Raw genomic sequence first — 47,720 nt, 5'->3', positions numbered from 1 at the left:
TCGTGGGAGAGCACCACGACGCCGGGGGCGGCGCCGTTCTCCACCCGGCGGACGATGGACCGGGTGCCGGGGGTGGTCCAGTCGAGGGTGTCGATCGTCCAGGCGAGGGGTTCCATGCCGAGTTCGGCGCCGAGCCGGAACGCGGTGCGGTTCCAGGCGCCGTAGGGGGCACGGAACCACTCGGGGCGCTCCCCGTAGGCATCCTCGATGACGTCGCAGGTGCGTTCCATCTCGGAGCGGATCCCCCTGCGGGTGAGGCGGGTGAGCAGCGGGTGGGACCAGGTGTGGTTCCCGACGACATGGCCCTCTTCGGCCATCCGGGCCAGCAGTTCCTTGTGGTCGGTGACCATCCCGCCGCACACGAAGAACATCGCGCGCACGTCGTACTTGGCGAGGGTGTCCAGGACGGCCGGGGTGTAGCGGGGGTCGGGGCCGTCGTCGAAGGTCAGCACCATGTGACGGCCGCGTTCGGAGAAGCGCAGCAGCGGTGCGCGGCGGACCAGGGTCCGGCGGGGCGCGGCATGCGGCGGGCCGTATCCGGTCAGGGGCTGGAGCCGGTACGCGGAGGAGCTGAGCGGGCTGCGGACCTGGGGCCCGGCGGCCGGGACGGTCCCGGCGGGGCCGCCCCCGGTGACCCCCGCGAACACACCGGCCGTGGCGGCGACGCCCACGACGCCGCTGCCGGCGAGCAACACCCGGCGACGGGTGAGCAACTGATCCTTCTTCATGACTCATGAGTCGCCCGGCGGGAGACCGGCGCACCTGAGCAACACCGGTGCGGCGGCGCGCTTTCACCCGGACGGCCCACGCAGACGGGTCAGCGGCGGCGCACCAGGGGGAACGGCAGGGTCTCCCGGATCGTCAGTCCGGTGAGGAACATGACCAGCCGGTCGACGCCGATGCCGAGGCCGCCGGTGGGCGGCATGGCGTATTCGAGGGCGTCGAGGAAGTCCTCGTCGAGTTCCATCGCCTCGGGGTCGCCGCCGGCGGCGAGCAGGGACTGGGCGGTGAGGCGGCGGCGCTGCTCGACGGGGTCGGTCAGCTCCGAGTAGGCGGTGCCCAGTTCGGTGCCGAAGGCGACGAGGTCCCAGCGTTCGGCGAGGCGCGGGTCGGTGCGGTGCTGCCGGGTGAGCGGGGAGACGTCGGTCGGGAAATCCTTGTAGAAGGTGGGCAGCTCGGTCCGCTCCTCGACGAGCCGCTCGTACATCTCCAGGACGACGTCGCCGGGGCCGTCGTCGGCCGTGTACGGCACGCCCACGCGGTCGCACAGCCGGAGCAGCGCGGGCAGGTCGGTGCCGGGGTGGATCTCCTCGCCGAGGGCCTCGCTGATGGCGCCGTGGACGGTCTTGACGGGCCACTGCCCGGAGATGTCGTACTCCTTGCCGTCCTTGTGGGCCACGGGGGTGCCGAAGGCGGCGGTCGCGGCGCCCTGAATGAGCTCGCGGACGAGGTCGAGCATCACGTCGTAGTCGGCGAAGGCCTGGTAGGCCTCCAGCATCGTGAACTCGGGGTTGTGCTTGTAGGAGACGCCCTCGTTGCGGAAGGTGCGGCCCAGTTCGAAGACCTTCTCCAGGCCGCCGACGCACAGCCGCTTCAGGTACAGCTCGGGGGCGATGCGCAGGTAGAGGTCGAGGTCGTAGGCGTTGATGTGGGTGGTGAAGGGGCGGGCGTTGGCGCCGCCGTGGATCTGCTGGAGCATCGGCGTCTCGACCTCGAGGTAGCCGCGTTCCAGCAGGCCCTGGCGCAGGGCCTGGACGGCGGTGGAGCGGGCGCGGATCACCTCGCGGGCGTCGGGGCTCGCGACCAGGTCGAGATAGCGGCGGCGGACCTTGGCCTCGGGGTCGGCGAGGCCCCGGCGTTTGTCGGGCAGGGGGCGCAGGCACTTGCCGGTGAGCTGCCAGTCGGTGACGAACACGGTCGGCTCGCCCCGGTCGCTGACGCCCGCCTGGCCGGTGGCGGTGACGTGGTCGCCGATGTCGGTGTCGGCGGTGAAGCGGTCGAGGGCGGCGCCGGAGCGGTCGCGGGTGAGGGCGAGCTGGTGGTCGCCCGACCAGTCGCGGAGCACGACGAAGACGATGCCGCCGAAGTCGCGGACCAGCATGATCCGGCCGGCGACGGTGACCTGTTCGCCCTTCGCGACCTCGGCGAGGGTGTGGGTGCGGGCCGGGAGGCCCACCGGGTAGGGGTCGGTGCCGGCGGAGCGCAGCCGGTCGAGCTTGCGGTGCCGGACCCGGACCTGGTCGGACAGGCCGGAGAGAGGGTCGGCGGGCTCGGTCCCGTCCCCTCCGGCGAGGCCGAGCGCCGCCAACGACGGCAGCCCCTCCGTGGTGACGGGCCGCTGTCCGCCCTTCGGGTGCCCTCTTCCCCACAACTTGCGCATCGACGGTACGGAGACGAAGCCCTCGGCGATGCCGGAGGCGAGACCGACCTTGGCGAGGGAGGCGGCCTCCGCGTAGCAGAGGAAGCGGGGGTACCACTCGGGGCGGTACTTGGCGTTGGACCGGTACAGGGCCTCCAGTTGCCACCATTTGGAGAAGAACAGCAGCAGGCGGCGCCAGAGGCGGAGCACCGGTCCGGCGCCGATGCGGGCGCCCTCCTCGAACACGGAGCGGAACACGGCGAAGTTCAGCGAGACCTTGCGCACGCCGAGTTTCGGGGCGGCGTGGCACAGTTCGGCGACCATGAACTCCATGACGCCGTTGGGGGCGGTGCGGTCACGGCGCATCAGGTCCAGGGAGACGCCGTCCTTGCCCCAGGGCACGAAGGACTGCAGGGCGAGGAGCCGGCCGTCCTTGTCGTGGGCCTCGACGAGGAGGCAGTCGCCGTCGGCCGGGTCGCCGAGCCGGTCCAGGGCCATGGAGAAGCCGCGTTCGGTCCCGGTGTCGCGCCAGGCGTCGGCCCGTTCGACGATCTGCCGCATCTCCTCCTCGCTCAGGGTGGAGTGGCGGCGGACGCGGCAGCCGGCGCCGGTGCGGCGGACGCGGTTGACGGCCTGGCGGGTGACGCGCATGTCGCGGCCGTCGAGGTCGAAGTCGAGGACGTGCAGGATCGCCTCGTCGCCGAGCTGGAGCGCGCCGAGCCCGGCGCGCACGAATGCCCTGGCGCCCTCTTCGGAGGCGCCCATCACGGCCGGTACCCAGGCGTAGCGGCGGGCCACGTCCTGCCAGACGGCGATCGCGTGCGGCCAGGCCTCCCGGTCGCCGACCGGGTCGCCGCTGGCCAGGCACACCCCGGCCTCGACGCGGTAGGTGACGGCGGCCTTGCCGCTGGGTGAGAAGACGACGGCCTTGTCGCGGCGGGTGGCGAAGTAGCCGAGGGAGTCCTGGTCGCCGTAGCGGCCGAGGAGGGCGCGGATGCGGGCCTCCTCGTCGTCGTGCAGGGCGGCTTCCAGGCGCTGGGAGCGGAAGAGGGTGGTGGCGGCGTTCAGCAGGGCGAGCGCGCCGAACAGGCCGAGCAGGAAGTACAGGGCGTGCGGCGGGCGGCCGTCGAAGCTGCCCGCGGGCACCAGGCCGCCCAGGACCCGGTTCGCGGCCCAGGCCAGGCGCTGGTTGCCGGGCAGTGTGCCGGGGAAGGCCGCGACCAGGGCCCAGCCGGCCATGATCGCCACGACCAGGCCGGCCACCAGGACGGCGAGGGCGCGGCGTACGGCGGCGCGGCGGGAGGCGGCGTAGAACTCCCCGCGGGCGACGATCAGCAGGGCCAGGGCGAGGCCGCACACCACGAAGGACGGGACCGATTCGGCGAACTGGCCGACGGCCATGCCGAGGATGTCGGACAGGACCAGCAGGCCCAGGTAGACGACGACCAGCCACCAGGCGATCTTCTTGCGGGCGCCGGTCGCGGCGGCGAGCAGGAACAGGAAGACCGCGTAGGCGAGGTTGGCGCTGACGGGGACGAGCAGCAGGTCCAGGAAGCGGACGAGCGGGCGCAGTCCGGTGCGCAGCGGCGGGATCAGCGCCAGCAGGGCGCAGAGCAGGCCGAGGACGCCGAAGAAGACCGCGAAGCCCTCGGGTACCCGGCCCAGGAGGCCGTGGGCCCGGCCGCGGGGCGGCCGTATCGGACCCCCGGTGTCTTTCTCGGCCGTCCCGGTGTCCGCGGTGGCACTCATGCTTTCGACTCTAGGAACACCCGCCTCTTCTCGCCCGTCGAGCGCTCCCGGCCGACGGGCGGACCGGAGGGCTCCGATAGCCTCGCGGCGTGACGGAACAGCACTCCCATCAGTTCGAGCGGGGCACGGACGGGCCGAAGGTGATCGTGGTCGGAGTGGACGGCTCCGACTCCTCCCTGCGGGCCGCGGCCTACGCCGGTGGCCTGGCCCGGCGGCAGCACGCGCTGCTCGCCGTGGTGTACGTGCAGCCGGTGCTGGCGGCGGGGGCGGCGCTGGGTGCGCCGGTGGCCGGGACGACCGACGAGATAGCCGAGGGCCTGGTGGCGCAGATCCGGGACGCGGCCGAGCGGCTCAAGGGGATATTCGAGGTCCGCTGGGAGTTCCACACGTTCCCCGGCGATCCGTACAACGGCCTGGTGAAGGCGGCCGACGAACTCAAGGCGGACGCCGTGGTCGTGGGCGCGTCCGAGCAGGCGGGCCACCGGATCGTCGGGTCGGTGGCGGTGCGGCTGGTGAAGGCCGGGCGGTGGCCGGTGACGGTGGTGCCGTAGCGGGACCTAGGTCCCTGGTCGGTAGGCACGAGGCCGCGCGGACTCGAGGATGCTGCCGTGACTTCCTACGCCTTCGACGTGGACGCCTTCCTGGGCCGGCCCCTCACCGCGCGCCTCGCCACCAACGGGCCGACGGTCCGCCCCGTCTGGTTCCTCTGGGAGGAGGGCGCGTTCTGGGTCCTGACCGGGCCCTGGGCCCGCCTCTTCGACCGGGTGCGGGCCGACCCCCGGGTCGCGCTGGTGGTGGACGAGTGCGACCCGGCGACCGGTCTGGTCCGGCAGGTGATCGCCCGGGGCCGGGCCGAACTCGTGCCCTTCGACGTCGAGCGGGGGCGGCGCAAGCTCGTCCGCTATCTGGGCGCGGACGAGGAACAGTGGGACGAGCGGTTCGTGCACTATCTCCACGACGATCCGGCGCGGCGCGGGACGGTGTGGCTGCGGTTGGAGCCCACGTCCCTCGTCGCGCACGACCTGAGTTACGCCGTGGCCCCCTGAGGCGGCCACGGGCGCAACGGCAGGGGGTGCTCCCGGCCTACTCCCCCATCACCAGTCCGTCCCCGGCCGCGCCCCTGCCGAGGACGACGTCCCGGATGCGGTCGCGGACGGCCTGTCCGTCGGCGCCCTGGGCGATCGCGCGGTTGAGGTTCACGACCCGGCCGGCGTCGACGTCGAACAGTTGCGGGACGAACTCGGCCTTGGTCACCTCCCAGCGGCCGCCCGGCCGTGCGGGCGGGGCGAAGGTGAAGCGGCCGAGGGTGGACTGGTTGCCGCGCGGGTCCTTGGCGCCCTGGTGGTTGGTCATCTCGCCGGCGATCTGGTCGCCCATGCCGTAGATCACCCAGGTGCCGTTGACCTTCTCGTAGGCCTGCGGGACGTGCGCGTGGGTGCCGAGGATCAGGTCGATGTCGGGGCGTCCGGCGCTGCGCGAGGCGGTGAGGTTCCGGGACAGGGCCAGTTGCCGGTCGTCGGGCGCGTCCTGCCACTCGGTGCCCCAGTGCAGGGAGACGACGACCACGTCGGCGCCCGCCCGGCGTGCGGCCCGGGCGTCCGCGAGGACCGTGCCCTCGTCGATGATGTTCACGGCCCAGGGCTGTCCGGCCGGCAGCGGGATGCCGTTGGTGTCGTAGGTGTAGGCGAGATGAGCGATCTTCGCCGTGCCCGCCTGGAGGACGGTCACCGTGCGCGCCTCCTCCTCGGCGCGTGCCGAGCCGGCGTGCCGTACGCCCGCGCGGTCGAGGGCGTCGAGGGTGCGCCGGATGCCGTCGGCGCCGTCGTCCAGGGTGTGGTTGGAGGCGGTGGAGCAGCCGTCGTAGCCGGTGACGGCGAGGGCCTGGGCCACCTCGGGCGGGGACTTGAAGGTGGGGTAGCCGGTGTAGGCGCCGTTCTCGCCGTAGACGGTCTCCATGTGGCACAGGGCCACGTCGGCGCGGGAGACGACGGAGCGGATCCCCGCGAGCATCGGCCGGAAGTCGTAGCCGGTGCCGCCGGCGTCGAAGCGGGCCCGGTCGATGATCGAGCTGTGCGGGAGGACGTCGCCGGAGGCGACGAGTGTGAAACCGCGGGGCACGGCGGAGGACGGTGCCGGGCGTCCCGGGCCGCGCGGTTCATGGCTGCCGCGGGCCTGGCAGGCCGCACCCGCGGCGAGGACGACGGTCAGGGCCAGGGCCACCTGTCGACTGCGAGCGATCATCCATTCACCCCTTTGTGGGCGTTGTGGTCGTATTTACGCACCATCAGGAAAGAAGGCTCATGCCGTCCCACGCGGCTCCGACACGCTCATTAGCCCGTCCGGAACGCACCGGTCCGGGCGCGGTGACCGTTCGTCGAACCGTTCGTCGACGCGATCGACCGTCCGCCGCACGGGCGGGTACGTGCCCTGTCCCCCGGCTGCGCCCTGCTGTGGCATACGGCCATGACGGCCGGATCCACTCTTACGAACGGGACGACCGCCGAGCACGAGCTCGCCGCACTGCAGCGGGAGCACGGCCGGCCCCTCTTCGCGCTCCTGCTCCGGCTCTGCGACGGCGACCTGCAGCGCGCGGAGGACCTGGTGCAGGAGACGCTCGTACGCGCCTGGCAGCACCCCGAGGCCCTGCGCGCCGACGACTTCGAGTCCGTACGGCCCTGGCTGATGACCGTCGGGCGGCGGCTGGCGATCGATGCCCGGCGGGCCCGGCAGGCGCGTCCGGCCGAGGTCGGCGACGCGGTCCTGGAGAACGCGCGGGTCATCTCCGACCACGCCGAGCGGGCCGCGGCGACGCTCGACGTCCGCCAGGCTGTGAAGACACTCACTCCGGAGCACCGTGAAGTCCTGGTGCTCGTGTACTTCCAGGGGGCGAGTGTGGCGGAAGCCGCGGCGACCCTCGGGATCCCGCCCGGTACCGTGAAGTCCCGCGCGTACTACGCGCTGCGCGCCCTGCGCCGGGTGCTTCCCGGATACGCCACCGACCTGCGCTGAAACCAATGGGCGGGTCAAGCCTCCGTAAAGCGCCTTGCCGAACACCCCGGTTGAGTAATCGGCTGTTCTCATCCGTGTTCCGGAGAGGGCCGACAGCGCCCCCGGGGCCCGGTGTCGGGCGACGCGCACGTACCGGAGGAAGGCAGGAAGGGATGCTGCACAGAGGTGAAGAGAGCACGGACGGCGCCGGCGGTGAACTGACCGTCCCCATGGCGTGGTTGTACGCCGAGTACATCGCCGACGAGCTGCTGCGGACCGGCGATCTGATGCCGCCGACGTCCTTCGAGTTCCGGGCGGGGCGGGACGCCCTGGCGCTGACCATCTTCCTCTCCGACACCGACGGGGAGCTGTCCGGCATCCGGGTCGTCACCCAGCTCGAGACGTGGCTGTCACTGACCGCGTACGACCAGCCGTGGCAGGAGTGGGTGCGCGAGCGGCTGGCCGAGCTGGCCGGCCTGGCCGCGGGGTCGGGGCTGCCCGCGCCGGACCTGGACCTGGCGGACGAGGCCTGGCGCTGGCTGCAGGAGACGGAGCTGCTCGCGCCCGATCTGAACGCGGTGCCGGGCGGTGCTCCGGTGGTCGGGGAGGACGAGGGGCCGAAGGTCTGGACGCCCGCCTGGCAGCTCGGACTGCCGCTGGGACACCTCGCGATCCACCTTTTTTAGATTTCCGCGCCTCCGACCAATCCGCCGGTCGGAGGGCTCCGAATCCATAGGTTGCGATTGTGTCACCGGCTTGAGTGATTCCGCTGCCTGGTCCGTACCGGTGGGAGCAAGGAGTAACCCCACCCGCACCCAACGGCACGAGGATTCGGCATGAGGTCCCTGGAACGGCATCGCGACGTCGGCGCCTACGCGCTCGGCGTGCTGGACGAGGCGGAGGCCTTCCGCTTCGAGGACCACCTCATGGAGTGCCCTCGGTGCGCTGCAGAGGTGACGGAATTCGGCGTGACGACACGGCAGTTGATGCTGTACCGGCGGGCGACACCACGGTTCGTGCACCCGATGGCGCAGCCCGGGCCGCGCATGCTGGACCGGCTGCTGGCCGAGGTGGCGACGAGGCGCCGGGCCGGACGCAGACGCCTGCTGTTCGCCCTGGCCGCCTCGGTGGCGTTCGCGGTGTCCGTACCCGGCGTCGCGATGATGGCCAAGGGCAGCAGCGAGGGCGAGGCACCCCTGACGGTCGCGGCGACCGACGCGCGCTCGGGCGTCTGGGCCCAGGTCACGGTCGAGGACAAGGCCTCGGGCAGCCAGGTCGAACTGAAGGTCAAGGACGCGGCCGGTCCCCGCTCCTGCCACCTGGTCATCGTCGGCCGCGACGGCACCGAGGAGACCGCGACGAGCTGGCACGGCCCCGGGCACGACACCCACCCCAACACGATGATGGCCAGTTCGTCCAAGCACCCGGACGAGACCGCCCGCTACGAGGTCCGCTCGGCGTCCGGGGAGGTCCTCGTGAAGCTTCAGCCGCGCTAGCGGGTGTCGTCCGTCCGCCCCTGTCGCCGGGCATCCCGCGTGCCCCGGTGTGAGACTGCTGGTTGGCGTACCCGGGAGACAGCCGGGTGTCCGCGGTCCCGACGAGGGGAGACGAGGTGGCGGCGTCACAGGACGGCGACGGCCGCCTGGAGGAGTACCTCGCCGATCCGGGGAACAGGGCGCTGGACCTGACCACCGCCGCGGCCCGCGCCACCGAGGCCCTGGGGCTCCAGCACTCCGCGGTGTACCTCGCCGACATCCAGCAGCGCCGGCTCGTGCCGCTCACCGACGTGGCCTCCCCCCTGCTCGTCGACGACTCGCTCGCCGGCTGGACCTACCGCACCCAGTCCCTGCGCGTGGAGGAGTCCGAGTCGGGCGGCATGACGGCCTGGGTCCCCCTCGTGGACGGAGCGGAACGCCTCGGAGTCCTCGCCGTGCACTCGGCCTCGCTGACCCCGGCCGTGCTGCGCCGCGGCAAGGCCCTCGCCACGCTCCTCGCCATGATGATCACGTCCACCCGGGCGTACCAGGACTCCTTCGTCCGGCTTACGCGCACCAGACCGATGCTTCTGCCCGCCGAGATGCTGCGGGCCTTTCTGCCGCCGCGCACGATCGGCACCGCGCACGTCGTGTCCACGGCCGTGCTGGAGCCGGCCTACGAGCTCGGCGGCGACGCCTTCGACCACTCCCTCACCGAGACGGCCCTGCACGCCACGGTCCTCGACGCCATGGGACACAACCTGGCCTCCGGGCTCACCACGGCCGTGTGCCTGGCCGCGAGCCGCAATGCCCGGCGGACCGGGGCGGACCTGCCCGACCTGGTGCAGAGCGTCGACGACGCGCTGGCGCAATGGCTCCCCGACCAGTTCTGCACGGGGGTCCTGGCCCAGCTCGACCTGGTCTCCGGGGTGCTGCGGTGGTGCAACTGCGGGCATCCCACCCCGCTGCTCATCCGTGACAGGCGGCCGGACGTCGACGCCATGCGGCGCGAGCCGGAACCGCCCATGGGTCTGCCGTCCCGGCTGGCCGGGCTGAAGCGTCGGACGCACGAGATCGCTCTGAAGCCCGGCGACCGGGTGCTGATGTACAGCGACGGGGTCACCGAGGCCAGGGCCGTCGACGGCGCGGAGTTCGGTCTCGAGCAGTTCGCCGACTACATCATCCGGGCGACGGCCGCGGGCGAGCTGGCGCCCGAGACGCTGCGGCGGCTCATCCACTCCATCCTCGACTCGTCCGGCAGCCGGCTGCGGGACGACGCGACCATCCTCATGTTCGAGTGGTCGCCCCCGGCCCGGTGACGGCGCGTCACTTCAGCAGCCGGGACATCCTGCGGTCCGCCAGCGGTTTGCCGCCCGTCTGGCAGGTCGGGCAGTACTGCAGCGAGGAGTCGCTGAAGGACACCTCCCGCACGGTGTCGCCGCACACCGGGCAGGGCTCGCCGGTGCGGCCGTGGACGCGCAGGCCGCTCTTCTTCTCGGCCTTCAGCCGCCCGGCCGCCACGCCCCGGGAGCGTTCGACCGCCTCGGTGAGCGTGTCGCGCAGGGCCTCGTAGAGCCGGTGGGTCTCCTCCGCGCTCAGGGACGCGGCCAGTTTGAAGGGCGACATCTTCGCCGCGTGCAGGATCTCGTCGCTGTAGGCGTTGCCCACCCCCGCGATCAGGCTCTGGTCGCGCAACGCGCCCTTGAGCTGCCGCCGTTCACCGGCCAGGAGTTCCGCGAAGCGCCGCTCGTCGAAGTCGTCGGCGAGGGGGTCCGGGCCGAGCCGGGCGACGCCCGGGACCTCCTGCGGGTCCCCCACGACGTACACGGCGAGCCGCTTCTGGGTGCCGGCCTCGGTCAGGTCGAAGCCGGAGCCGGTCTCCAGGGCCACGCGCAGCGCGAGGGGGCCCTTGCCGGGGCGGGGCGGGCCGTCGGGCAGGCGGTCCTTCCAGTGCAGCCAGCCCGCGCGGGCCAGGTGCGTCACGAAGTGCGGGCCGTCCGCGGTCGCGAGGTCGAGGAACTTGCCGTACCGGCGTACGGCGGCGACCTCGTGTCCCTCCAGCGCGGACAGGGGCGGGTCGTACGTCTTCAGGACGCTGATCGCGACGGGCAGCACCCGGACGATCTCATGACCGACGAGGTGCTCGGTCAGGAAGTCCTTGAGCGCCTCGACCTCGGGAAGTTCCGGCATGGGTCCAGAGTGCCACGCGGGGGCAAGGACCCTAGTCGCCGTCGGGCACCGCGAACTCGCACCACACGGCCTTGCCGCCGCCGCGCGCCTCCACGCCCCACACGTCGGTGAGCAGCTCCACCAGCAGCAGGCCCCGCCCGGAGACGCCCGACTCGCCCGCCTCGCGGCGGCGCGGCAGGGCGCTGGAGGAGTCCTCGACCTCGACGCGCAGCCGGCGACCCGAGCCGGTGAGGGCCCGCAGGGTGACGATCGCGGAGCCCTCGGTGTGCATCAGCGCGTTGGTGATCAGCTCGTCGGCGACCAGTTCGATCTCGTCGGCGCGGTCCCGGGCTCCCCAGACGCCGACCGCGGTGCGGATCATGTGCCGGGCCTCGGCCAGGGCCGCCGGGTCGCCGGGGGCCACGTGCCGCTGGAGCCGGCGACCGGACTGCGGGCCGTCGGGGCCGCGCCGGCGCAGCAGGAGCAGCGCCACGTCGTCGTCGCCGCTGCGCTCGGCGGCCACGTCGATGAGCCGGTCGGCGAGGTCGCGTACGTCGTCGGGGCCGGTGGCGACGAGCGCGGTGAGGGTGCGCATGCCGTCGTCGAGGTCGGCGCCGGGCTGCTCCACGAGGCCGTCGGTGCACAGCAGCAGGGTGTCGCCGGGGTCGAGCTCGACGGTGCCCACCGGGTAGTCGAGGCGGCCGAACTCGGCGGACAGGCCGAGCGGCAGACCGCCCGCGACGGTGACGCGGCGGCAGGACCCGTCGGGCCGCCGCACGAGCGGGTCGATGTGCCCGGCCCGGACCACCTGGAGCACGCCGGTCGACAGGTCGGCCTCGGCATAGAGGCAGGTCGCCGAGCGGTCGGTGTCGAGTTCGTGCAGGAAGACGGAGGCGCGGGCCATCACGGTGGCCGGGGTGTGCCCCTCGGCGGCGTAGGCGCGCAGCACGATGCGGAGCTGGCCCATGACGGCGGCCGCGTGCGTGTCGTGGCCCTGGACATCGCCGATGACGGCGCCGACCCGGCCGCCGGGCAGCGGGATGAGGTCGTACCAGTCGCCGCCGATGTCACGGCCGACGGAGCCGCCGATGGTGGCGGCGCGGTAGCGGACCGCGACGTCGGCCCCGGGCACGCTCGGGATGGTCCGGGGCAGCATGGCCTGCTGGAGGCCTTGGGCGAGATCCATCTCCTGCTCGTAGAACATGGCCCGCTGCAGGCTCTGCGCGATGCTGCTGCCGAGGGCGACGAGGATGTTGCGCTCCTCGGGTGTGAAGCCGTGCCGGTCGCTGTAGAGCAGGCCCATCGCGCCGATGGGCTGGGCCTGGACGATGAGCGGCAGATAGGCGGCCGAGGTGATGTTCAGGTCGGTGATGTGCGGCCACAGGATCGGATAGCGCTCGGCGAACTCCTCCGGCGATTCGATGAAGCGGGGGCCGAGGGTCCGCACGGCCTCGCTCATCGGGTAGGGCTCGTCGATCCGGGTCACGCGGGTGCCGGGTACGAAGCTGTCCGAGGGCCCCTCGGCGACCAGGCGGATGCGCCCGGCCTCGACCAGGCCCATGACCAGGCTGGTGGCGCCCAGGTGGATGAGGCCGTGGGTGTCCTTCAGGACGTCGATGACGTCCTGAACGGTGCGGGCGTGGGCGAGGGCGGCCGTGGTGAGCTCGACGACGCTGGTCTGCTCCCGGCGGGCCTCGTCCCGGGCGGCCTGGTCGAGGCGGGCCTCGCTCTCGCCGAGTTCCTGGGTGGCGTCCCGGACGATGCCGATGATGCGGCGGGGCCGTCCGGTGTCGTCGCGCCGGATGTAGCCCTGGGTGTGGGTCCAGCGCAGGGTGCCGTCGCGGCGCCGCATGCGGAAGTAGGCGCCGTAGTTCTCGCTGCCGTCCTTCAGGGCCTGGGAGACCGCGGTGTCCAGGCGCCGGGCCTCGCCGGGCGGGACCCGCTTGGCGAGCGTCTCGGGGTGGCCGTCGTACTCGTCGAGGCGCACGTCGAAGATGTCGTGGGCCTGGGCGTCCATCTGCATCTGGCCGCTGTCCAGATCCCAGTCGAAACTGCCCATCCGGTTGAGCGCGAGGATCGGATCCGGGTGGGCGGGCCAGTCGTCCGGGAGTGACAGGGCGCTCCCTCCCCGATCAGCCATGGGCCCACCTTGCCAGGAATCATCCGATTCTTCGACCGATGTGTCGAGCGTACGGGTCTCCCGGCCGGAACGGCCCTCAGTCGCCATCGGGGATCAGACCGGCTCCGTCGGGCAGGTCGGGGCTGTCCGGCACGGTGTCGGGGCCGACCTCGCCGGAGCCGCCGGGGTCTGCCGGAGCCGGTTCGTCGGGAAGAGGGTCGTCGGGAGGCGGTTCGTCGGCAAGCGGTTCGGTCTCGTCGGGCGGAGCCACACGGGGCTCGCGCGGAAGCACTTCGGGTTCCTCCGGGGAGGAGGGCGCGGGCGACGGCGAGGGCGAGGGCGCGCGGGACTCCGGGGGCCGCTGCGCCCAGAGCGGTGGCGGCAGGGCCCGGTCGTGGCGTACGTCGTGGCCGGTCGGCCGTTCGATCCAGGTGCGGGCGGCGACGTCGATGATCGTGAAGTCGGTGATCACCTGCGGGGCAGGGGTCACGACGATGACCTCGCCGGGCCGGTAGCCGGGCCAGGGGCTGCCACGGCCACGCGGCGTGCCCCGCGTCGTCACCGGCGGACGCAGCGGGTTGCCGCAGGCGCAGCGGACGCGCGGCACGCCCCGGTCGTCGACCAGGACGGCGGTGCCCGCCTGGAGCACGGACTGGTAGCCGAGCGCCCGTCCGGACCGGAAGCCGTGGTTGGTGACGCGGGTGTCCGCGCGCAGCACAAGGGGGGTCAATCGGCGCACGTAGTCCGGGACGGACCCCGGGGAGACGCCCGCGACCCGGGCGAAGGCGCGGATCCTGGCACGGTCGCGGGTGAGGTGGCCGATCTGCCGTGCGGTGTCGCAGCTTCCGGTCCGCTCGATGCCGCCGTACAGGCCGGGTGTCCCGCCGGAGAGCGAGCGCAGTCCGCCGAGTCCTGCGGAGATCCGGGACGGGCCGTGCGGGCCGGCTCTCCCCGGCGTTCGCGGGGCGGGGGACGGGGTAGCCGTCGTGGTGGCCGTGGAGTCCGTGAAGGGGTCCGGTCCCCGGGCCGCGGCCGGCTGGAGGAAGAGCTCTCCGCCGGCGTCCGCGGCGTCACCGTCGCCGTCGCCGTCGGTGCCGCAGCCCGAGAGGAGGAGCGCCGTCGAGAGCACACAGGCCACGACGAAGGTCCCGGTGTGTGTCCGCACCCAGTCCTCCCGCCTCGTTTCTGGCCATTCGTCACTATTGTTTGCTTCACTCACTTGGGTTACGCAACCGGAGCTGCGCCGCACGGAGCGTGACACTGGGGTCCGGCGCGGCATCGGGAGGAGCGCACGGCCGTGGACTGGTTCACCGCATCCGACTACTGGCTGAGCCGGCTGGTCTTCCAGCGGGCGCTGGCCGCCGTGTATCTGGTCGCGTTCCTGACGGCGGCTCTGCAGTTCCGGGCGCTGATCGGGCGGCGCGGCATGCTGCCGGTGCCGGCGTTCGTCGAGCGGGTGCCGTTCAAGCGGGCACCGAGCCTGTTCCAGTTGCACTACTCGGACCGCTTCTTCGCGCTCTGCGCCTGGGCGGGCTGCGCCGTGTCGGCGGCGCTGCTGGCCGGGCTCGACTCGTTGCTGCCGCTGTGGGGCGGCATGCTGCTGTGGCTGGTGCCGTGGGTGCTGTACCTGTCGATCGTGAACGTCGGGCAGACCTGGTACTCGTTCGGCTGGGAGTCGCTGCTGCTGGAGGTCGGCTTCCTCGCCGTGTTCCTCGGCAACGACGAGGTGGCGCCGCCGGTCGTCGTGCTGTTCCTGCTGCGCTGGATCCTGTTCCGTGTGGAGTTCGGCGCGGGGCTCATCAAGATGCGCGGCGACGCATGCTGGCGGAAGCTGACATGCCTCAACCACCATCACGAGACCCAGCCCATGCCGGGCCCGCTGAGCTGGTTCTTCCACCATCTGCCCAGGCCCCTGCACCGGGTCGAGGTGGCCGCGAACCATGTCACCCAACTCGTGGTGCCGTTCCTGCTGTTCACCCCGCACCCGGTCGCGACGGCCGCCGCCGCGCTGATGATCGTCACCCAGCTCTGGCTGGTGCTGTCGGGCAACTTCTCCTGGCTGAACTGGATCACGATCGTGCTGGCCCTGTCGGCGGTACGGTTCCCGGCCGATCCGCCGGACGTGCCCGAGGCCCCGCTCTGGTACGTGGTCGTGGTTCTGGCCGTGGCCGCGCTGCTCGTGGGCCTCAGCTACCAGCCGGTCCGCAACATGCTCTCCCGCCGCCAGGTGATGAACCGCTCCTTCGACCCGGTCCATCTGGTCAACACCTACGGGGCGTTCGGGAGTGTGAGCCGGGTCCGCTACGAGGTGGTGGTCGAGGGCACCGCGGACGACGTGCCGCGTACGGACTCGCGGTGGCTGGAGTACGAGTTCAAGGGCAAGCCGGGCGATCCTCGGCGCTGGCCGCGCCAGTTCGCGCCGTACCATCTGCGGCTGGACTGGATGATGTGGTTCGCGGCCCTCTCCCCCGGCTACGCCGGATCCTGGTTCGGCACGCTGGTGGAGCGGCTGCTGGAGAACGACCGGGCCACGCTGAAGCTGCTGCGCCGCTCGCCGTTCCCGGCGGACGAGCCCCCGCGGTACGTACGCGCCCGCCTGTTCCGCTACCGCTACACGACATGGCGCGAGCTGCGGGAGACGGGCGCGTGCTGGGAGCGGACGTACGTACGGGAGTACCTGCCGCCTACGCGGCTGGCGGAGACGGCTCAGAGGCCGTAGACGCGGGTGGCGGTGGTCGCGAGGATCTGCGTGTGGTCGTGCGGGTCGATCAGTCGGCGGGTGATGTCCAGGATCTCGCCGTACGTCGCCGCCAGGGTGGAGACCGGCCAGTCCGAGCCGTACATCAGACGGTCCGGTCCGAAGGCCTCCAGGGCCACGTCGGCATACGGGCGGAGGTCCTCGACGGTCCAGGAGGTGAGGTCGGCCTCGGTGACCAGGCCGGACAGCTTGCCGGCCGTGTTGGGCAGGGCGGCGAGGGCGCGCAGGCCGGATGCCCAGGGTTCGAGGGTGCCGGAGGCGACAGGCGGTTTGCCCAGGTGGTCGAGGACGAAGGTGAGGCCGGGCAGGTCCGCGGCGGCCCGCGCGCAGGCCGGGAGCTGATGGGGCAGGACCACGAGGTCGTAGACCAGCCCGGCGTCTGCGAGGGCGGCCAGTCCCCGGCGTACGTCCGGGCGCAGCAGCCACTCGGGGTCGGGTTCGCCCTGGACCTGGTGGCGGATGCCCTTGAGGTGGCGGCCGCCGGGGAGTTCCCGCAGCCGGGCCAGTTCGTCGGCGACGTCGGGGCGGGTGAGGTCGGTCCAGCCGACGACGCCCGCGATCAGGTCGTGCTCGTCGGCCAGGGCCAGGAACTCCGGGGTCTCCTCGGGCACGGTGATCGTCTGGACGAGGACCGTGCGGTCCACTCCGGCCGCTCTCGCCTCGGGTTCGAGGTCCTTCATGGTGAAGTCGCGGCGCAGGGGCGCGAGTTCGGGGCCGGTGATCCAGTCCTGGTCCCGTACGGACAGGTCCCACACGTGGTGGTGGGTGTCGACGACGGTCATGACGGCAGCTCCCAGACGACCGGCAGGCCGGCGTCGGCTCCTTCGCCGGAGTAGTCGTGCACGACGTCCAGCAGCTCGGCCATGCGGGCCTGCCAGGCGACGTTGACCGGGAGTTTCTCCAGTTCGGCGAGGAGACGGGCGTAGTCCTCGCACTCCAGGACGTGGAACAGGTCGGTGCCGCTGCGCCAGATCGTCCAGGAGGTGGTGCCGGCGGCGCGGATGGCGTCGGTGAGCTCCTCCGGGACCTCGCGGTGCGCGGCCTCGTACGCGGCGATGCGGTCGGCGCGGACCTTGGTGTGCAGGGCGACTCTCATGACGGCTCCTCGGCGGGGACGGGGGCGTCGGCGGGCAGCAGGCCCTCGGCGCGCAGGTCCTGCCAGAACCCGGCGGGCACACGCGCGGCGAACTGGTGGGCGCAGTCGCGGACCTCGTGCGCCGAGCGGGCCCCGACGAGGACGCTGGCGACGGCCGGGTGGGCGGCGCAGAAGGCCAGGGCGGCGGCGCGCAGCGTGGTGCCGTGGCGGTCGGCGACGGACTTCAGCCGCAGGGCACGTTCGACGAGCTCGGAGGGGGCGACGGTGTAGTTGTACGTCGCGCCCGGCCGCGGGTTCGCCAGCAGGCCGGAGTTGAAGGCGCCGCCGATGACGACGGATGTGCCGCGTTCGTGGGCCGCGGGCAGCAGGTCGGTGAGGGCGCTCTGGTCGAGCAGGGTGTAGCGGCCGGCGCACAGCACCACGTCGACGTCGGTGTCGCGGACGAAGCGGGTGAGCATCTCCGCCTGGTTCATACCGGCGCCGATCGCGCCGACCACGCCCTCGGCGCGGAGCTTCTCCAGGGCCGGATAGCCCTCCCGGAAGGCCTCTTCGGCGTGCTCGTCGGGGTCGTGGAGGTAGACGACGTCGACGCGGTCGAGGCCGAGCCGTTCCAGGCTGGCCTCCAGGGTGCGTCGTACGCCGTCGGCGCTGAAGTCCCACACGCGGCGGTGGCCGGCGGGCACGGCGAACCCGTGGGCCAGGTCGTCGCCGGTGCCGTCCGAGGGCTCCAGGCGGCGGCCCACCTTGGTGGAGATCGTGTACTGGCCTCGGGGGCGGTCGCGCAGGGCGGCGCCGAGGCGGCGTTCGGAGAGGCCGAGGCCGTAGTGCGGGGCGGTGTCGAAGTAGCGGATGCCCCGCTGCCAGGCGGCCTCCACGGCGTCGTGCGCCTGCGCCTCGCCGACTTCGGAGTACAGGTTGGCGATCGCGGCGGCGCCGAAGGACAGGGCGCTGACCTCGACGCCGCTGCCGCCGAGCCGGTTCACCGGGCCACCGGGCGCAGCCGCAGGCCCTGCATGCCGCCGTCGACGGCGAGCGCGGTGCCCGTGGTGGCGCCGGAGAGGGGGCCGGCCAGGTAGGCGACGGCGCCCGCGACCTCGGCCGCGGAGACCAGGCGGCCGGTGGGCTGACGGGCCTCCAGGGCGGCGCGTTCGGCGGCCGGTTCGGGCGCGGCGTCGAGGAGGCGGCCGACCCAGGGCGTGTCGACCGTGCCCGGGTTGACGCAGTTGACGCGGATGCCCTCGCGGACGTGGTCGGCGGCCATGGCGAGCGTGAGGGAGTACACGGCACCCTTGGTGGCGCTGTACAGGGCGCGCTGCGGCAGGCCCGCGGTGGCGGCGATGGAGCAGGTGTTGACGATCGCGGCGTGCGCGGAGGCGCGCAGGTGGGGCAGGCAGGCGCGGGCGGTGCGGACCATGCCGACGACGTTGACGTCGTAGACGCGGTGCCATTCGTCGTCGGGGTTGTCCTCGACGGTGCCCTGGGCGCCGATGCCCGCGTTGTTGACCAGGACGTCCAGTCCGCCGAGGTCGGCGACCGCGGACGCCACGGCCCGGCGCACGGACGCGTCGTCGGTGACGTCCGCGCGGTAGGCGAGCAGCGGCTTGTCGACCGGCGACGGGTCCAGGTCGAGGACGGCGACCTGGGCGCCGCGCTCGGCCAGGAGGTCGGCGGTGGCCCGGCCGATGCCGGAGGCGCCGCCCGTCACCAGGGCTTTGATGCCCTCGAAGTCGCTCATACGGCCTGACCCTTCTTCCGCTCGTCGAGGTCGGCGGCCCAGAACTCGCCGCCCGGGTAGGTGAATCGCGCCAGTGACTCGGGCCGCATGGCGGCCGAGAAGCCCGGCGCGGTGGGTGCCGTGTAGTGAGCCTGGCGGATCACCACCGGGTCGAGGAAGTGGTCGTGCAGATGGTCGACGTACTCGATGACGCGGTCCTCGGTGGTGCCGGACAGGGCCACGTAGTCGAACATCGACAGGTGCTGGACGAGTTCGCACAGGCCGACGCCGCCGGCGTGCGGGCAGACCGGCACGCCGAACTTGGCCGCGAGCAGCAGGATCGCGAGGTTCTCGGGGACGCCGCCGACGCGGGCCGCGTCGATCTGGACGACGTCGAGCGCACCGGCCTGGAGGAGCTGCTTGAAGACGATCCGGTTGTGCACGTGCTCGCCGGTGGCGACCTTCACGGGGGCGACGGCCCGGCGGACCGCCGCGTGGCCGAGGATGTCGTCGGGGCTGGTGGGCTCCTCGATCCAGTACGGGTCGAACTCGGCGAGGGCCTTCGTCCAGCGGATCGCCTCGTCGACGTCCCAGCGCTGGTTGGCGTCGACGGCCATGCGGATGTCCGGGCCGATGACGGAACGGGCGACGCGGCAGCGGCGGATGTCGTCCTCGAGGTCGGCGCCGACCTTGAGCTTGATCTGGCGGAAGCCGTCGGCGACGGCCCGGGCCGCGAGCCGGGTGAGTTTCTCGTCGTCGTAGCCGAGCCAGCCGGGTGAGGTGGTGTAGGCGGGGTAGCCGCGCTCCAGCAGCCGGGCCGTGCGCTCCTCGGCGCCCTGCCGGCCCCGGCGCAGCAGGGTCAGGGCCTCCTCGGGGGTGAGGGCGTCGGTGAGGTAGCGGAAGTCGATCTGGCGCACCAGCCATGCCGGCTCGGCCTCGGCGAGCAGCCGCCACAGCGGCAGGCCCGCGCGCTTGGCGGCCAGGTCCCACACGGCGTTGACGACCGCGCCGATCGCCATGTGCATCACGCCCTTCTCGGGCCCGAGCCAGCGCAACTGGCTGTCGCCGATCAGGTCGCGGTTCAGGGTGGACGGGTCGGCGCACAGGTCGTCGGCCGAGCGGCCGATCAGGTGTCCGCGCAGCGCGTCGATCGCGGCGACCTGCACCTCGTTGCCCCGCCCGATGGTGAAGGCGAATCCGTGCCCCTCGTGCCCGTCGGCCGCGTCGGTGCGCAGGACGACGTAGGCCGCCGAGTAGTCGGGGTCCGGGTTCATCGCGTCGGAGCCGTCGAGCTCGCGCGAGGTGGGGAAGCGGATGTCGTGGGTGTCGACCGCGATGATGCGGGCGGGCGTCGGGGACACGGAGGGCCTTTCGGTTGCAGGAGGCGGGGGCGTCAGTCCTGGGCCCGGCCGGTGGTGACCCGGGCGATCATGAGGGCGACCAGGATGATCCCGCCGTAGATGGCCTGGATCCAGAACGACGGCACCTGCGCGAGGGTGAGCAGGTTCTGCACGACCCCCAGAAGGAGTACGCCGGTCAGGGCGCCGAACATGGTGCCCTTGCCGCCGTCGAGGGCGATGCCGCCGATCACCGCGGCCGCGAACACCGTGAAGATCATGTTCTGGCCCTGGTTGGCGCTGATCGCGCCGACGTATCCGGTCTGCATGATGCCGCCGACCGCGGCGAGGGCGCCCGCGATGACGAACACGCCGAGCATGACGCGTTCCACCCGGATGCCCGCCGCCCGGGCGGCGTCCGCGTTGCCGCCGATGGCGTAGAGGGCGCGCCCGACCCGGTGGTACTTCAGGACCAGCCCGGCGACCGCGAAGGCGATCGCGGCGAGCCACACCGACAGCGGGGCGGAGAGGAAGGTGGTGGTCGCCAGCGAGTAGAAGCTGTCGGGCATCCCGAACAGTGTCTTGCCCTTGGTCGCGCCGACCAGCAGGCCGCGCAACACGATCAGCATCGCCAGCGTCACGATGAACGCGTTGAGCTTGAACTTCACGACCAGGATGCCGTTGAAGGCGCCGACGGCCGCACCCACGACGAGGATCGCCAACAGGGCCAGTGCGACGGGGAGTTCGGTGCCCCAGCCGGACTGGGCCGCGGGCAGGACGAGCAGCGCGCCCACGGCGGGCGCGATACCGACGACCGATTCCAGGGACAGGTCGAACTTGCCGGTGATCAGGACGAGCGACTCGGCGAGCACCACCATCGCGAGGGCGGCGGAGGCGCCGAGGATCGAGACGATGTTGCGCTCGGTGAGGAACGAGTCGTTGACCACCGCTCCGAGCACCAGGAGCAGCAACAGGGCGGGTACCAGGGCGAGTTCGCGGGCCCGGCGGAGCATGACGGCCTTGGCGGCGCGCGGGTCGGTGGCTCGCGCGGGCGCGAGCGGCGGGGCCGCCTTGGTGTCAGCCATGGTCCACTCCTTCGATGGAGGCGATGAGCTCGTGGTCGCGCCAGCCCGCCGGGTGCTCGGCGACGACACGGCCGTGGAAGAGGACGAGGACCCGGTCGCAGCGCCTGAGGTCGTCGAGTTCGTCGGAGACGACGAGTACGGCGGTGCCGTCCTCGCGGGCGGTGTCGACACGGGCGAGCAGGGACTCCTTGGACTTCACGTCGACGCCCGCGGTCGGGTTGACGAGGACCAGGAGCCGCGGATCGGAGGCGAGGGCCCGGGCCATGACGACCTTCTGCGCGTTGCCGCCGGACAGGTCCGAGACGGGCTGCTCGGGTCCCGCCGCGTGGATGTCGAGGCGTTCGATCAGCGCGGTGGCGACACCGCGCCGGTGTTCGGTGCCGACGAAGCCGAAGCGGCCGAGCCGGTCCAGGACGCTGAGGGTGGCGTTGTCGCCGATGGACATGCCGAAGACCAGGCCCTGCTCGTGGCGGTCCCGGGGCACGAAGCCGACTCCGGCCTCCAGGGCCTTGCGGACATCGCCGAACGGCAGCGGCTGTCCGTCGAGGCGGACCGTCCCGCTCGTGGGGGTGTGCAGTCCCGTGAACGACTCGGCGAGCTCGATCTTGCCGCTGGCGCTCGATCCGGCGAGTCCGACGACCTCGCCGCGCCGGACGGTGAGGCCGACGTTCTCGTACGCGGCCGAGGTGAGGTCCCGGACGTCGAGCAGGACGGGACCGCCGGCCACGATGGTCCGTTGCCGCTCGGCCTGTTCGGCGATCGTCTCCCCCGCCATGGCCTCCACCAGGGCCTGGCGGGGAAGGTCGGCGACCGGCGCCGTGGTGATCCAGCGGGCGTCGCGCAGGACCGTGACGGTCTGGCAGACCTCGTACACCTCCTGGAGATGGTGCGAGATGAACAGGAAGGTGACGCCCGAGTCCTGCAGGGCGCGCATGCGGGTGAACAGCCGCTCGATCTCCCGGTTGTCGAGCTGTGCGGTGGGTTCGTCGAGGATGATGAAGCGGGCGCCGAAGCTCAGCGCCCGGGCGATCTCCACCATCTGCCGGTCCTCGACCTTGAGGTCGGCGGTGCGGGCCTCGGGGTCGACCCGCACGTCCCAGGTGTCGAGGAGCCGGGCCGCCTCGGACTTCAGGCGGCGCCAGCTGATGAACCCGCGCCGGAGCGGCTGCCGGTTGATGAACAGGTTCTCGGCGACGGTCAGTTCGGGGACGACCGTCGGGTGCTGGTAGACGCAGGCGACCTTGCGGCGCCAGGCGTCCCGGTCGGTGAGCGGGGGCGCGGGGTCGCCGTCGAAGCGGACGGTGCCCTCGTCCGGGGCCTCGAGGCCGGTGAGGATCCTGACCAGCGTCGACTTGCCGGCGCCGTTGCGGCCGACGAGGGCGTGGGACTCACCCGGCAGGACGGAGAGCCGGCCGTCGGCGAGGGCGGTGGTGGGGCCGTACCGTTTGACGATGCCCCGCGCTTCAACCAGTGGGCTGCTCATTCGACCGTGTTGCCCCAGAGCTTGGGGTCGTCGACGTTGTCCTTCGTGACCAGCGGCGCGGGCAACTGGTCCTCCAGGATTCCGCTGGGCAGCTTCACGATCGTCGAGTCGTGGTCCGTCGGGCCCGGCTTGAACTTCTTCCCCTGCATCGCCGCCTTGATGTAGTACATGCCGTACTTGGCGTAGGCGTCGGCGGGCTGGGAGACGGTCGCGTCGATCTCGCCCTTGCGGATCGCGTCGAACTCCTGCGGGATGCCGTCGTTCGAGACGATGGCGATATGGCCCGACTGCCCGGCCTTCTTCAGCATGCCCTTGGACTTGAGGGTCTGGAGGGTGGGCGCGAGGTAGACGCCGCCCGCCTGCATGTAGATGCCCTTGATGTCGGGGTTGGCGTTGAGGAGGGTGTCGAGCTTAGAGGCCGCCGCGTCGGACTCCCACTTGGCGGGGATCTCCAGGACCTTGAGCTTCGGGAAGTTCTTCTTCACGCAGGCGCGGAACGCCTCGGAGCGGTCGCGGCCGTTGACCGAGGCGAGGTCGCCCATGATCTGCACGACCTTGCCGGAGGTGATGTGCTCGCCGAGGTACTGGCAGGCCTTCTCGCCGTACGCCACGTTGTTCGCGCGGACCACCATCGCGACCTTGCCCTTGTCGGGCGCCACGTCCACGGCGACGACCGGCACGCCCTTGCGCTCGGCCTGGTCGAGGCCCGCCTCGATGGCGGCGCTGTCCAGCGGGGCGACGACCAGACCCTCGACGCCCTGGTTGAGCTGGTTGTTGATGTCGGTGATCTGCTGCGAGGGGTCGCTGTTGGAGTTGACGGTCTTCATCGCGTCCACGCCCTCGGACTTCGCCATCCTGGGCACGTAGTCGTTGTACGACTGCCAGAACGGCGAGGTCAGCAGGGGCAGGACGACCCCGACCTTGCCGCTGCCGTCGCCGCCGCCGGCACCGGAGGCGCCGGTGTCCTTGGTACTGCCGCACGCGGCGAGCACCAGGGAGGCACCGGCGGCCAGCGCCACCGCGCCGACGATCCGGGACCTTTTCCGCTTCCGCACTGTGCTTCCGGGCATCTGAGGGGGCTCCCATCGACCGGGGTTCGAGCAGATGCCCGCATACTTATCAGACCACTCCCCCGCCGGAACACCCTGCTACGGCATATTTTCCCGCTCCGGGCTCATAGTGGTCCGACCACCTCGCTGGTTAGACTGCGCCGGAGCCTGTGATCGGAGGAACGGCGTGGACGACGAGACCGCCCCGCAGAAGGGCACCGTGACGCAGCGCGCCATCGAGCGGATCAAGGCGATGATCGGCGAGGGCCGGCTGGAGCCGGGCCAGCGACTGCCGACCGAGCGTGACCTGGCCGCCCAGCTCGGCATGTCCCGCAGCTCGATGCGGGAGGCGATCCGCGCGCTCACGGTGCTGGGCGTGCTGGAGGCCCGGCACGGGTCGGGCATCTACGTCACACAGCTCGAGGCCGGGGACCTGCTGGAGACGTTCGGTGTCGTGGCGGACCTGTCGCGCGGTCCGCGTCTGGTCGAGCTGCTGGAGATCCGGCGGATCCTGGAGTCGACGGCGACCGCACTGGCCGCGGCCCGGATCACCGACGAGGGGCTGGCCGAGGTCGAGAAGCACCTGGCGGCGATGAACGCCACGGACGATCCGGAGGAGATCCTCGCCCACGACCTGGCCTTCCACCGGGAGATCGCGGCGGCGGCGGGCAACGAGACCATGGCCGCGATCCTGGAGGGCCTGTCCTCGCGGACGTTCCGCGCCCGTGTCTGGCGCGGCTACCAGGAGGAGGGCGCGTTCGAACGCACCCGCCGCGAACACGCCGCGATCCACCGCGCCCTGGCCGCCCACGACCCGGAGGCGGCCCGCGCGGCGGCGGCCGCGCACGTGGGCGAGGTGGAGGAGTGGCTGCGAGCACAGCTCGGGCCCTAGGCCGTGTCCGGCCCAGGGCCCGGTGCGCCGCCCCCTACTTGAACTGTCCGGGCTGGTAGTCCCCGGCGGGCTGCTGGAGGATGACGTTCAGCCGGTTCGCCGTGTTCATGAAGGCGATCAGGGTCACCAGCGCCATCAACTGGTCCTCGTCGTAGTGCTTGACGGCCCGCTCCCAGACCTCGTCCGGGACCCCGCCGGCCCCGTCCGCGATACGCGTCGCCTGCTCGGCCAGCTCCAGCGCGGCACGCTCGGCGTCGGTGTAGACCGTGGCCTCCCGCCACCCCGCGACCAGATGAAGCCGTACGGAGGTCTCGCCCGCGGCCGCGGCCTCCTTGGTGTGCATGTCGATGCAGACCGCGCACCCGTTGATCTGGCTGACGCGCAGCGAGACCAGCTCCCGTGTCGCGGCCGGCAGCGGTGATGCCACGATCGTCTGCCCCAAGGAGTGGAACTGCTTGACGGCCTTGCTCGCGCTCGGGATGGCGAAGACGTCCAGACGTGCACTCATGGCGAGCTCCTCTGTCGTTGTCGATGCGTACACCCCTATGAGTCAGCGGCCCACCACGATGTGACATCGACAGTTGTGACCTGCGTCACCGGCTATCCGCGCCGCAGCCGCAGCCGCAGCGTCATCAGCTCGAACGGGCGCAGCCGCACCGCGATCCGCCCGTTGCGGACCTCCGGTGCCGCCGCATCGGCCAGCGGCCGTTCCAGCAGGTCCGTGACCGAGACGCCCGCGACCTCGAACCCGGCCGTGAGCGTGGCGCGCGTCCGGCCGCCGAAGGCCTCGTGGAACCGGACGACGACATCCCCGCTGCCGTCGTCGGCGAGCTTCACCGCCGTGACGACCACCGCGTCCTGGTCGGCCGTCACCAGCGGCGCCACCTCTCCGGCACCGGTGAGCCGCCGCTCCGGCACGTTGATCCGCCAGCCCTCGCGCACGGCGTCGGCGATGCCCGCGCCCGGCACGAGCGCGTGCCGGAAGCGGTGGACACCCTGGTCGGTCTCGGGGTCGGGGAAACGCGGGGCGCGCAGCAGGGAGACGCGCACGGTGGTGGTCGTGCCGTGGTCGCCGTCGGTGCGGACCGTACGGGTCACGTCGTGGCCGTACGTCGAGTCGTTGACGAGCGCGACGCCCCAGCCGGGCTCCTCCAGGTGGACGAAGCGGTGGTTGCACGCCTCGAACTTGGCGGCCTCCCAGGAGGTGTTGGTGTGGGTGGGCCGGTGGAAGTGCCCGAACTGGGTCTCGGACGCGTACCGTTCGGCGTGCACGTCGAGCGGGAAGGCGAGCTTGAGGAACTTCTCCGTCTCGTGCCAGTCGACCTCCGTGTCCACGGTCAGCCGCCGCTCCCCCGGCGCGAGTGTCAGCAGCTGGGTGACGCGGGAGGCGCCGAAGGTCCGTACGATCCGCACGCCGTCCCCGTCCGGGACGACCTCGTCCGCGTCGGTGAGGTCGGTGACCGTGTTGCGGTAGAACTCGTCGACGTCCCAGGCGTCCCACATGTTCGGGAAGTCGGGGTGGAGCTGGAGGAGGTTCGCGGCCCGGCCCGGGGCGACGGTCTCGCGGTCGGCTTCGATGTCGTACACGGACACAACGAGCCCCTGGGCGTCGATCTCGACCCGGAGCAGGCCGTTCCCCAGGACGAACCCGCCCTCGGCCCGTGAGGACCGCTCCGCAGGGCTCGGCAGACGCGCGGCACCGGCACCACCGGCCTGGATCCCGGCGCGGCTGTGGGGTGCCGAGTTGAACACGAGGTCCCGCGTCCCTTCCCCCGCGAGTGACCGCTGCGCCGCGTCGATGATCCCGGTCAGCTCCTCGGCGACCCTCTCGTACGTCCGCCGGGCCTCTCGGTGCACCCAGGCGATGGACGAGCCGGGCAGGATGTCGTGGAACTGGTGCAGCAGCACCGTCTTCCAGATGCGGTCCAGGTCCTCGTAGGGGTAGGGGAAGCCGGTGCGTACGGCCGCCGTGGCCGCCCAGAGTTCGGTCTCCCGGAGCAGGTGCTCGCTGCGGCGGTTGCCCTGCTTGGTCTTGGCCTGGCTGGTGAGGGTGGCACGGTGGAGTTCGAGGTAGAGCTCGCCGACCCAGACGGGCGGTTCGGGATACTCGGCCGCGGCCTTCGCGAAGAACTCCGCCGGGGTCTCCCAGGTCACCGTCGCCGCGCCTTCGAGGTCGCGCAGGCGCGCCGCCTTGGCGACCATCTCGCGGGTCGTGCCGCCGCCTCCGTCGCCCCAGCCGGTGGGGGCGAGGGAGTGGCGGGCGACGCCCTTGTCCTTGAAGTTGCGGGCGGCGTGGGCGATCTCGCCGCCCTTCATGGAGCAGTTGTAGGTGTCGACGGGCGGGAAGTGCGTGAAGATCCGCGTGCCGTCGATGCCCTCCCACCGGAAGGTGTGGTGCGGGAACTTGTTCGTCTGTGACCAGGAGATCTTCTGCGTCAGCAGGTACTTGGAGCCCGCCGCCTTGATGATCTGCGGCAGTCCGGCGGCGAAGCCGAAGGTGTCGGGCAGCCAGGCCTCGTCGTTCTCGATGCCGAACTCGTCGAGGAAGAACCGCTTGCCGTGCACGAACTGCCGGGCCATCGCCTCCGAGCCCGGCATGTTGGTGTCCGACTCCACCCACATGCCGCCGGCCGGCACGAACCGCCCGTCGGCCACGGCCTTCTTCACCCGGGCCCACACCTCGGGCCGGTGCTCCTTCACCCACGCCCACTGCTGCGCCTGCGACATGGCGAAGACGAACTCCGGCTCGTCGTCGAGCAGCGCGGTCATGTTGGAGGTCGTCCGGGCCACCTTGCGCACGGTCTCGCGCAGCGGCCACAGCCACGCCGAGTCGATGTGGGCGTGTCCCACGGCGCTGATGCGGTGGGCGGAGGGAGCGGCGGGCGTGGCGAGCACGCCGGCGAGGCGGGAACGGGCCCGGTCCGCCGTGCCGCCGATGTCCTGGAGGTCGAGGGCGTCGAGTGCCGTGTCGACCGCCCGGAGGATCTCCCAGCGGCGGGCCGACTCCACCGGCAGCTCGGCCATCAGCTCGCCGAGCACCTCCAGGTCGATCACGAGCTGCCACACGGTCTCGTCGAGGACGGCGAGGTCCATGCGGGTGAGGGTGTACTGCGGCTCGGTTCCGGCGGTCTCCTTGTCGCCGAGCCGCGTGGGCAGGAAGGGGTGGTAGTCGAGGATGACGGGGTTGGAGGCGGCCTCGATGTGCAGGCGCACCTGCTCGCCGCCCTCGACGGGTGCGCCGATGCGCACCCACTGGTTGCGCGGGTTGAGGCCCTTCACCGGGGTGCCGTCGGGCCGGTAGACCAGGCCCTCGCACTGGAAGCCGGGCATGTTCTCGTCGAAGCCCAGGTCGAGGATCGCCTCGACGGTCTTCCCGGCCCACGTCTCGGGGACGGTGCCGCTGACACGGAACCAGCTCGTGCCCCAGGGAGCACCCCACCGGGCGCCCGCCTCGATGGGCTCGGGCTCGGCCGCGAGTCCCTCGGCGACCGGCACCGGTTCGCCGGGCGCGTGCCACACCGCCACTTCCAGCGGCACGGACTCGGGATACACGGCGGGGCGGACGCGCTCGTCGAGGACGCGCTTGAGGCGGGCTTCGACCAGGCTGCGGTCGTCATGCATGCGGGGTGCTCCCTTGGGGGTCGTTACCAGGGGTGGGTCAGGGAAACGGGGGCCGACGAGGTGTAGAGCTCCCCCACGGCACGCAGTTCGAACCGTGCCGCCCGCTCGCCCTGTTCGGGCTTCAGTCCGGCGACGAAGAACGCGCGCTGGCAGGTGCCGCCGAGGAAGCGGCGGGTGCCGTCGGTGAGGACGCGGTGGAGGGTGTGGTGCCGCACGGTGCCGCCGGCCGGGTTCCACACGAGGCGCAGGTCGCCGCCGGACGCGGCGCTCACCCGAAGGCCCGTGGGAGCGGCCGGGGTGCCCTGGGACGCGGTGCGGACGGCGAGTCCACCGATCCGCCATCGCACCGGGCCGCCACCGTCCGCCGGTGTGAGCCGGACGCCGATCGCGTGGGCGGTTCCGGTCAGGCCGGTGAGCCGTACGGTCGAGGTCTGCCAGGTGCCGGCCGGGTTCACGGGGAAGTAGGTGTACGGCGGTGTCGCCCCGGGCGTGTCCGGATCGGCGGTGGCGACGGCCAGCTCGACGTTCACGCGCCCGGAGTCGGTCCGGTAGGTCAGCTCGACGACCGTGTCGGCGGTGAGCGGCAGCCGCGTGGCGTACAGATCCAGGACGGCGGGTTCGTCGAGTTCGCCGTCGACCAGCACGCTGCTTCCGCCCCGCCAGGCGTCCTCGAAGTCGAAGGTCACGGCCGGGCGGCGGCCTTCGGTGTGTACGGCCCAGCGTCTGGACGGCAGCCGGTCCTGCAGTCCGAGGTGGTTCCAGGGCGTGTCCGAGGTGACCTCGCCGTCCTCGTACCACCGCAGCCCGTGCCCGGTGTTGAACACGCTCGCGAACGGAACCGACGTGACCGTGGAGCGGTCGGCCACGGAGACGGCGGGCGCCCGCCAACTGTCCGTGCCGTCGGGCCGGGACGGGTCGAGGGAGCGTCCGGTCCAGAACCGGTCGTCGGCGGCGTGGAAGGCGGCCGGACCCCGCTGGTCGGAGGGCAGGTGGTTGCGTGTCCACTCGGGCCGGTAGAGGCCGACCGACGCGATGTGCGCCTTGTCCGTGGGCACGATCGCGTCCCACCGCACGGAGGAGTTCCAGCCGTTCGCCTCCACGTCGACGCCCGCCCACAACTCGTGGCGGCTGCGGCCCAGTTGCTCGGCCCGCCGCCCGGAGGAGACCAGGGTGCTCGCCGACCAGCGGAAGTCGACGAACATGTCGTCCGCGGTCCGGAAGAACGGCTCGTTCCGCGCGTTGAGCGCCCCCTGCCAGCTCACCGTGCCGTTCACGGTCATCGCGTCGTACCAGGTCACCCGCTGCCCCTTGGCCGCCGCGAGCGACTTCAGCTCCGTGAGGAAGCTCAGCATCGCCGCGCCGAGGGCGGCGTCCCCTCCCCCGGTCTCGGCGTTGACGAACCACCCGTCGAACCCGTACGCCTCGGCGACGGCGACCAGCCGCGCGGCGAGCGGATGGCGCCCGGCGGAGTCCTTCTGCACCAGGTCGCGGGTCCAGCTCAGTTGTCCGCCGTAGGCGACGGGCGGCAGGAAGACGTTGCCGAGGACGGGCACGCCGTGCCGGTGGGCGGCGTCGACGATCGGCGCGTTCGGGGCGAGGATCAGCCCCTCGCCCGATGAGCCGCCCCAGAACACCAGCTCGTCGATGTAGGCCCAGTGGGTGAGGGCGTAGTAGTCGGCGGTGGCCGAGCCCTGGGACGGGTTGCTCGCCGTCGGCCCGAAGGAGACCAGGGACTGGATGCGGGCCTGGCCGGCGCGGGCGGTCGGGTTGGCGGGGGCCGGGGTGAAGCGGGCGGCCAAGGGCACGGACGCGGCGTTGCAGGCGAGGCCCGGGTCGTCCTCGGCACGCCAGGACTTCAGGCTGCGCCAGGTGATACCGGGGCCCGGAGTGCCGGAGGGGAGGGAGTCCGGGTACCAGTAGGACGCGTACGGCTGGGTCGCGGCGGCTTTCGGGGCTGCCGTGGCCGGCACCGAGGGGAACAGGGCGGCCGCGGCGCCGGCGAGCAGGACGGTGCGTCTGGTGGGTGTCACGAGCGGGTGCCTCCTGGTGGGTGGGGAAGTACCTGGTCGGGAGTGACGACCTCGGTGATGCCGCGCGCGGACAGGTGTTCCTGGTCGGCGGCCAGCACATCGAGGACGGTGGTGGGGCGGGCTCCGTCGGCGACCAGCCGGAAGAAGGCGTCGAAGACGGGACCGCCGGGGGCGCAGAGCGAGCGGACGGCTGGGTCGGCGGGGACGGCCAGCGCCGTCGTACGGGCCGGGGGCGCCTGCGACGGTTCGCGCGCCGCCCGTTCCAGCACCCGGGCCATGTCCTTGGGCTTGCGGTCGTTGGTCAGCAGGCCGAGGCCGTACTCCAGTTCCGGGAAGTCGGCGAGGTCGCGGGACACGTCGTGGGAGCACCACCAGGTGATGCCCCACAGGCCGGGGCAGTCCAGGGCGCCCGCCACGGTGGCCTCGGTGAAGGCGGCGGCGTGCTCGGCCGGGACCAGGGGCGCGGGTGCGCCGACCTCCTGGAGCCAGACCGGCCGGTGCGGGTCGTCGGCCCAGGCCTTGCTCAGCTCGACGAGGTACGCGGCGTGGTGCTCGGCGGGGACGGAGGTACGGCCGTGGCGCTGGGCGGTGCCGTTGAAGACCCAGGAGTGCACGGCCGTGACGGCGCCGTGCCGGGCGGCCTGGCCCGGGGTGAAGGGCTGGTCGTCCTGGTACCAGGTGGCGTCGTACTCGGCGTGCAGGTGCAGCCGGCCCGGGGCGCCCTCCTCGCAGGCGGCGAGCATGCGCGTGAGCCAGGTGTCGATCTCGTCGGACGTGGCCCGGTCGGGGTCCGGATGGGGCCCGGACGAGAACTGGTTGACCTCGTTGCCGAGGGTCATGCCGATGAAGTTGGGCCGGTCGGCGAGGGCCGCGGCGAGCGTGCGCAGGAGGTTCTCCTGGCCGCCGAGGACGTCCGGGTCGGTGAAGAGGTTGCGCCGGTGCCAGGTCCGGGTCCAGGCGGGCAGGAAGTCGAAGCTGCTCAGGTGACCCTGGAGGCCGTCCACGTTGACGTCGAGGCCGCGTTCCGCGGCGGCGTCGGCCAGCGCGACGAGCTGTTCGACGGCCCGGGGCCGGATCAGCGTGCGGTTGGGCTGGAAGTACGGCCACAGCGGGAAGACCCGGATGTGGTCGAGTCCCAGCGCGGCGATCGAGTCCAGATCGGCGCGGACGGAGTCGAGGTCGAAGTCCAGCCAGTGGTGGAACCACCCCTCGCTGGGGGTGTAGTTGACGCCGAAGCGCACGGCAGAAGGCATGGGGATCCTTGCGTTCGGTGGGAGGTTCAGCCCTTCACCGCGCCCTCGCCCACACCGCGGAAGAAGTACCGCTGGAGACAGGCGAAGAGGGCGATCAGCGGCGCGACGGCGATGATCGTGCCCGCGGCGACGAGCCGCTCGTCGTTGGCGAAGGTGCCGTGCAGATAGTTGAGGCCGATGGTCAGCGTGAACCTGGACGGGTCGCTCAGCACGATGAGCGGCCACAGGAAGTCGTCCCAGGCACCCATGAAGGCGAAGATCGCGACGACCGCGAGGGTGCCCTTCACCGACGGCAGGGCGATGCGCAGGAACCGCTGCCAGACATTGGCGCCGTCGACGAAGGCCGCTTCCTCGATCTCGTAGGGCAGGTTGAGGAAGGCGTTGCGCATCAGCAGGACGTTCATCGCGCCGATGCAGCCCGGCAGGACCACGCCGATCAGGGTGTTGTTGAGGCCCAGCTCCCGCATGGTGGTGAACTGGGCGATGATGATGCCCTCGACGGGCACGAGCATCGCCAGGATGAAGGCCAGGGTGGCGACACGCCGGCCCCGGTAGCGCAGCCGGGCCAGGGCGTAGCCGGCGAGGGCCGAGCCGACGCAGTTGGTGACGACGTTGGCGGTGGCGACCTTCAGGGAGTTGAGGGCGTAGTCCCAGACGGGGATGGTGTCGGCGACCCGCTCGTAGTTGTGCAGGGTCGGCTCGCCCGGCAGGAACGTCGGCGGGGAGCTGTAGATGTCCTCGGTGGGTCCCTTGAGGGAGGTGGAGAGCTGCCACAGGAACGGGCCGATGGTCAGGGCCAGCACGGCGAGCAGCAGGACGTAGCGCAGGGCGAGTTCCCACACCCGGACGCGGCGGCCGTGCTCGTCGGTGACCCGGGGTTCGCGGACGGCGGCGGGCGCCTTCTCGACGGGAGGCGTCTTCTCGAGGACGCTCACGACTCCTCCTTCCGGTCGGCGCGCAGCACCAGCAGCATCAGGACGACGGTGACGACGAAGACGACGACGGAGATCGCGGAGGCGTAGCCGACGCGGCCGGTCAGTCCGGTGCCGGTGCGCTGGACGAGCATGACGAGGGTGGTGTCCTCGCCCGCCGGTCCGCCGCTCGGGCCCGCCAGCAGGTACACCTCGGAGAACACCTTGAACGCGGCGACCGAGGAGAGGGCCCCGACGAGCACCATGGTGGAGCGGACGGCGGGCACGGTGACGGTCATGAAACGGCGCACCGCGCCCGCGCCGTCGACGGCCGCGGCCTCGTGCAGCTCCCGCGGCACGTTCCCGAGCGCGGCCAGATAAATGATCATGTAGTAGCCGAGGCCCTTCCACACCGTGACGGCCATGGCGCTCAGCAGGAGCAGCCACTGGTCGCTGAGGAAGCCGACCCGGCCCGCGCCGACCGCCTCCAGCAGCGAGTTGACCAGTCCGCGATCGTCGAGCAGCCACACCCAGATCAGCCCGACCACGACGATCGAGGCGACGACCGGGGTGTAGAAGGCGGACCGGAAGAAGGTGATGCCGGGGATGTTCTTCTGCACGAGCAGGGCGAGCAGCAGCGGCAGGACGACGAGCGGGGGCACGACCCCGAGGACATAGAGCGTGCTGTTGCGCAGGCCGGTCCAGAACATGTCGTCCTGGAGCAGTTCCCGGAAGTTGGCGAGCCCCACGAACTGCCCGGGGATCAGCGTGCGGCGGTCGGTGAAGGCGTTGACCAGTGTGGAGAGAAACGGGTACAGGACGAAGGCGCCGGTGACGAGCAGGCCAGGGGCGGCGAACAGCCAGGGACTGGTGGGCAGTTGGCGCCGCACCCGGGAGATGCCGGAGAGAGCCATCGGGTGTCAGCCCTGCTGCTGCAGGAGCCGGTCGCACTCCTTGACAGCGTTGTCGAGAGCTTCGCGGGGGCTCTGCTTGCCCTGCAGCGCCTTGGCGACCTCGTTGCGCAGCGCGATCTTCATCTGCTCGCTGAACAGCACCGGCGTGTAGTTGACCGCCGCCTTCAGGGACTTGGCGGCGGCCACCCGCACGCGTGTCTCGTCGGTCCCGTCCTCCTGGGTGAAGTACGGGTCGTCCAGCGAGCCGGCGGTGCTCGGGAAGATGGCGACCTTCTTGGCGAACGACATCTGGTGCGCCGCGTCGGTGACGAAGTGCGCGAAGGCGACGGCCGCGGGCTTCCGCTTCGACTGGGAGTTGACCATCACGCCCATCACGTACATGTTGACGTGCCCGGTGCTGGTGATCTGGTCGGTGATGCCGATGTTCTTGTACAGGCTCGGCGCCTGCTTCTTGAAGTTGCCGAGGTCCAGGGCGCTGCCGGGGTTCATGGCGACGGCGCCGGTGAGGAACTTCTTGCCGGAGGACTCCGGGGTGGCGGTCAGCGCCTGCGGGTCGAGGGCCTTCGCGTCGTACAACTCCTTGTACTTGGTGAGGAGTTGGACACCCTTGTCGTCGTTGAAGGAGAAGGCGGTGCCCTCCTTGTTCATCAGCGCCACGCCGTAGCGGCCGAAGTCCTCGATGGTGGGCACGTTGGCGAGGGTGGCGACCTTGCCGCCGCTCTTCTCCGCCATCTTCAGGCCGGCGGAGAACAGTTCGTCGTACGTCTTCGGCGGCTGGTCCGGGTCGAGTCCGGCCTCCTTGAACAGGGTCTTGTTGTAGAAGAGCGGTCCGGTGTTGAGGTACCAGGGGAAGGCGTACGTGCCGGTCATGCCCGGTATCCGATGGCCCGCCCAGGCGCCCGGCAGATACTCCTTCTCGTACTGCGGGGCGGCCTTGTCCAAGTCGAGGGCGAGTCCGGCCTCGGCGAGCGGGGCGACGAGGTCCGGGGAGACGTTGACGACGTCGGGCAGTGTGCCGCCTGCCGCGTCGGCGCTGATCTTGTCGGCGTAGCCCTCGGCGGGCTGGTCGACCCACTTCACCTCGGTGCCGGGGTGCTTCTTCTCGAACTCGGCGATCAGGCCCTCGAAGTACGGCTTGAAGTTGGCGCGCAGATTCCACGTCTGGAACGTGATGTCGCCCTCGACCTTGCCCGAGGCGTCGCTCGAACCGCCTCCGCCACCTCCGGAACCGCAGGCGCTCAGGGGCAGCAGGACAGCGACGGCAGCGGCGGCGAAGGCTCTGCGGGAGATGCGCACGGTGACCGGCTCCTTCGAAGGCAGGGCGGGAGAGGGCGGCGGAAATGGCGCCGGGCCAGACCTTGCATCGTTCTCTTCGGGGAAGTCAATGGATTCTGCTCAGCTAAAGTCTTTAGTTGGACATAAGCGCAGTTCAACGGGGAGTCGGACGACTCCTTGTGTTCGATCACTAATGCGCTTTAGGGTAAGGAAGCTCAAGCGCATTAGTGCACAGGGCGAGTCGAATGGAGAAGCAAGCGTGACGGAAAAGCGCTCACCGGCGCGCCGGCCGACGATGAAGGACATCGCCCGGCGGGCCGGGGTCTCCGAGAGCGCGGTCTCCTTCGCGCTCAACGGCAGGCCCGGGGTCTCCGAGGTGACCCGGGACCGGGTGCGCCGGGTCGCCGAGCAACTGGGCTGGCGGCCCAGTACGGCGGCGCGCGCTCTGTCCGGGGAGGGCGCGGCGACGGTCGGCTTCGTGCTGGCCCGTCCGGCGGGCACGCTGGGCGTGGACTCGTTCTTCCTGCAACTGGTCTCCGGCATCCAGGAGGTGCTGGCCGAGCGTCATCTCGGTCTGCTGTTCCAGATCGCCGAGGACATCGACGACGAGTGCGCGGTGTACCGGCGGTGGTGGGCCGAGCACCGGGTGGACGGCGTGCTGGTCGTCGACCCGCGCACCGACGACCCCCGGCCCGGCCTCCTCGACGAACTCGGGCTGCCCGCCGTGGTGATCGGCGGTGCCCCGGACGAACGGCACCCGGGACTTTCGACGGTGTGGGCGGACGACGCGGGCGCGATGGCCGCGGTGGTGGACGGGCTGTACGCGCTCGGCCATCGCCGGATCGCGCACATCGCCGGACTGCCCGGGCTGGCCCACACCGAGCGCCGCATCCGCACCCTGCGCGCCGAGGCCGAGCGCCGGGGCCTGTCGGAGGTGCAGTCGGTGCCGACCGACTACTCGGACGAGGCGGGCGCGGCCGTCACCCGCCGAGTCCTGGACGGCCCCGCCGCCCCGACCGCCCTGATCTACGACAACGACGTGATGGCCGTCGCCGGAGTCGCCGCCGCGACCGAGCTCGGCTACGCGGTGCCGGCCGACGTGTCGGTGGTGGCCTGGGAGGACTCCGCCCTGTGCCGCCTGGTCAAACCATGGCTGTCCGCGCTGTCCCGCGACAGCGTCGAGTTCGGCCGCACAGCCGCCCGGGAACTGACCGCCCTGCTCGACGGCGGCCCGGCCCAAGCGGTACGGGTGCCGGTACCGCGGCTGATCGAGCGGGACAGTACGGGGGTGGCGCGGGGGGTGTGAACACCGGGCTGCGGCAGGCCACGTGCAGGGCGAGAACTCCCCGGGACCGATGCCGGCACGCACCCCGTGCGGGGCTCCTGGCCCGGCGCGGAGCGGCCCGGCCGGACGGCACACGCACCACGGGGCCTCGGGATGTGGCGCCCGGCCAGGTCCCACCGAGCCCTGTGCCGGCACTCGCCCTGCGCGGGGACCCCGGTGCGGCGCGGAGCGGCCCGGCGCGGAGCGGCCCGGCCGGACGGCACACGCACCACGGGCCCCGGGCTGTGGCGCCCGGCCAGGTCCCACCGAGCCCTGTGCCGGCACTCGCCCTGCGCGGGGACCCCGGTGCGGCGCGGAGCGGCCCGGGCAGACCACGCACCGCGGGCCCGTCGTACCATCGGTACGCACCCCGGCCCCCTCGCTCCGCCCGCGGAACGCCTCCGGCGCGGGCCTGCCGCTCCCGGACCGGGAGGGCCACAATGGGCGGTATGCGGGTGCGGCGCACCGCCTGGGCCGCCGCCGGGCTGTTGCTGACCGTCGCGGTCGGCTGCACCGGCGGTGGGGACGAAGGCGCGCCCGAGGCCTCTCCGGCCTCGGCCCCCGCCACGAGCGAGCGACCTCGCGGCACGCCCTCCCCCACCGCCTCCCCGGCCGACCCCGTCTCCCTCCCGGCCCTGATGCGGCGCGAGCACACCGGCTCCGGGCTGCGTCTCGGGGCCGTGCTCGACCGGACCTCCGCCTACACCCGGTACGCCGTCACGTACGAGGCGAACGGCCTGACGATCTCGGGGATCATGAACATCCCGGAGGGCGAGGGCCCCTTCCCGGCGCTGGTGCTGGCGCACGGGTACATCGACCCGGACGTCTACTTCAGCGGCCAGGGCATGCCGCGCGAACAGGACCGCCTGGCCCGCAGCGGCTATGTCGTCCTGCACACCGACTACCGCAACCACGCCCGCTCCGACAAGGACCCCGACAACGACGTGAACCTGCGGCTCGGCTACACCGAGGACGTCATCGGCGCCGCCCTGGCCCTGCGCGACTCGGGGCGCCCGGAGATCGACGGCGACCGCCTCGGCCTGTTCGGCCGGTCGATGGGCGGCGGGGTCGTGTACAACACGCTGGTCGTGGCGCCCGGTCTGTTCGACGCGGCCGTGGCGTACGCGCCGGTGAGCGCCCGTCCGCAGGAGAACATCGACCACTTCCAGCGGCCCGACGGCGACCCCCTCGTCGGCGAGATCGAGGAGAAGCACGGCACCCCCGAGGAGGACCCGGACTTCTGGCGCGGCGTCTCGCCCCTCACCTACGCCGACCGCGTGAGCGAACCCCTGCTGATCCAGCACGGCACCGCGGACGACACCTGCCCCCTCGCCTGGTCACGGGAGGTCTCCGCCACGTTCGAGGAGGCGGGCAAGGACGTCGAACTCCGTACCGTCGCCGGCGAGGGGCACACGTTCGGGCCGCGGTGGGCAGCCGAGATGGACGTCACCGAGGCCTTCTTCGCACGCCACCTGCGCTGAGCCCGCTCAGACCCGGGACCGGTACAGCCCGAACTCCCCGATCCGTACGGCCCCTCGCGCCCCGGTCACCCGCACCCGCCACCGCCGGGCCCGCACGGCGCCGGGCAGCAGCAGGATCCGGCTCGCTCCGACGACCCCCGCCCGGGCCACCTCCCGCCAGCCGCCGTCGCGATACGCCTCCACCACGAAACCCTCCACCTGCTGGCCGTACCGGATGTCCTCCGCCAGCCGGACCCGGTCCACCTCCCGCTCCCGGCCGAGGTCGACGGTGACCCGGCCCGGCGAGGTGCTGGTCCGGGCACCGTGCGCCAGGTCCTCGGGCAGTTCGCGGTCGATCCGCTCGCGGAACTCCCGCAGCCGCGTGACATCGGCGGCGGGCAGCAACCCGTCGGTGTCCGGCGGGATGTTGAGGAGCAGCACGGAGTTCCGGCCGACGGACCGGAAGTAGATGTCCGTCAACTGCTCGACGCTCTTGGGCTGCTGATCGGCGTGGTAGAACCAGCCGTCCCGGATCGAGACGTCGCACTCGGCGGGCCACCACTGGAGGTAGTCGGCGACCGGCCGGGCCGCGACCAGAGCGTCCCGGCTGCCCATGTCGGGGGCGTCGTAGGAGAGGGCGTAGTCGGTCCGCCCGTAGTCCTTCTCCTGTACGGGGACGACGCTCCACTCGTCCTCCCGGGCCAGCCCGCCCTCGTTGCCGACCCAGCGGACGTCCGGCCCGGTCACGGCGACGACGGCGTCCGGGGCGAGGGACCGCACGAGGGCGTACCAGCTGTCCCAGTCGTACTTCTCGACCTTGTCCGGCGGGATGTGCCCCTGGGCTCCGTCGAACCACACCTCGTCGACCGGGCCGTACTCGGTGAGCACCTCGTAGAGCTGGTTGAGCATATGGGCGCCGTAGTCGGTGGCGGGGAGCGTGTACGAGCGGGGCGGGGTGCGGTCGTCGCCGTCGACGAGGGTGGGAATCGTGCGGTCGGCGCGGGCGCTGCCGTTGGCGTACACGCCGTGCAGGTACTGGTTCTCGTCGGCGGGCGAGATGTAGACGCCGACCTTGAGGCCGTGCCGCCGCATGGAGTCGGCGAAATCGCGCAGCACGTCGCCCCGGCCGTCGCGCCAACTACTCGACGCCACCGTGTGGCCGGTGTAGCGGGAGGGGTGGAGGACGAAGCCGTCGTGGTGCTTGACGGTGAGGATGGCCAGCTTGAAGCCGCCGTCGCGCAGGGCGCGGGCCCACTGGTCGGTGTCGAGGCCGACCGGCTGGAAGACGTCGGGGTCCTCGTCGCCGGTGCCCCATTCCAGGCCGGTGAAGGTGTTCACGCCGAAGTGCAGGAAGGCGGTGCGCTCCAGGCGCTGCCAGGCGATCTGCCCTGCGGTGGGGCGTACTTGGGAGGCCTTGCGGACCAGGTCCTGCAAGGTGTCGTCGGGGCCGACCGGGATACGGGGGCGGGGGTCTTCGGGAGCTGCCGTCGCGGGTGCCGTCATGCCGGCGGTCGCGGCGAGGACGGCGGCTGATGCGACGAACACGCGTCGGGACACGGCCATGGCGACGACTCCTCAGGTCAGATGCCAGACGGCGGGGGTGCGCTGGTCGGGCGGGTACTGGGCGATCCGGCCGTCGTCCGTCACGCTCACCGTCATCCGGGTGATGGCGTTGACGAGCCGGTAGCCGCCTCCTGCGGCCGGCTCCAGCTCCCAGCGCTGGAGGGTGGCGGCGGGATCGCAGGTCTGCGGCGTCACCTCGACGCCCGGCTGAAGGGGCACGTTGAGCGTGAGCTTCCCGCCCCGCACCTCCAGGCAGCCGTCCTGGGTCCGCAGGGTGACGTAGCCGTCGGCCGTGCCCCGGACGGCGGCCGTGAACGACCGGCCGGACGTCCGGACGGTGTACGTCCCGTCCGCGACCGGCACCCGGGTCAGGTCCCGGAAGCCGGGCGCGTGGCCCACGGCCGTAGCGCGCGCGGTGAACGCGTCGTACGTGGCATCGGGATGCGGGTCGCCCCAGGTGGCCTGCGCGAGGTGCCGCAGGGCGGGCCACAGGGCGACGGCGACCTCGTTCTCGGTCTCCCCGCGGCCGTTGTCGGGCCAGAGGCTGATCTTCGCTCCGGTGATGCCGTCACGGGAGGTGAGTTTCTCGCCCTCGAAGCTGCGCGGATCCCAGCTCTGGTCGTAGAGCGCCTCGGTGTCGGTGTGGAAGCCGCCGCGCACGAGGTAGAGCGCGTACGCCGCGTTCATCAACGGATAGCCGTCGGCGATGAGCCGGCTGGGCTCGACCGCCACGTTCAGCCAGTGCTCGACCGTCGTACCGGCCGCGACCGGCACGGTGTTGGCGCCGGTGAGCCCGTCGTTCCAGATGCGCAGCCGCTTGCCCTGGGAGGCCGCGTAGGCGTGGACGCGGTTGACGAAGTCGACGAACGCGTCCTGGGGTGTGGCGTTCGGGCCGTATCTCTCCCGGGCGTACGCGAGGACCTGCGGGTACTTGGCGAAGTCGGAGCCGAGCATGTACTCGTCGGCGCCCATGTGCCAGTCCCGCCCGGGGAAGACCTCGGCGTACTCGTCCATCAGGCTCTTGTAGTAGGCGAAGGCCTCGGGCCGGGTGATGTCCAGCCGGGAGGGCTGCTTGGCGCCGTCCGTGTCGGTGAGCTGGAGATCGGGGCGGTTCTCTATCCACGGGTCCATGTGGCCCGGGGAGTTGATCTCGGGAATGATCTCGACGTGGTACTTCTCGCCGAGCGCGACCAGCCGGCGGATCTCGTCCTTGGTGTAGTAGCCCCAGGTGTTGGCCTCGGGGTGGGCGTCGCTCTTCACCTTCAGTTCGAGGAGGAGCTGGTTGAGCTTCTGGTACGCCATCTCGCGCACCAGGTTCTCCAGCCAGGGCAGCGAGACATGGACGTAGCAGGCGCAGACGCCGACGCCCCGTTCCTCGTAGCGCGGCACGTCGACGGTGCGTCCGGCGGGGACCCGGTCGCCCTGGGCGAGGAGCTGGAGGAGGGTCCGGGTGCCGTAGAAGGCGCCGGTCTCGGTCGCGCCGGTCACCGACAGCCGTCGGCCCGCGTGGAGTTCGTATCCCTCCGGGCCGAGCGAGGATCTGCCGGGCTGGATGTCGATAACGATGTCACCGGCCCGGGCTCCGCCCCCTACGACGGGGACCGTGCCGTGACCGGCGGCCCGGAGGTCGGCGGCGAGGGTGCCGGCGACCCGGCGCTCGGCTCCGGTGCCGGCCACCAGCCGGGTGTTCCGGCCGTAGGCGTAACTCCCGGATTCCGGGGTCCAGTCGGTGAGTGCGGGCACGGTGACCGGGGTCCGCGGCTCCTCGCGCGCGACCGCGGGTGTCCCCGGTGCCGTCGTGACGAGCAGCGCCAGTGCCGCCAGGACTCCGGACCACCACGCTCGCCGTCTTCTGCGCTCCGTCATACGGCTCCCCATTCATCGGACGTCTGATCATTGAGCTGGCTCCGACGGCTGTCAATGGGGCATGCAGGCACGAAAGTTGATCCATTGATCGGATGTCCAGGGGCGCAAGGGGCGTACCGAGGGGCGCTATCCAGCCGGTGACCTCGACGTGCGCCCCCTGCCGGTGCACAGTTCTCCCTACGTACTCGCCAGTAAGCCCGTGCCTCTCGCTTCCGAGGAGTTCTCTGTGTCCAGTTGGGCCGGCCGCACCGCCGCCGAGATATCCGCCGCCGTCCGCGAGAAGCGGGTCACCCCGCGCGAGGTGGTCGCCGAGCACCTCGACCGGATCGAACGGTTCGACGGCCGTGTCGGGGCCTTCCGTACGGTGCGTGCCGAGGCGGCGCTGGCCGAGGCCGAGGAGGTGGCCGCGCGCGGCGACTTCGCCGATCTGCCCCTGGCCGGGGTGCCGGTGGCCGTCAAGGACAACCTCACGGTGCGCGGCGAGTCCCGGCGCGTCGGCTCGGCCGCCACACCCGACACACCGGCGGCCGAGGACCATGTGACGGTGGCCCGCCTGCGGGCGGCGGGCGCGGTGGTGGTGGGGCTGACGAACGTCCCCGAACTGTGTGTCTTCGGCACGACGGACGGCGTGCTGGGCACCTCCCGCAACCCCTGGGACCCGACGCGCTCGGCGGGCGGTTCCTCGGGCGGCAGTGCCGCCGCGGTCGCGGCCGGGATGGTGCCGATCGCCCTCGGCAACGACGGCATGGGCTCGTTGCGCATACCGGCCGCCAATTGCGGCCTCGTCACCATCAAGCCGGGACACGGGGTGGTCCCGACGGGTGACGGGGACAGCGACTGGTTCGGCCTGTCGGAGAACGGCCCTCTCGCCACGACCGTCGAGGACGCCCGTCTGATGCTCTCGGTCCTCGCCGGCACCGGGCACGGGCCGCGGTCCGAGCCGAGCGCCCTCCGGGTCGCCGTGTCGCTGCGCAGCCCCCTGGCCGGGGTCACCGTCAGCCGGCCGTATACGACAGCCGCCCGGGAGGCGGCCGAGGTGCTGATGAAGGCGGGCCATCAGGTCCGGCGCGCCGACCCGCCCTACCCGATGTCCCTCGCCCTGACCTCGCTGATCCACTGGACGGCGGGCACGGCCGCGAACGCCCGGCACCTCGACCGAGGTCTGCTCACACGCCGCACCCGGGTCCACGCCGCACTCGGCCGGCCCTTCATGGGCACGGCGCGCGCCGGGGCGAGCCGGGAACAACTGCGCCGGCGGCTGGAGCCCTTCTTCGACGAGTACGACGTGCTGCTCACCCCCGCGCTCGCCCGCCGCTCCCCGAAGGCGGCGCCCTGGCACGAGCGGGGCTGGCTGCGCAATGTGCTGGCGAACACGAACTACTCGCCGCTGACGCCCGCGTGGAACCTGACCGGCTGGCCCGCCATGTCCGTCCCCTGCGGAACCCTCCCCTCCGGCGCCCCCTGTGCCGTGCAGTTGGTGGGGCGGCCGGGCACGGAGTCCCGACTCCTGTCCCTGGCCGAGCAGTTGGAGGAGAAAATCCCCTGGCGGCGTACGGCGCCGGTGAACTAGGGTCGGCCGGGTGACTGCCGGGTCGGCCGTAGGCCATGTACGAGTGAGGCGCCCGGCCTCGGCATGAGCGCGGCGGGGTTGACCCCGCCCGGGCCCGTCCGAGAGCCGGAGAGGGCACGAGCCCCGCCTCTCGTCTCCGTTTCCCCGTTCCCCGCGCCGCTGCGGCGCTTCACCACGGATCCCGAAACCCGGAGACGAACCCACTCATGTCCCACGCACAGCACACGCCGCCCGCGCTGCCGACCACCGTCGCCCACCTCAATCACACCGTTGTGTTCGCCTCGGACCGCCAGTTGTCGGCGGAGTTCCTGGCGGCCGTCCTCGGCCTGGAGGTCGGTGCCCCCTTCGGACCGTTCCTGCCCGTCGACCTGGGCAACGGCGTGACCCTCGACTACTACGAGAAGCGCGACGAGCCGATCCAGTCCCAGCACTACGCGTTCCTCGTGCCCGAGGAGCGGTTCGACGCCATGATCGGCCGCCTGGAGGCGCTCGGGGTCACCTACTACGCCGACCCGAGCCACACCGAACCCGGCCGCGTCAACGACCTCTTCGGCGGACGCGGCGCCTACTTCGACGACCCGGACGGGCACAACATGGAGATCATGACCCGGCCGTACGTCCGCCCCTGACGACCGCTCCGGGGTGCCGATGCCTTCTCGGGATCTCTAAAGCGCCCGGTACATGATGTGCAGCCCCACCCGGCCGTCCCAGGGATGGTCGAACGCTTCCGGCACCGTGCCGAGGATCGTGAAGCCGAGGGAGGTCCACAGCTTCACTGCCGGGTTGGTCTCGACGACGGCGTTGAACACCATGCCCCGGTAACCGGCGGCCCTGGCCTCGGTCAGGAGATGTTCGGCGAGGGCACGGCCGTAGCCGCGGCCGCCCTGGCCGGGGTCGACCATGAAGCCGGCGTTGGCGACAAGGGCGGCGGGTCCACCGTAGTTGGGGGTGAGATAGGCGGAGGCGACGACATTGCCGCTGTCGCCCTCGACTGCGTAGACCTGTTTCGCCGGATTCATCCACAGGACCCGGGCCTCCTCCTCGGAGGTACCCGGGTCCCATGCGCTCGGCGAATGTGGAGGGGGTGCGCCCGTCGTCAGTCGACGCTGGGCAGGATGTGGGGCTCTGCGAGGTCCTCCTCGTAGCCCGCGAGGCGGATCGGGGCCGACCGGGCCCACACGTCAAGGCTGCCGAGCTCGTCGGCCCGCCGGCCGGCGCGCTCGCTGGGTTCCTTGGGGCGCTGATCTCGATTCGTCTTCTCCGGTGTCACCGCGCACTCCTTATGTGTCGGTCACCCTCGGGACGCACGCGCTGCTCCTGCTGCGCCTGACGCCCGCTCGGGTCTGATGTCAAAAGCAGTTCGGACGCGGTGGCGCCGATCGACTCACGGGAGACGCCGTGGTGAACCGGCTTGCCCCATGACGGACCGTGGGTGTGGGTAGGACCCCGTACTGCTGTCCGTCCGGACCAGATTAACCAAATGAGCGGGCCCCCGCTCGATGGGGCTGAAAACGGCCGGTAACAATCGCGCGTCATCTGGTGTTCAACTCGGGTTTAGACAACGATTTGTTCACTCACAGGCGTTTTGCGCATCACTCGAACGGCGTACAAGGGCGTAGGCGCTTTCGACACGGTTGCGCAGTTCAGGTGCCGTTGGCTGAGTCGAAAGCTCGCCATGATCTGCTGCCGCACGGCAACGGCTGTCTCGCAGGAGGACTGACGCATGGAGCTGCGCAGCGTCGAGGAGCTGATGGATCTGCTGTACACCTGCCGGGGCACCAGGGACGCCCCGGACCACGACCGCCCGCCGGTCGACCTCCACGACCACGCGCTGCGGACCGCCGCACTGCTGCGCCGCGGCCGCCCGGCCGACAAGGAGCTGCAAGTGGCGGGCCTGGTGCAGCCCGTCGGCGGGCTGCTGTGGCCCGGTGATCCGGCCGCGCGCGCCGACCACGCGGCCTACGCGGTGCGCGCCCTGCTCGGCGAGCGGGTCTCCCGCCTCGTACGCCGGTGCCCCCGCCGGGACGCCGTCGCCGACGACGACCTCCTCACCCTGCGCCAGGCGACCGAGGAGGGCCGCACGGCCGGGTTCGACGCCGGGGTCCTGGAGGACTGGCGCACGGTGCTGGACCTCTTGGCGGCCCGCAACTCCCGTCTCGGGGCTGTTGACTGACGGAGTGTCATGAGACGGTACGTCGATGGTGTCGTCGCCGTACGGGCTGGAGGGCAGAGCCGCCGTGGTCACGGGGGCGACGCGCGGGATCGGGCTGGCCGTCGCCCGGCACCTCGTGAACGCCGGAGCACGGGTGTGCGTGAGCGCGCGAGACGCCGACGAGGTACGGCGCACCGCTGAGGAACTGGGCGGCATCGGACTCGCGGGCAGTGTCGCCGACCCCGGCCATCCCCGGCGCCTGACCGAGCTGGCCGTGCGCGAGTTCGGCCGCCTCGACATCCTGGTCAACAACGCGGCGACCAACCAGCCGTACGGGCCGCTCATGGACGTCGCCCCCGAAGCCTGGAGCGAGGCCTTCACCGTCAATGTCGAGGCACCGCTGCGGCTCGTCCAGTGCGCGTGGCGGGCGTGGATGTCGGAACACGGCGGCACGGTGGTCAACGTGTGCACGGAGGGCACCGGACACGTCGGCCCGAACGTGGGCGCGTACGGCACGAGCAAGGCCGCGCTGCTGCACCTCACCCAACAGCTGGCAGGCGAGCTGGGCCCCCGGGTCCGGGTGAACTCCGTCTCCCCCGGCCTGGTTCGCACCGAGATGGCCCGGTTCGTATGGGAACCGGGCGAGCACGAGGTGGCAGCCGGGCTGCCCCTAGGGCGGATCGGGGAGCCGGAGGACGTCGCCCGGGCGGTGGCGTGGCTGGCGTCGGACGCGGCGGAGTGGGTGACCGGGGCGGATCTACTGGTGGACGGTGGAACGCGGGTCGGTGCCGCCCTGAAGGGGCGCGGGGCTGTATGAATGTGCGGCTCCGCCGCGTGGGCGCGACCAGCCACCCACAACCCGCGGACGCCTCACCCGGCTCCGCCTACCACTTACCCGGCGCGTAGTCCTTCAGAAAGACCCCGTACAGATCCTCCCCCGCCTCACCCCGCACGATCGGGTCATACACACGCGCCGCCCCGTCGACAAGATCGAGCGGCGCATGGAACCCCTCCTCCGCAAGCCGCAGCTTGTCGTAGTGAGGCCGCTCATCCGTGATCCACCCCGTGTCGACCGAGGTCATCAGAATCCCGTCGCCCTGGAACATCTCCTGCGCGCTGGTCCGCGTCACCATGTTCATCGCGGCCTTGGCGGCGTTCGTGTTCGGATGCCCCGCCCCCTTGTACCCGCGCCCGAACACGCCCTCCATCGCCGAGACGTTCACGACGTACGCCCGCCCGCTCACCGCCTTCTTCGCGGCCTCGGCCATCGCCGGCCGCAGCTTGCTGATCAGGATGAACGGCGCCGTGTAGTTGCACAGCTGGGTCTCCAGCAGCTCCACCGGGGAGATCTGCTCGATGGTCTGCACCCAGGTGTTGGAGTCGACGACGTCGGGGACCAGACCGCCCGCGTCGATCGCGGTGCCGTCGAGGTGCCGCTCGACGCTGGCGTTGCCCGCGACCAGGGCGAGGTCGGCGACCTTCTGCGCGTCGAGGCCGCTGGTGCCGAGGGGCAGCGCGGCCAGGCCGTCGACCGCGCCGGAGTTGAAGGCGCCGATGACGTGGTGGGCGGGGAGCTCCCCGGCGGGCAGCGGGGCGCTCTCGCCGTCGACCAGGGCGGCGTAGGCGGCGGGCAGCCGGCGCACGGTCTGCGTCGCGTTGTTGACGAGGATGTCGAGGGAACCGGCGTCGGCGACCTGGTCGGCGAGGGCCACGGCCTGCGCCGGGTCGCGCAGGTCGATGCCGACGACCTCCAGACGGTGCATCCAGTCCGCCGAGTCGTCCATCGCCTTGAAGCGGCGGATGGCGTCCTTCGGGAAGCGCGTGGTGATCGTCGTGTGCGCGCCGTCGCGCAGCAGCCGCAGCGCGATGTACATGCCGATCTTGGCGCGGCCGCCGGTGAGCAGGGCGCGCTTGCCGGTGAGGTCGGCGCGGACATCGCGCTTGACGCGGTTCACGTCGGCGCAGTCGGGACAGAGCTGGTGGTAGAAGTAGTCGACTTCCACGTACCGGGCCTTGCAGGTGTAGCAGGAGCGCGGGCGCTGGAGTATCCCCGCGATCCTGCCCGCCTCGGTGGCCGACGACGGCAGAATGCCCTCGGTCTCGTCGTCGATGCGCTGGGCGGAGCCGGTCGCCGTGGCCTCCGTGACCGCCTTGTCGTGGGCGGTCTTGGCGGCCCGGCGCTCCTGGCGGCGGCGCTGCTTGACCGTGCGGTAGACGCCCGCGGTCGCCCGGCGCACGGCGACGGCGTCCGGGTGGTCGACCTCCAGCTTGTCGAGTTCCTCGAGCACGCCGAGGCAGACGGCCAGACGCTCCGGGTCGATGCCGGGTCCGTACGAGAGCCCGCTCGCCTCGTCCATGGCCCGCGGGCCGTCCTCTGTCACCGTCATCGCCGCTGTCGTTCCCTGCTCTGCCGTCGCGGCGCGCCGGTCGCGCCCGCATTCGAAGGGCGAATTTTACGGAGCGCCGGGCCGGACCGCCAAACCCGCTCCTTTCAGGACTCGCAGGCCGTGATCAGCGAATCCACCTCCTCACCGATGGCGGCGGCGAATCGGTCCAGGTCGGGGACGGCCTCGGCGTCGGCGACGAGGCCGTAGTGGACGCTGCCCCGGTACGTCGAGACCGCCACCGCCAGGGAGTGGCCGGGGGCCAGCGGGGCGAAGGGGAACACGGCGGTGAGCGGGTGGCCGCCGAGTTTCAGGCCAAGGCTGGGCAGGGGCACGCTGGTCACCAGGATGTCGAACCAGAGCCGGGCCGCCTGGCCGACCAGAGGGCCGCCGAGCCGGTGGGCGAGGGCGGGGACGTGGTCGGCGAGCAGGGCGACGGCGCCCGCGCCCCGGTTGGGGCCGGCGTCCTTGTTGCGGTCCATGGCGGTACGGACCGAGGCGAGGCGCGCCAGCGGGTCCGGGTCGTCCACCGGAAGCCGTATCAGGTAACCGGAGAGCCGGTTGCCCTGTGGGTAGGCGGTGCGCGGGCGGCGCTTGGAGACGGGGATCAGGGCGCGGGGCGCGACGCCCTCGCTGCCGTCGCCGCGCTCGTCGAGCCAGCGGCGCAGGGCGCCCGCGACGACGGCGATCAGCACGTCGTTGACGGTGCCGCCGACGGTCTTGCGGACGCGGTGCACGTCATCGAGGTCGAGAACCACTCCGGCGGTGCGGCGGGTGCCGCTCGGCTCGCAGGTGAGCGCGGGGGTGGAGCGCACGTCGAGGGAGGAGCGGGCGACGGAGGCGCCGATGTCCAGGGCCCGGCTCACGTCGGACAGGGCGCCGCGCACCATCCCGGGCAGGTCGCGCACCTCCGGCAGCAGGCCGCGCGGGGGCTCGGCGGCACGGGGCCGGGGCGCGGGCAGGTCCATCGGGTCCATGACGCCCGCGGCGAGGGTCAGCGCCCGCAGCCCGTCGGCCAGGGCGTGGTGGAACTTGAACAGCACCGCGAAGGAGTCCCCGTCCTCGCCCGGCAGCACATGGGCCTCCCAGGGCGGCCGGCCGCGCTCCAGCGGACGCCCCATGAG

At 72.0% G+C, this 47,720-nt stretch carries 40 protein-coding genes and 1 pseudogene; 14 read left to right on the top strand and 27 right to left on the bottom strand.

Annotated features, from left to right (window positions below):
- Positions 1-728: polysaccharide deacetylase family protein (locus ACFTZL_RS03360; protein ID WP_382577643.1), on the bottom strand; the 728-nt coding region annotated here is incomplete at its 3' end.
- Between the two features lie 89 nt (positions 729-817).
- Entirely contained in the window at positions 818-4,108 is a 3,291-nt protein-coding gene (gene lysX / locus ACFTZL_RS03355; RefSeq protein WP_382577640.1) for a bifunctional lysylphosphatidylglycerol synthetase/lysine--tRNA ligase LysX, read from the bottom strand.
- A gap of 89 nt (positions 4,109-4,197) precedes the next feature.
- Here lysX and ACFTZL_RS03350 point away from each other — a divergent pair, with 89 nt between their 5' ends.
- Together ACFTZL_RS03350 and ACFTZL_RS03345 are read left to right on the top strand one after the other, a co-directional pair.
- Positions 4,198-4,659, top strand: a complete 462-nt coding sequence (locus ACFTZL_RS03350) for a universal stress protein (RefSeq protein WP_382577637.1) — start codon at positions 4,198-4,200, stop codon at positions 4,657-4,659.
- Positions 4,660-4,716: 57 nt separating this feature from the next.
- The gene (locus tag ACFTZL_RS03345) at positions 4,717-5,154 is read left to right on the top strand and encodes a pyridoxamine 5'-phosphate oxidase family protein (RefSeq protein WP_382577635.1); all 438 of its coding nucleotides are present in this window, start codon (positions 4,717-4,719) and stop codon (positions 5,152-5,154) included.
- A gap of 37 nt (positions 5,155-5,191) precedes the next feature.
- Here ACFTZL_RS03345 and ACFTZL_RS03340 read toward each other — a convergent pair whose 3' ends face one another.
- A complete protein-coding gene (locus ACFTZL_RS03340; protein ID WP_382577633.1) occupies positions 5,192-6,349 on the bottom strand; it encodes a CapA family protein in 1,158 nt (385 codons plus the stop codon).
- 222 nt (positions 6,350-6,571) lie between these two features.
- Between ACFTZL_RS03340 and ACFTZL_RS03335 the strand changes: the two genes are divergently transcribed.
- The 4 genes from ACFTZL_RS03335 (at position 6,572) to ACFTZL_RS03320 (ending at position 9,890) form a co-directional block, all read left to right on the top strand.
- Positions 6,572-7,117: a sigma-70 family RNA polymerase sigma factor gene (locus tag ACFTZL_RS03335; RefSeq protein WP_382577631.1), complete on the top strand. Its 546-nt coding sequence runs from the start codon at positions 6,572-6,574 to the stop codon at positions 7,115-7,117.
- A gap of 152 nt (positions 7,118-7,269) precedes the next feature.
- Positions 7,270-7,782 carry a hypothetical protein gene (locus ACFTZL_RS03330; RefSeq protein ID WP_382577629.1) on the top strand — a complete coding sequence of 171 codons (513 nt, stop codon included), beginning with the start codon at positions 7,270-7,272 and terminating at the stop codon, positions 7,780-7,782.
- Between the two features lie 150 nt (positions 7,783-7,932).
- Positions 7,933-8,592 (top strand): zf-HC2 domain-containing protein, encoded by a 660-nt coding sequence (locus ACFTZL_RS03325; protein WP_382577626.1) that lies wholly within the window; start codon positions 7,933-7,935, stop codon positions 8,590-8,592.
- Positions 8,593-8,708: 116 nt separating this feature from the next.
- Positions 8,709-9,890: a PP2C family protein-serine/threonine phosphatase gene (locus ACFTZL_RS03320; RefSeq protein ID WP_382577623.1), complete on the top strand. Its 1,182-nt coding sequence runs from the start codon at positions 8,709-8,711 to the stop codon at positions 9,888-9,890.
- 7 nt (positions 9,891-9,897) lie between these two features.
- Here ACFTZL_RS03320 and ACFTZL_RS03315 read toward each other — a convergent pair whose 3' ends face one another.
- The 3 genes from ACFTZL_RS03315 to ACFTZL_RS03305 all read right to left on the bottom strand — a co-directional run bounded on the left by ACFTZL_RS03315 (position 9,898) and on the right by ACFTZL_RS03305 (position 14,024).
- On the bottom strand, positions 9,898-10,761 hold the full coding sequence (locus ACFTZL_RS03315; RefSeq protein WP_382577620.1) for an Fpg/Nei family DNA glycosylase: 864 nt from the start codon (positions 10,759-10,761) through the stop codon (positions 9,898-9,900).
- A 31-nt stretch (positions 10,762-10,792) separates the two neighbouring features.
- Positions 10,793-12,880, bottom strand: coding sequence for a SpoIIE family protein phosphatase (locus ACFTZL_RS03310; protein ID WP_382577619.1), 2,088 nt, complete (start codon positions 12,878-12,880; stop codon positions 10,793-10,795).
- 76 nt (positions 12,881-12,956) lie between these two features.
- Entirely contained in the window at positions 12,957-14,024 is a 1,068-nt protein-coding gene (locus tag ACFTZL_RS03305; RefSeq protein WP_382577617.1) for a DUF6777 domain-containing protein, read from the bottom strand.
- A gap of 132 nt (positions 14,025-14,156) precedes the next feature.
- Between ACFTZL_RS03305 and ACFTZL_RS03300 the strand changes: the two genes are divergently transcribed.
- Positions 14,157-15,578 carry a lipase maturation factor family protein gene (locus ACFTZL_RS03300; protein WP_382577615.1) on the top strand — a complete coding sequence of 474 codons (1,422 nt, stop codon included), beginning with the start codon at positions 14,157-14,159 and terminating at the stop codon, positions 15,576-15,578.
- On the opposite strand, the gene ACFTZL_RS03295 is transcribed toward ACFTZL_RS03300, so the two are convergent.
- From ACFTZL_RS03295 to ACFTZL_RS03260, 8 genes are read right to left on the bottom strand one after another with little or no spacing between them, the layout of a single operon-like run.
- Positions 15,566-16,399, bottom strand: coding sequence for an amidohydrolase family protein (locus tag ACFTZL_RS03295; RefSeq protein ID WP_382577612.1), 834 nt, complete (start codon positions 16,397-16,399; stop codon positions 15,566-15,568). The two genes, ACFTZL_RS03300 and ACFTZL_RS03295, sit on opposite strands and share 13 nt — an antisense overlap.
- Positions 16,396-16,713, bottom strand: coding sequence for an L-rhamnose mutarotase (locus ACFTZL_RS03290; protein WP_311129025.1), 318 nt, complete (start codon positions 16,711-16,713; stop codon positions 16,396-16,398). Before ACFTZL_RS03290 ends, ACFTZL_RS03295 begins: the two co-directional genes overlap by 4 nt.
- Complete coding sequence (locus ACFTZL_RS03285) at positions 16,710-17,696, bottom strand: aldo/keto reductase (RefSeq protein ID WP_382577610.1); 987 nt, start codon at positions 17,694-17,696, stop codon at positions 16,710-16,712. The genes ACFTZL_RS03290 and ACFTZL_RS03285 overlap by 4 nt, the downstream gene beginning before the upstream one ends.
- The gene (locus tag ACFTZL_RS03280; protein ID WP_382577607.1) at positions 17,693-18,448 is read right to left on the bottom strand and encodes an SDR family NAD(P)-dependent oxidoreductase; all 756 of its coding nucleotides are present in this window, start codon (positions 18,446-18,448) and stop codon (positions 17,693-17,695) included. The genes ACFTZL_RS03285 and ACFTZL_RS03280 overlap by 4 nt, the downstream gene beginning before the upstream one ends.
- Positions 18,445-19,788 (bottom strand): L-fuconate dehydratase, encoded by a 1,344-nt coding sequence (locus ACFTZL_RS03275; protein WP_382577604.1) that lies wholly within the window; start codon positions 19,786-19,788, stop codon positions 18,445-18,447. The genes ACFTZL_RS03280 and ACFTZL_RS03275 overlap by 4 nt, the downstream gene beginning before the upstream one ends.
- A gap of 32 nt (positions 19,789-19,820) precedes the next feature.
- A complete protein-coding gene (locus ACFTZL_RS03270; protein WP_382577601.1) occupies positions 19,821-20,849 on the bottom strand; it encodes an ABC transporter permease in 1,029 nt (342 codons plus the stop codon).
- Complete coding sequence (locus ACFTZL_RS03265; RefSeq protein WP_382577598.1) at positions 20,842-22,332, bottom strand: sugar ABC transporter ATP-binding protein; 1,491 nt, start codon at positions 22,330-22,332, stop codon at positions 20,842-20,844. The genes ACFTZL_RS03270 and ACFTZL_RS03265 overlap by 8 nt, the downstream gene beginning before the upstream one ends.
- On the bottom strand, positions 22,329-23,402 hold the full coding sequence (locus tag ACFTZL_RS03260) for a sugar ABC transporter substrate-binding protein (RefSeq protein ID WP_382577595.1): 1,074 nt from the start codon (positions 23,400-23,402) through the stop codon (positions 22,329-22,331). Before ACFTZL_RS03260 ends, ACFTZL_RS03265 begins: the two co-directional genes overlap by 4 nt.
- A gap of 166 nt (positions 23,403-23,568) precedes the next feature.
- Between ACFTZL_RS03260 and ACFTZL_RS03255 the strand changes: the two genes are divergently transcribed.
- Positions 23,569-24,273: a FadR/GntR family transcriptional regulator gene (locus ACFTZL_RS03255; protein ID WP_382486028.1), complete on the top strand. Its 705-nt coding sequence runs from the start codon at positions 23,569-23,571 to the stop codon at positions 24,271-24,273.
- A gap of 34 nt (positions 24,274-24,307) precedes the next feature.
- Here the strand turns inward: ACFTZL_RS03255 and ACFTZL_RS03250 are convergent, their stop codons facing one another.
- From ACFTZL_RS03250 to ACFTZL_RS03220, 7 genes are all read right to left on the bottom strand, one after another.
- Positions 24,308-24,781, bottom strand: coding sequence for a carboxymuconolactone decarboxylase family protein (locus ACFTZL_RS03250; RefSeq protein ID WP_382577593.1), 474 nt, complete (start codon positions 24,779-24,781; stop codon positions 24,308-24,310).
- Positions 24,782-24,873: 92 nt separating this feature from the next.
- Positions 24,874-27,894 carry an alpha-mannosidase gene (locus ACFTZL_RS03245; RefSeq protein ID WP_382577591.1) on the bottom strand — a complete coding sequence of 1,007 codons (3,021 nt, stop codon included), beginning with the start codon at positions 27,892-27,894 and terminating at the stop codon, positions 24,874-24,876.
- 23 nt (positions 27,895-27,917) lie between these two features.
- Complete coding sequence (locus ACFTZL_RS03240; RefSeq protein ID WP_382577588.1) at positions 27,918-29,924, bottom strand: endo-beta-N-acetylglucosaminidase; 2,007 nt, start codon at positions 29,922-29,924, stop codon at positions 27,918-27,920.
- Positions 29,921-31,177 carry a glycosyl hydrolase gene (locus ACFTZL_RS03235; RefSeq protein WP_382577585.1) on the bottom strand — a complete coding sequence of 419 codons (1,257 nt, stop codon included), beginning with the start codon at positions 31,175-31,177 and terminating at the stop codon, positions 29,921-29,923. Before ACFTZL_RS03235 ends, ACFTZL_RS03240 begins: the two co-directional genes overlap by 4 nt.
- 26 nt (positions 31,178-31,203) lie before the next feature.
- The gene (locus ACFTZL_RS03230) at positions 31,204-32,112 is read right to left on the bottom strand and encodes a carbohydrate ABC transporter permease (protein WP_382577582.1); all 909 of its coding nucleotides are present in this window, start codon (positions 32,110-32,112) and stop codon (positions 31,204-31,206) included.
- Positions 32,109-33,002 carry a carbohydrate ABC transporter permease gene (locus tag ACFTZL_RS03225; RefSeq protein ID WP_382577580.1) on the bottom strand — a complete coding sequence of 298 codons (894 nt, stop codon included), beginning with the start codon at positions 33,000-33,002 and terminating at the stop codon, positions 32,109-32,111. Before ACFTZL_RS03225 ends, ACFTZL_RS03230 begins: the two co-directional genes overlap by 4 nt.
- Before the next feature lie 6 nt (positions 33,003-33,008).
- A complete protein-coding gene (locus ACFTZL_RS03220; RefSeq protein ID WP_382577578.1) occupies positions 33,009-34,298 on the bottom strand; it encodes an ABC transporter substrate-binding protein in 1,290 nt (429 codons plus the stop codon).
- Between the two features lie 274 nt (positions 34,299-34,572).
- On the opposite strand from ACFTZL_RS03220, the gene ACFTZL_RS03215 reads away from it, so the two are divergent.
- Positions 34,573-35,583, top strand: a complete 1,011-nt coding sequence (locus tag ACFTZL_RS03215; RefSeq protein ID WP_382577648.1) for a LacI family DNA-binding transcriptional regulator — start codon at positions 34,573-34,575, stop codon at positions 35,581-35,583.
- A 467-nt stretch (positions 35,584-36,050) separates the two neighbouring features.
- On the top strand, positions 36,051-37,082 hold the full coding sequence (locus ACFTZL_RS03210; protein ID WP_382577576.1) for an alpha/beta hydrolase family protein: 1,032 nt from the start codon (positions 36,051-36,053) through the stop codon (positions 37,080-37,082).
- A 6-nt stretch (positions 37,083-37,088) separates the two neighbouring features.
- On the opposite strand, the gene ACFTZL_RS03205 is transcribed toward ACFTZL_RS03210, so the two are convergent.
- Positions 37,089-38,624: an alpha-L-fucosidase gene (locus ACFTZL_RS03205; protein WP_382577573.1), complete on the bottom strand. Its 1,536-nt coding sequence runs from the start codon at positions 38,622-38,624 to the stop codon at positions 37,089-37,091.
- Between the two features lie 12 nt (positions 38,625-38,636).
- The gene (locus ACFTZL_RS03200) at positions 38,637-40,490 is read right to left on the bottom strand and encodes a family 20 glycosylhydrolase (RefSeq protein ID WP_382577571.1); all 1,854 of its coding nucleotides are present in this window, start codon (positions 40,488-40,490) and stop codon (positions 38,637-38,639) included.
- A gap of 226 nt (positions 40,491-40,716) precedes the next feature.
- Between ACFTZL_RS03200 and ACFTZL_RS03195 the strand changes: the two genes are divergently transcribed.
- Positions 40,717-42,060, top strand: a complete 1,344-nt coding sequence (locus ACFTZL_RS03195; RefSeq protein WP_382577569.1) for an amidase — start codon at positions 40,717-40,719, stop codon at positions 42,058-42,060.
- Positions 42,061-42,266: 206 nt separating this feature from the next.
- Positions 42,267-42,689 carry a VOC family protein gene (locus ACFTZL_RS03190; protein WP_382577567.1) on the top strand — a complete coding sequence of 141 codons (423 nt, stop codon included), beginning with the start codon at positions 42,267-42,269 and terminating at the stop codon, positions 42,687-42,689.
- Between the two features lie 36 nt (positions 42,690-42,725).
- Here ACFTZL_RS03190 and ACFTZL_RS03185 read toward each other — a convergent pair.
- Positions 42,726-43,124: pseudogene (locus tag ACFTZL_RS03185) on the bottom strand (GNAT family N-acetyltransferase); the annotation flags it as partial.
- 32 nt (positions 43,125-43,156) lie between these two features.
- On the bottom strand, positions 43,157-43,330 hold the full coding sequence (locus ACFTZL_RS03180; RefSeq protein WP_382577565.1) for a hypothetical protein: 174 nt from the start codon (positions 43,328-43,330) through the stop codon (positions 43,157-43,159).
- Positions 43,331-43,783: 453 nt separating this feature from the next.
- On the opposite strand from ACFTZL_RS03180, the gene ACFTZL_RS03175 reads away from it, so the two are divergent.
- Together ACFTZL_RS03175 and ACFTZL_RS03170 are read left to right on the top strand one after the other, a co-directional pair.
- Positions 43,784-44,233, top strand: coding sequence for a hypothetical protein (locus ACFTZL_RS03175; protein WP_382577563.1), 450 nt, complete (start codon positions 43,784-43,786; stop codon positions 44,231-44,233).
- Between the two features lie 28 nt (positions 44,234-44,261).
- Positions 44,262-45,029: an SDR family oxidoreductase gene (locus tag ACFTZL_RS03170; RefSeq protein ID WP_382577645.1), complete on the top strand. Its 768-nt coding sequence runs from the start codon at positions 44,262-44,264 to the stop codon at positions 45,027-45,029.
- A 67-nt stretch (positions 45,030-45,096) separates the two neighbouring features.
- Here the strand turns inward: ACFTZL_RS03170 and ACFTZL_RS03165 are convergent, their stop codons facing one another.
- Complete coding sequence (locus tag ACFTZL_RS03165) at positions 45,097-46,599, bottom strand: SDR family NAD(P)-dependent oxidoreductase (RefSeq protein WP_382577562.1); 1,503 nt, start codon at positions 46,597-46,599, stop codon at positions 45,097-45,099.
- A 104-nt stretch (positions 46,600-46,703) separates the two neighbouring features.
- Positions 46,704-47,720 (bottom strand): wax ester/triacylglycerol synthase family O-acyltransferase (locus tag ACFTZL_RS03160; protein WP_382577560.1); only part of this gene is annotated, 1,017 nt, incomplete at its 5' end.

Origin of the sequence: Streptomyces sp. NPDC056948, assembly GCF_042674225.1 — a bacterium.
Classification (GTDB): Bacteria; Actinomycetota; Actinomycetes; order Streptomycetales; family Streptomycetaceae; genus Streptomyces; species Streptomyces purpurascens.
Note: the sequence above shows the minus strand (reverse complement) of the source record. Positions and strands in the feature narration are given on the sequence as shown.

What these genes read in the sequence shown, in the direction of transcription:
- ACFTZL_RS03290 (WP_311129025.1), bottom strand. Translation starts at nt 16,713, where the DNA reads ATGAGAGTCGCCCTGCACACCAAGGTCCGCGCCGACCGCATCGCCGCG.
- ACFTZL_RS03265 (WP_382577598.1), bottom strand. Translation starts at nt 22,332, where the DNA reads ATGAGCAGCCCACTGGTTGAAGCGCGGGGCATCGTCAAACGGTACGGC.
- ACFTZL_RS03260 (WP_382577595.1), bottom strand. Translation starts at nt 23,402, where the DNA reads ATGCCCGGAAGCACAGTGCGGAAGCGGAAAAGGTCCCGGATCGTCGGC.
- ACFTZL_RS03270 (WP_382577601.1), bottom strand. Translation starts at nt 20,849, where the DNA reads ATGGCTGACACCAAGGCGGCCCCGCCGCTCGCGCCCGCGCGAGCCACC.
- ACFTZL_RS03310 (WP_382577619.1), bottom strand. Translation starts at nt 12,880, where the DNA reads ATGGCTGATCGGGGAGGGAGCGCCCTGTCACTCCCGGACGACTGGCCC.
- ACFTZL_RS03205 (WP_382577573.1), bottom strand. Translation starts at nt 38,624, where the DNA reads ATGGCCGTGTCCCGACGCGTGTTCGTCGCATCAGCCGCCGTCCTCGCC.
- ACFTZL_RS03235 (WP_382577585.1), bottom strand. Translation starts at nt 31,177, where the DNA reads ATGCCTTCTGCCGTGCGCTTCGGCGTCAACTACACCCCCAGCGAGGGG.
- ACFTZL_RS03165 (WP_382577562.1), bottom strand. Translation starts at nt 46,599, where the DNA reads ATGACGGTGACAGAGGACGGCCCGCGGGCCATGGACGAGGCGAGCGGG.
- ACFTZL_RS03340 (WP_382577633.1), bottom strand. Translation starts at nt 6,349, where the DNA reads ATGATCGCTCGCAGTCGACAGGTGGCCCTGGCCCTGACCGTCGTCCTC.
- ACFTZL_RS03190 (WP_382577567.1), top strand. Translation starts at nt 42,267, where the DNA reads ATGTCCCACGCACAGCACACGCCGCCCGCGCTGCCGACCACCGTCGCC.
- ACFTZL_RS03250 (WP_382577593.1), bottom strand. Translation starts at nt 24,781, where the DNA reads ATGAGTGCACGTCTGGACGTCTTCGCCATCCCGAGCGCGAGCAAGGCC.
- ACFTZL_RS03330 (WP_382577629.1), top strand. Translation starts at nt 7,270, where the DNA reads ATGCTGCACAGAGGTGAAGAGAGCACGGACGGCGCCGGCGGTGAACTG.
- ACFTZL_RS03280 (WP_382577607.1), bottom strand. Translation starts at nt 18,448, where the DNA reads ATGAGCGACTTCGAGGGCATCAAAGCCCTGGTGACGGGCGGCGCCTCC.
- lysX (WP_382577640.1), bottom strand. Translation starts at nt 4,108, where the DNA reads ATGAGTGCCACCGCGGACACCGGGACGGCCGAGAAAGACACCGGGGGT.
- ACFTZL_RS03315 (WP_382577620.1), bottom strand. Translation starts at nt 10,761, where the DNA reads ATGCCGGAACTTCCCGAGGTCGAGGCGCTCAAGGACTTCCTGACCGAG.
- ACFTZL_RS03325 (WP_382577626.1), top strand. Translation starts at nt 7,933, where the DNA reads ATGAGGTCCCTGGAACGGCATCGCGACGTCGGCGCCTACGCGCTCGGC.
- ACFTZL_RS03200 (WP_382577571.1), bottom strand. Translation starts at nt 40,490, where the DNA reads ATGACGGAGCGCAGAAGACGGCGAGCGTGGTGGTCCGGAGTCCTGGCG.
- ACFTZL_RS03225 (WP_382577580.1), bottom strand. Translation starts at nt 33,002, where the DNA reads ATGGCTCTCTCCGGCATCTCCCGGGTGCGGCGCCAACTGCCCACCAGT.
- ACFTZL_RS03245 (WP_382577591.1), bottom strand. Translation starts at nt 27,894, where the DNA reads ATGCATGACGACCGCAGCCTGGTCGAAGCCCGCCTCAAGCGCGTCCTC.
- ACFTZL_RS03215 (WP_382577648.1), top strand. Translation starts at nt 34,573, where the DNA reads ATGAAGGACATCGCCCGGCGGGCCGGGGTCTCCGAGAGCGCGGTCTCC.
- ACFTZL_RS03210 (WP_382577576.1), top strand. Translation starts at nt 36,051, where the DNA reads ATGCGGGTGCGGCGCACCGCCTGGGCCGCCGCCGGGCTGTTGCTGACC.
- ACFTZL_RS03175 (WP_382577563.1), top strand. Translation starts at nt 43,784, where the DNA reads ATGGAGCTGCGCAGCGTCGAGGAGCTGATGGATCTGCTGTACACCTGC.
- ACFTZL_RS03335 (WP_382577631.1), top strand. Translation starts at nt 6,572, where the DNA reads ATGACGGCCGGATCCACTCTTACGAACGGGACGACCGCCGAGCACGAG.
- ACFTZL_RS03295 (WP_382577612.1), bottom strand. Translation starts at nt 16,399, where the DNA reads ATGACCGTCGTCGACACCCACCACCACGTGTGGGACCTGTCCGTACGG.